Source organism: Winogradskya consettensis, from assembly GCF_018332715.1.
Taxonomy (GTDB): domain Bacteria; phylum Actinomycetota; class Actinomycetes; order Mycobacteriales; family Micromonosporaceae; genus Actinoplanes; species Actinoplanes consettensis.
This window is the reverse complement of sequence record NZ_BOQP01000041.1, coordinates 56415-113024: the sequence shown is the minus strand read 5'-3', so window position 1 is coordinate 113024 and position 56610 is coordinate 56415. Positions and strand designations below refer to the sequence as shown.

The following is a 56610-nucleotide window of genomic DNA, read 5'->3' as shown; positions in this document are numbered from 1 at the left end:
CCGAACTGCGCCCGCGCATCATCGAGGCAATCGAGAGCCGGCTCAGCTGAGCCATCCTTGACTGACGGGCCGGCGCCTTCGGGCGCCGGCCCTCTTGCTGTCCCCCTGATGCGTCCCTCTTGCTGCCGTCTCCATGCCCCCATGAACTCACCCTGCCGCCCTCTCCCCTTCTCGCCCTCGCCCTTCGCGCCCTTCTCGCCGGCCTTCTGGGGACCTCGCCCTCCTCGCCGCCCTTTGAGGACCTCGCTCTTCGCGCCGTCCCCGTTTCTGCTCTCCCCTGCCGCCCTCTTCCTTGCCCCCGCTCCTGCCCTCCTCTGGTGTCGGGTTTTGGTCTGTCCCAGCGGGCTTCTGGGGCGGAATGTTGTCGTACACCTGTGCCAAAATCGTACTCATGTTGGCGCAGGTGGAGCAACTCGGTGATGACGCGGCGATGCTCGCCGCAGCTCCGCTGTGGCAGCTGACCGATGCCTCGCTGGCGGATGCGCTGCGGTTGGCACGGCGGGCGGAACAGGCCGTGCTGGTGTTGCAGGCACGGCTGGTTCATGAGGCCGCCGACCGTGGCATTCCCGCCGAGCAGGGACATCGCTCGACGGCGGGGTGGCTGCGTTCCCTGCTACTGCTCGACCCGCAACCAGCCCGGGATCTTGTCAAACAGGCCACCGCCTTACACGACCCGAGCATCCAGCAGGTGGTCCTGGACGGCCAGGCTGACGTGCGCCAAGCCACCGTGATCGCCTCGACCCTCCACGCGATCCCCGACAATCTCGCCGGCCTCGACGACCCCGTCGACAGCGCCCAGATCATGCAGGACGCCTCAAAAGCGATGATCGACCTGGCCGGGCAGCTACCGGCCTACCAGCTCAGGCGGGTAGGGGAACGCATCCTCGACCACGTCGCCCCCGAGATCGCCGACCAGGCCGACCGCGCCGCCCTGACCCGGCAGGAGGCCCGCGCCCAGCAGCGACGGGGCCTCACCCTGTCCATGCCGCTCAATGGCATGGTCCGGATCTCCGGGCTGCTCGGTGCTGAAGACGCCGCCGTCGTGCATGCCGCCCTGCACCCCCTGTGCCAGCCCGACCCCAAGGACAACCGAACCCCCGCCCAGCAACGCGTAGACGCCCTGACCGACATCTGCCGCCTGGCGCTACGCACCACCGAACTCCCGGTCGACGGCGGCGAACCACCCCAGCTTTCGGTCACCGTCGCCTACGACCCACTCACCCAAACCCTCGGCGCGGGCACCACCGACACCGGCCAACGCCTCTCACCCGAAACGGTGCGACGGCTGGCCTGCGACGCCCGCATCCTGCCCATCATCCTCGGCGGACAAGGCCAGATCCTCAACGCCGGCCGCCGCCGACGCCACGCCACCGGCGCCATCCGCCGCGCCCTGCACATCCGCGACAAAGGATGCACCTTCCCAGGCTGCGATCGCCCACCCCGATGGACCGAGGGCCACCACCTGCAGCACTGGTCCCGCGGCGGCCCCACCAACCTGGACAATCTGGCCCTGCTGTGCCGCCAGCACCACCAGCTGATCCACGACCCCACCGCCGGCTGGCAAATCCGACTCGGACCCGACCGACGCCCCGACTTCATCCCCCCACCGGACATCGACCCCAGCCGGCAACCCCAACGAAACCTCTACCACCAACGCCAATAACCACCCCACGTCGGTATCGCCACCCGGCCGGACTCCCTAAGCACCTACGTGCCCGAGCCGCCGGTCCGGTGATGGGTGGACCAGACGTGCTCTGGCCAATGACCACACCAGCCCGCCGCCCCGCAGGAATCCCAGGGTGACGGCCCGGGGCTAATTCTTCTGCGCGGAGACCAGGCTTGAACTTCCGTCGGCCGGAGGGTTCTCCATAGCGGCCGGCCATGCCTCGTCGGCTTGGGTGGGCATCGCCGCCGTCTCCTTGCTCGCCTTCACGCCGCCCTTGGAGTGTCGACGCTCGATTCGCTGGCCCGCGAAGGTCGCGATGATGATCAGTGCGGCTCCCGCGGCGGCGAGCGCGGTGAGTCTTTCGCCGCCGATGCAGATGCCGATGGCGACGGCCCACAGCGGTTCCGTACCCATCAGGAGGCTGGCGCGGCTGGGTGAGGTGCGTCGCACGGCCCAGGTTTGCACGAGGAAGGCGAACACGCTGCAGATCAGGGCCAGGTACGCCAGGCGGGCCCACGATCCGGGCGACAGCTCCGCGGCGTGACGGGTCAGTTGTGGCAGAGCGACCGCGCCGAGAATCAACGCGCCGACGACGGTCTGGACCGCGGTCAGGGTGAGGGTGTCGATCTGACGCGAGCGGGTCAGTTCGCCGATCAGGGTGACGTGCACGGCGCGGACGGCGGCTGCGGCCAGCATCAGGGCGTCACCCCAGTTCGGGGTGCGGAACCCGTGGCCCGACACGAGCAGGCCGACGCCGACCACGGCCAGGGCCGCCGCCACGAAGAACGGGGCGGGGAGCCACGTGCGGCTCCAGGCGTTCGAGAGCACGGGGGTGAACACCACGGTCAGGCTGATGATCAGGCCGGCGTTGGTGGCGGAGGTGTGCGCGACGCCGAACGTTTCCAGCGTCAGGACGGCCGCCTGCGTGCAGCCGAGCACGAGCCCTGACCGGAGCTCGGGCAGGCTGGGGCGGTGGCGGCGCGCCGCGACCAGCGGCACGAGCGCGACCGCGCTGATCGCGTAGCGCAGTGCGAGCGCCACGACGACGGGCGTCACCGCGGCCACGTCCTTCGCGGCCAGGTAGCTGCTGCCCCACACGGCGGCGACGGCCAGCAGCAGGAGATCGGTGGTCAGGGTGGAGCGCGTCCGGGTCACCTCGCCACCATGACCGGTGGGGACCGTGTAGATCAATAACGAAAAAGGCAGTCGACGTTTTAGTATCGCTACATGGAAGCGCGACACTTGATGATTCTTCGGGAGCTGGGCGACCGGGGCAGCGTGTCGGCGGTGGCGACCGCGCTGCATCTGACGCCCTCAGCGGTGTCGCAGCAGCTCGCCAGCCTGCAGCGCGGCGTGCAGGTTCCGCTCACCCGGCTCGACGGGCGGGTGCTCGTCCTTACCGACGCGGGCCGATCGCTCGCCGCCGCCGCGGTCGATGTCGCCGCCGCCCTGGCCCGGGCCGGCGCCGCCGTCGACGCCCACCTCACCGACCCCACCGCCACCGTGCGGGTGGTCGCCTTCCACAGCGCGGCATCCGCGTTCTTCCCCCGACTGCTGAGCAGCGGCGGCGCAAATATCGGGGACGCGAACACAGTGGGTGCGAACACAGGAAGCGCGAACACAGGAAGCGCGAACACAGGAAGCGCGAACACAGGAAGCGCGAACACAGGAAGCGCGAACACAGGAAGCGCGAACGCAGGAAGCGCGAACGCAGGAAGCGCGAACGCAGGAAGCGCGAACGCAGGAAGCGCGAACACTGGGGGCGCGAAGATTGAGTGCGCCGATGAGGACGTTGCCCAGGACGCGTTTCCGTTGCTCAGTGCGGATTACGATGTGGTCGTTGCGCATCGTCCGGCGGGGTCGGGCAGTTGGCCGCGTACGGTCAGTGTGACCCGGCTGCTGAGCGAGCCTCTCGACGTGGCAGTGCCGGCCTCGCATCCGCTGGCCACCAAGCCACGGCTGAGCGCCGCCGACGTCGCCGGCGAGCAGTGGATCGCCGTCCACGACGGCTTCCCGCTGACGGCGGCCATCCAGGCCATCGGCGCCGCCGCCGGACATCAGCTCACCGTGCGCCACCGCATCAACGATTTCACCGTCGCAGCCGACCTGGTCGCCGCCGGCGCCGGGTTCGCTCTGCTGCCCCGCTACATCGGGCCGCGCCGCCGCGATGTCGTGCTGCGGCCCCTCACCGGCCTGCACATCGCCCGCGAGATCGACGTACTCACCCGCCCGGAGCAACGGTTCCGGGCCGCCGTCACCACCGTCATCGACCGCCTGGTGTCCATCGCGGCATCAGTGACCGCTGACGCGCCGGCACAACCCTCGGAGATCGGCTGACCACACCCCGCAGCAGCGCCGGGCACCGTCCCGATCCCGTCACGGTCCGGCGCCACCGCGCTGGTGGAAATGCCGCCCAGAACGGGAGGGCGAAATCCTGGATCAGACCGAGATCAACGGTACGGTGCCGAATCCCGCGCAATCGCGTCCAGAACGGTGAAGCTCGTGGTGACTCATCCACAACACGACGTCGAGCACCCGGATCAGCCCCACACCAGCGGGGAGACCGGCGCGCCCGCGCAGATGGGTGAGTTCGTTGCGTAGCTCACCGTCGTCGGCGGCGAGCCGGTCGTGCAGCCGGAGCCAGACGTGGTCCGGCTCGCCGAAAAGGCACGAGACCACGTCGTCGTAGACGGGAACGAGGTGGGGCCGTTTACGGGCCATGAGTTTCCCGGCGGTCACGTAGCCGACACCGGTCCGGCTCTTGAGAAGGTGCCATGCCCGATCAGCGGGTCCGCCGTCCTCCACGAGTTTCCTGGCCTCGGCGTCGCCGAGTTCGACGCCTGCGGGAATCTGCGGCAGCAGGTCCGACATCGCGCGACCGAGTCTTCCGTCCAGGAGATCGATGGACACCTCGGCAGGCACGCTGACCGACAGCATCTGCACCGCCACGATGTCATCAGCGGTGATGACGTCGCGGGTTCCCGGCCGGTCGCCCCCGCCCGCCAGTGCCTCGAATCTGCGGCCTGTGTACAGGCGCGGCCGGTTCTCATGAAAGTAGGCTCGGACGTCCTCGAGCGCACCTTCACCACGTACGATTTCGGTCAGCTGGAACGGCATGTGCCCCACCCTACGAGGATCGGCACTGAGCTAGGTGCGCGGCGGCATCCGCTGAAGTCTCGTACGTGCGGTAGTACGGGGTGCGGGGGTGGACCGGCAGGCCCCGGAAGACGCGGAGCATCCACGGCCAGCAGCATGAAGTCGCTGTGAGGGAAATGATCACCAGGGCGGGTTCCGTGGCAATTATCGGGGCTGGGTGGGATTGCTTAGGATCACTGTTCTACCGCCACCTCAGCGCAGAGGAATTGTGATGACCGGTCCTAGTATTGACGAGACCCGGCCGAGTAGTGCCCGGGTGTGGAACTACCTGCTGGGCGGGAAGGACAACTTTGCCGTCGACCGGGAGCTCGGTGAGGCGTTGCGGGGGGCGAATCCGCAGATCGCGGGGGTTGCGCAGGCGCAGCGCCGGTTTCTTGTCCAGGCGGTGACGCTGTTTGCCGGTGAGGGTGGGATCCGGCAGTTCCTGGACATCGGTACGGGGCTTCCGACGGCCGACAACACCCACGAGGTCGCGCAGCGGGTGGCACCCGCGTCGCGGATCGTCTACGTGGACAACGATCCGCTCGTGCTGGTGCATGCTCGCGCGCTGCTGACGAGTTCGGCCGAGGGTGCCACGGCCTATGTGGACTCCGATGTGGAGGATCCGGAGCGGATTCTGGATGAGGCTGCCCGTACGCTCGACTTCAGCCGGCCCGTGGCAGTGACCATGATCGGGATTCTGGGCAACGTCGCCGATTACGGGCAGGCTCGTGCGATCGTCCAGCGGCTGCTCGAGGCGGTGCCGTCGGGGAGTTATCTGGCGGTGAGCGACGGGACGAGCACCAGCGCGGAGAGTGTGGAGAGCCAGCGGGTCGCGAAGCAGAGCGGGCATCCGTACAACCTGCGTACGCCCGACGAGATCGCGGGTTACTTCGAGGGCCTCGAGCTGCTCGAACCCGGAGTGGTGCCGACGTCCCTGTGGCGGCCGCAGCCGGGGACGGACCGGACCGCCCTCGACGTGTACTGCGCGGTGGGCCGTAAGCCCTGAGGCTCAGGCGGGGTCAGGAACGAGGCGGGTGATCGCGGCGCCGACCAGGGCGTCGCCCTGGTCGGCCGTGATGCGGCGGGAGGACACCATGGCGGCGATGCCCTGCAGGGTGGCGGTGAAGAGCAGGGTGGACTCCCCCGGCAGGGTCTGCAGGATGCCGAACAGGCGCATCGACGCCTGGTGAACCGCATCGGAGCCCTCGCCGAGCTTGGCGGCGAACATCAGGTCGAGCAGGGCCGCGTCGGTGACCGCGAAGCGGAGGTAGCGGTCGCCGCGGCGCAGCCGGCCCTGCTCACGCGAATCCAGTCGATCGGCCGCCGCCGCAAGGGCATCCGGGCGAGCGCGATCTGGGGCGGAACGCTGAAGGACAACGAGGTCGGCCCCGCCGTCTACGCCGATTTCCTGGGTCCGGCCCTGGCCGCGGGGACCTACCGGGCGGCGCCGGAGGCCGTGGTCGTCGGTGAAGGACTCGACAAGATCCCCGAGGCACTCGCGCGACTCCGCAAAGGCGTGTCCGCCCAGAAACTCGTAGTGCGCCTCTGAAAGGCGCCGCTACTTGACATTCTCCAGTACCTGCCTTTGTATAGGAGTGTGAGCGAAACACACGACCCTCAGCTGCTGAAAGGGGTGCTGTCGGTGCTGCTGCTGCATCTGCTGGCCGAGCGCGAGTCGTACGGCTACGAGGTGGTGCAGCGACTGCAGGCCGCGGGCTTCGCCGATGTGCTCGAGGGCAGCGTCTATCCCGCCCTGACCCGGCTGCAGCGCGAAGGGCGGCTGGAGACCCGGCTCGTGCCGTCGGCCAGCGGACCGGCTCGCAAGTACTACCGGCTGACGGCCGGCGGGCACGAAGCGCTCGCCGGCGGGCTGGGTGCCTGGTCACGCCACATCGCCGCGGTTGACGCCGTGCTGTCGCGGCCGCTGCCGCCATCCGAGAACGGGGACTGACATGCCACACACCATCACCTGGTACGACAGGCTGCGCATCGAACGCCTGGTCTGGAGCCTCGACCAGCAGCTGTACGACCTGCCCCGGGTTCAGCGGATCGCCACCCGCCGCGAGGTGCGGGCGAACCTGCTGGAGGCCGCGCGCGACGTCGGCACCCGTGAGGCCCTGCGCGGGGTCGGCGGGAGCCGCCGGCTCGCCGAGCAGTTCCTGACCGCCGAGTTCGGCGACAATCCGCGTCACACGTGGATCGGGGCCGCGTACGCGGCGGCGCTGACGCCCCTGCTGCTCAACTTCTTCCTGGCCGAGGCCGCCAACGCCTTCCAGAGCGGGGTGACCGCCACCGACCCGCACGCCACCGGCGTCTTCACCTGGTCCGGGGTGAGCTGGCTGCAGTCCGCCGTCACCTACACGTTCAACGACGGCACCGCCACCGGTCACGGTGGAGGATGGACGCCGCTCGCGTATCTCCTGTGGCTCGTCATCACCGTCGGGTTCGGCCGGCTCTGGCGGCTGCGCCTGCGCCGCCGGCCCGCGGTCGCACCCGCCTGAGCACCGCTACCGACAGGGTCCATCGGATAGGCGACAGAAACCCCCGCGGCGGTGAACGCCGCGCGAGGCGGATAGCACTGCGCGTGTCAGGTCAGTAACGGTATGGGTATGACCGCCACGACTGAAGAGCCACGCGCCGGAAGCAAGGTGCCATCGCAGGCCGGACAGGCCGGACAGGAGGCTGTGCTTCCGGAGCTGCGGCCCTCCTGGTGGGAGACGGGGGTACGGGCCCGGGCCGAGGCGGGGCTGCTGGGGGTGTTCACCGAGCTGCCGGGGCTGGTGGTCAAGGCCATGCGGGTGGCGTGGAAGGCGGACCGGCTGCGGACCGGGACCGTGCTGGTGTCCACGCTGGTGTCCGGGGCGATGGCGGCGTTCGGGTTGCTGGCCACGCAGCGGGTGCTCGTCGAGCTCTTCGCCGGCGGGCCGACACCTGACCGCGTACGGTCCGCCCTGCCGGCTTTGGCCTGGCTGGCAGCGGCCGCAGCGATCCGGGGTGGTCTGGGAATGCTGGTCGGGTACGCGCTGAACGGCCTGACGCCCCGGGTCTACCTGATCGTGGAGCGGGAGTTGTTCGAGCACACGACCGCGGTGGAGTTGAAGGCGTTCGACGACGACGGGTTCGCCGAGGGCATGGAGCGGGCGACGCGGGGCACCGAGGCCGCCGTCGAGCTGGTGCAGAACACGATGAACCTGTTCGCCGGGGTGGTCAGCGTGCTCGCGGTCACCGCCGCGGTCGTCACGATCCACCCGTTGCTGCTGCTCGCGTTGCTGGTCGCGACGGTGCCCACGGCGTACGCGGCGTTGCGGGCCGGGCATGTGCGGTTCAAGAGCTACCTGGCCAGTTCGACACGACGGCGCCGGCAGTGGGTGCTGCACCAGCTGATGGCCGAGCGGGTGTCGGCCGCCGAGCTGCGGTCGTACGGGCTCCGCGGCTTCCTGCTCGGACTGTACGACCGGGTGATGGGCGCGCAGACCGCGGTGGAGCTGAAGGTCGCGCAACAGGTCACCACGACCACCAGCATCGGCGCGGCCGTCGGCGGGATCGCGCTGACCGGCGTCTACGTGCTGCTCGGGGTGCTGCTGCTGGACGGGCACATCCCGCTCGCGGCGGCGGCGACGTGCGTGGTCGCCGTGCAGGCCGCCCAGCGCTCGCTCGCGCAGGTGACGTTCCAGGTGGACCGGGTCTATGCGAGCGGCCAGTTCTTCAACGAGTACGTACGGTTCCTCGTCACCGCCGAAGGTCACCTCGCGCCGGTGCAGAAGGATGCCCTCCCGCAGGGTCTGGAGGAGCTGACCGTCGACCGGGTCACGCTGCAGTACCCGGACCGCGTCAAGCCCGCCGTTGACGGGGTGACGCTGACGATCCGCCCCGGGGAGACGATCGCCCTGGTCGGCGAGAACGGTTCCGGCAAGTCGACGCTCGCCGCGATGATCGCCGGGTTGCGGACGCCCACCGGCGGCACGATCAGCTGGAACGGGCGCCCGTACGCGGACTGGAACGCGGACGGGCTGCGCCGCCACATCGCCGTGGCCCTGCAGGACCATCACAAGTGGCCGTTCAGCGCGGCCACGAACATCGCGATGGGTGACGTCGACGCCGTCGCGGACCCCGACCGGATCGCGGCGGCAGCGGCGATGGCGGCCGCCCACGACATGATCGAGGAGCTGCCGAAGGGCTACGACACCCTGCTCGACCGTACGTTCAAAGAAGGTCAGGACCTCTCCGGCGGGCAGTGGCAGCGGATCACCGCCGCGCGGGCGTTCCTGCGTGACGCGCCACTGCTGATCATGGACGAGCCGTCCTCAGCACTCGACCCGCGCGCCGAGGACGCCCTGTTCCAGGCGCTGCGCGGGCGGCAGGGACGGCGTACCACCATCCTGATCACGCACCGCCTCGCCAACGTCACCCACGCCAACCAGATCTTCGTGCTCGACCGCGGCGCCCTGATCGAATCCGGCACGCACACCGAGCTCATGGCCGCCGCCGGCACCTACTCGCAGCTGTTCACGCTGCAGGCCGCGGGCTATCAGGCCGGCTGACCACAGAAGACCCGGCTCAGGAGGGCATCTGCCGAGGGCCCGAGATTCCCTGCGTACGGTGTGACTGCCGCACTGAGCTGCATACGCGCGTCGGCCGTGTGCAGGCTCAGCGTGTTGTATCCGAAGATGTCCCCGCCGTGGCCGTAAACGGTCACGCCGCACGGGAGCTGCTCCTGTTCGAGGCCGAGTCCGTAGTCGTGACCGGGCACGGCGGTCTTCATCTGCGCCAGTTGCGCCGGCGGGAGCAGCCGCCCGGTCAGCAGCGCCCGGAAGAACGTGTTCAGATCGGCAGTGCTCGAGATCAGGTCACCGGCCGAGCCGGCGATGCTCGGGTTCAGGCGCGTCACGTCCACGGGGGCATCGCCGACCTCGAGGTAGCCGTGGGCGTGCGGGCCGGCGATGTCGAGGCGGGTGCCGGGTGACTCCGTCTCGTGCAGGCCGAGGGGGCGGATGATGCGGTCGCGCAGCTCTGCGGCGTACGGACGACCGGTAATTTTGTGAATCACCATGCCGAGCTGGACGTAGTTGGTGTTCGAGTAGGACCAGTCGGTGCCCGGCGCGAACAGTGGGGGCTTGCTGGCGCGACCGCGACCAGTTGCGCGGCGGTCCATGTGTGATAGCGGATCGGGAGCCAGCCGCTGGGGCTGAGGTCGAGCGCCTCGGTCACGTTGAACAGGCCGCTGGTGTGGTTGAGCAGCTGACGCAGGGTGATGTGCTCCCCGTTGGGGACGACACCGGGCAGCGTCCGGGCCACCGGGTCGTCGAGGCGCAGGCGGTGCTCGGCGGCCAGTTGCAGCACCACGGTGGCGACGAAGGTCTTGGTCACGCTGCCGACGCGGAACCGCCCGTCGACCGGGGCGCGGCCCGGGCGGTCCAGCCGGGCGACTCCGGCTGCGGCCCGGACGGTGGCGCCGTGGTCGCGTACCTCAGCCATGGCGGAAGTGGCACCGGCCGTGACCAACGCGTCGAGGTCTTGTTGCAGGGCGGGTCCGGGGTTGGCCGAGGCGGGGGCGGCATGATGGCGGGGTGAGTGATGAACGGTGGGATCAGGTTCTCGGACACGTGGCGCGGGCCGTGCCGGATGGCGGCGTGCGGCTCGTGGTCGGCGGGGCGCCGGAGCAGGCGCGGGTGCTGGCGGACCGGCTGGCTGCGCGGTTCGGGGTGGCGCGGGTGGCGCGGCCGGCTGAGCGTCTCGAGGTCGCGAGGGTGGGTGACGGTGACGGCCTCTTGCTGTGGGCGAGCGGTGGGCGCGGGGATCGGCGGGAGGACGCTGATGTGGTGGTGGATGTGTCGGATCCGGCGTGGCCGGTGATCCGGCACATCGATGCCGCTCTGCTGGACCGGGACGTGTGGTTCGGGAGTGAGTCGCGGGCGTTCTTCGCGGCCAGGGCTGCCACGTGGGACAGCAGGTTCGGGGACGACCTGCCCGCGTACGGTCAGGCTGTCGCTGAGGCCGGGTTGGCACCGGGCTGGACCGTTGTGGATCTCGGGTGTGGGACCGGGCGGGCGTTTCCGGGGTTGCGGGATGCCGTGGGTGACGGGGTGGTGATCGGGATTGATCACACGCCGGAGATGCTCGATGCTGCGCAGGTGCGGGCCCGGGAGTGCGGGGCGGCGCTGGTGCTGGGCGATGCGCGGCGGCTGCCGTTCGGGGACGGTGGGGTTGACGCGGTGTTCGCCGCGGGGCTGCTCACGCACCTGCCGGACCCCGCGGGCGGGTTGCGCGAACTCGCCCGCGTGACCGCGCCGGGTGGGCGGCTGGTGCTGTTCCATCCGACCGGGCGGGCGGCGCTCGCGGCACGGCACGGTCACACACTGCGACCTGACGAACCACTCAACGAGGACGTGCTGCGGGTCACCGGTGGGCACGCCGGGTGGGACCTCATCGGGTACGACGACCGCGCGCACCGGTTCCACGCCGTCCTCGCCCGGCGCGCCTGACTGCGGGAACGCCCGTTCTGGGGCAGGATCTCCAGGTGCTACCTGAAGATCTCGATACGTCCATGCTCACCCCGCGCCAGCGGAGCATTCTGACCGTCATCCAGAAATCGGCGGTCCGGTACGGCTACTCGCCGTCGACGCGCGAGATCGGTGACGCGGTCGGCCTCGCCTCCACGTCCTCGGTCAGCCGGCATCTGCGCAACCTGGAGGAGCTCGGCTTCCTGCGACGCGGGCGGTCGGTCACGCGGCCCGTCGATGTGCGGATGTTCCTGGAACCGGTCGAACGGCGCGACACCAACTCCTCCACGGTGGGTGTGCCGCTGGTCGGGACGATCGCCGCCGGTGCACCGATCATGGCCGAGGAGTCCACGGAGGAGATTCTCAACCTGCCGCGGGATCTTGTCGGGCGCGGGACGCTGTTCAGCCTGCGGGTGCAGGGTGATTCGATGGTCGACGCGGCGATCTGCGACGGGGACATCGTCGTGGTGCGGCAGCAGCCTGACGCCTACAACGGCGACATCGTGGCCGCCATGATCGACGAGGAGGCCACGGTCAAGGTCTTCCAGCGGCGGCGGGGTCACGTGTTGCTCGAACCTCGCAACCCCGCTTACGAGCCGATCGACGGCGACCGGGCCGTCATTCTCGGCAAGGTCGTGTCGGTTCTGCGCCGCGTCTAATACGCACTCTGGCCCGGCTGCGGATAGCCGGGTTGTGGATAGCCAGGCTGGGGATAACCGGGTTGGGGATAACCGGCCTGTGGCGATTCAGCCTGTGGGTAACTGGCCTGTGGATACTCCGCCTGTGGGTAACCGGCTTGTGGATACTCGGCCTGTGGGTAACCGGCTTGTGGATACTCGGCCTGTGGGTAACCGGCTTGTGGATACTCGGCCTGTGCGTACCCGGCTTGTGGGTACTCGGCCTGTGGGTTGGGCTGCTGCAGGTAGCCAGATTGCGGATAGCTGTCCTGCGGGGACAGTTCCTGCGGATACGTGGCTTGCGGGGACGCGGCCTGCGGGAAACCGGCCTCCGGGAAAGCCGCCTGCTGGTAGGTGGTCTGGGGGAACGCGGCCTGAGGGTGGGTGGCTTGCGGGAATGCGGACTGTTGCTGCGGGTGAGCCGTCGGCTGGAAAAAGGCCTGCTGCTGGGCCTGCTGCGCCGGGTAGGCCGTCGGCTGGGTGTAGGCCTGCTGGGGCTCGGGGAGGGGCTGGGCGGGGACGTTGAAGCCGGTGACCTGGAACTGGGGGGCGGGCTGCTGGAAGCCGGCCGTGGAGAGCTGCTGGCCCGGCATGATCGAGCCGTAGCGTTGCATCTCCCGGCGGTAGGCCTTGCGGGCCTTGACCGCGCGGCTCACGGCGTAGATCGGTACCAGGAACGCGTAGAGGTAGATGTGGACGAAGCCGCCGTCGAAGAAGAAGAGCAGGTACACGGCATAGCCGAGGAAGCCCGCGCCGAACAGGCCGTTGAAGAAGCGGGCCCAGGGGGAACTGCCGAAGCCGACGGCGGCGATCAGGACCAGCACGACGCCGGTGATGACGAGCAGGGCGATGTAGCCGAGGAACAGTCCGACGGACAAGGCAGGTCTCCGGGGTGAGCGCCGAAAAACGGAACCCTAGGGCGCCCCGGTCGCGATTCCGGTTGCTGTCGTGGAGCGGTCCGGTAGTAGTTCAGCGGTCGAGGCGCAGGCCGCGTCTGACCCTGTTCTTGAGGGTTTCGGTGGGCTGGTCGAGGGTTTCGGCGTGGGCCAGCATGCCGATGATGGTTTCGATGGCGGCGTCGAGGATCTGGGTGGTGCCGAGTTCGTCGGGGGTGGGCGCGGGGTTCAGGTCGGCGGGGCGCAGTTCGTCGAGGTCGCCCAGGACGTCGCACGGATAGTTGCGCAGCTCCTCGATCTGCTGCTCGGCGAGGCCCAGGACCCAGTCGGCCCGGTCCAGGCCGACCCCGAAGCGCAATCCGCCGGTACGCTGCTTCAGCACCGCGTCGACCAGATGCCGCTGGACCACCCGCTGGTACGGGCTGCGGTGCGGGTACCGGTCCCCCAGCGCCGCGTTGACCCGCCGCAGCACCTCGATCTCCGCTGCCCCGAGCGACGCGTTCGCGCTGGGTGCCTCGAGTTCGCAGAGTCCGTCCGGGATGGCCATCACGTAGGCGAACCGCCGCCAGAGCAGGTCGTGCGGGGAGCCGGGTGGCGGGACGGTCACCAGGTGGCGGTGCGCGGCGGGGACCAGGTCACCCCAGCGGCGCAGCATCCGGTTGGGCATGTGGTCCCAGAAGGCGTCGTTGCCGCCGCGTTCGATGGTGTCCAGGAAACCGCTGAAACTGCCGATGTTGCGGGAGCGGATGCCCTGCTGCCAGACCGAGGGGAACGTACGCCAGAGGTCGCGGCCGGCGACGACGATGTGCACCTCGGCGGGCTGCAGGCTCTCGACGGCGCGGGCCGCCTGCGCGGCGGTGGCGCCGCCCAGGCCCTCGTTGGTGATGATCACGTCGCCGGACCAGCCCGCGGTCTCGGCGACCAGCCGGTCCCAGGTCCAGGTGGCGGCGGGATCGCGCCAGGAGACCTGGCGCAGATCGGTCATGGCCTGGTCGTGCGCGAGCGAGCTGCCCGGCAGCAGCACACCGGCGGTCCTCAGCACGTCCCGGTTGCGCCACAGCACGGTCTGCACATAGGTACTCCCGGTCTTCGGCGCCCCGATATGCAGAAAAACACGTCCCACCATCGCGCAAGAATGGCACACGAAGGAGCCACCAAGATCGCTAGGGATCCGAGGTCAATCGCTTACCACGATGTTCAGATTCACGCTTTGCTGCGTTAAGCGAATGGACGCTTCGCCTCGAGAACCCATTCGTCACGCCGAGCCCCGATGACAAGGTCCTCACGGGTGGGACCCTCGTGGGTGCGACCCTCATGGGCGAAGTGCAGCACCAGACCGCCGCAGATGTTCTCGCCCTCGAGGCTGGGGAGCACGTCGCTGCCGAGCAGGCGCGAGCCGGCAAACCCGGCCAGCAGATCCGGACTCCGGGCCGGGCCGACTCTGGTCTCGCCGAATCCGGCCATGGCGTAGGGCTCGTAGGGCTTTTCGTGGACGAGGATGAGGTGCTCGTCGAGGCAGTGCAGGGCGATCGGCACGGCGTGCTCGAAGAAGAGCCACGCGTGGACCAGGCTTTCGGCGTCGCCGCCCTCGCGGTGGCCCTCGAACCAGGCTCGTGCTTCGGTCACGGATTCGAGGCGCCGGCCGTGCATTCTCGCCAGCCAGTCGGCGACCATCGTCCGATCGGTGAAGCCCACGAACCGCGGATGGTCGTCGGCTTGCACGGCCTGCCAGACGGCGTGGGCGGCCGCCTCGTAGACGTCCCCGACGCCGGTGTCGATCTCGGTGGTCACGATGTCGGTCACCGTCACCCTCGCCGGCTGCGGAAGGTAGCGCAACGCCCACCGGACCCCCAGCACCGCCTCCCGGCGGTACTCATCGAAGGAGTCGGCGGTCACCTCGACCTCCGCGGGGTCCTCGGCGAGTGCGCTCCGGGCGGTGACCTCGAGGGTGACCTGGGCGTAGCGGCAGGAGCGGTTGGTCTGCTGGGCGATGCGGAACGTGGCGCGGGAGGGGGTCATGACGGTGACCCGGCAGGGAGGGGTTTGGCTGCTGAGGTGAGCGTGGCGGCGGCTGCCACGACGACCAGGACGACGATCATGGCGCCGCGGAGGCCGACGTGGTCGCCCAGGAAGCCGAGCAGGGGCGGGCCGACCAGGAATGCGACGTAGCCGGCGGACGCCACCGCGCCGACGGTCGAGGTCGGGTCGGGGCTTTCCGCGGCTGCGGACAGGGTGACCGGGAAGCCGAGGGCTGCGCCGAGGCCCCACAGGGCCACCGCGAGGCCGGCGACGATCACGTTGTCGGCGAAGACGACGGTGGCGATACCGGCTGCCGAGACCAGGGCGCTCACCCGCAGGACCGCCGCGTTGCCGAATCGGGCCAGCAGTGGCTCCCCGGCGAAACGGCCGGCGGTCATCGCCAGCGCGAACCCGGTGAAGATCACCGAGCCCAGTGCGGGAGAGGCGCCGTGACCGTCGACCATCAGCAGGGGCAGCCAGTCGTTCGCGGAGCCTTCCGCCAGCGCCAGGGCGAGCACGATCAGCCCGAGCATCAGCACCCGGCGCTGGCGCCACAGCCCGAGCTGCGCACGGAACCCGCCGCCGGCCGCTGGTGCGGGACCGGCGGAGCGGCCGGTCTCGGCCGGGACGCGGCGCACCGCCCAGAAGACGATGGCCGCGCCGCCGATCGCGACCCCGGACATGTGCCAGACCACCGGGAAGGAGATCGCGGTCAGGCCGATGCCCGCGACCGCGCCGACGACGGTACCGAGGCTGAAGAAGCCGTGCATCATGGGAAGGACCGAGCGGTGGGACTCGGTCTCGATGGCGGCACCCTCGACGTTGAGGGCGATCTCCATCAGGCCGGCGCCGAGGCCGACGAAGGCGAGACCGGTGAAGACCCCCGCGTCCAGCGCCGCGGCCGCGCCGATGCCGATCAGTGCCATGCCGGCGACGAAGGCCGAGCCGCCGACCGCGACCGTGAACTGGGCGCCGCGGGACCGGACGATCGCCGCGGACGAGAGCACCCCGGTCATCGAGCCGACCGAGATGCCGAACAGCACGAGGCCCATCTCGGCGGTGGAGGCGTGCAGCAGGTCGCGGACGGCCGGGGTGCGCACGGTCCACGACGCGATCCCGACCCCCACGACGAGCATGACGGCGAAGATGGCGGCGCGGCGGCGCGCGGCCTGCGGCGTGAAAGCGGGCCGGGCCGCGACGGAGCTCATGACCATGAGCGTACGGATGGTCAGCGAGCGAATTTCACCTTGGCCGCCGCCGTGACCGGGGTGAAGAAGTTGACGAGGTTGCCGTCGGGGTCACGGATCAGCAGCGATCGATTGCCCCACGGCATCGTGGTGGGCGCCTGAACGACGTCGGGGTCGGAATCGGCCAGTCCCGCGAAGACGGCGTCCACGTCGTCGACGAGGAACTCGGTGATCACGGACCGGTTCGCGGCGGGCGCGGCGAAGTCGGGGGCGAAGAGCGCGAGGGTGGCCGTGCCCGCGATGGCGATCGTGGCGGAACCCACGCGTACCTCGGCGAACTCGGGGGTTGACCACTCGGCCGTGAGGCCGGTCGCCCGCTCGTAGAAGTCGACGAGCCGGGTGACGTCCCCGGTGATGACGCGAATCGAGACGAAGTTCATGCGGATGACGCTAGAAGCAATACTGGACAGATTCCGCCCAGTATCGGGAGGATAATTCAGCGTATGGCCCGACCCACCGCCCGCGTCCTGACCCTGCTGGAGCTGCTCCAGTCGGGCGGCCTGCGCACCCTGGCCGAGCTCGCCGGGCGGCTCGGGGTCGACGAACGCACCGTCCGCCGCTACGTGGACCACCTCATCGACCTGGACGTCCCGGTGGAATCGGTGCGCGGCCGCTACGGCGGATACCGGCTCGCCCCGGGCTACCGCATGCCACCGCTGATGCTCGCCGACGACGAAGCCCTCGCCGTCCTGCTCGCCCTGACCGCCGCCCGCCGGGCCGAAGCAACTGCCGCGACCGAAACGACCGCCGCTGCTGAAACGGCCGCTGCCAAGATCCGCCGGGTGCTGCCCGCGCGGCTGGGCCGCCGCCTCGACGCCCTGCTCGAAACGATCACCTTCACCGCGACGGCCTCCGGCGGCGCACCCACCCCGGACAGCACGGTCCTGCTGACGATCGCGGACGCGATCAAGCACCACAACCCGATCTCCATCAGGTACGCCGACCGCGAAGCCCGCCGCACCACCCGCACCCTGCACCCGCACGCCCTGGTGGTCCACTCGAACCGCTGGTACGTGACGGGCGCCGATCCCGCGATGGCCGCCAACCGCACGTTCCGCCTCGACCGCATCGAGAGCGCACGGGTCCTGCCCGGCACCTTCGAACCGCCGGCGGACGTGGACCCGGCTCAGCAGTTGCTCACCGGTTTCGCCGATGCTCCGTACCGGCACGAGGTGACCCTGCGGATCCGGGCCACACCCGCCCAGATCCGCACCCGGCTGCCACCCTCGGTCGCCACCATCACCGAGACGCCCGGCACCGGCTGGGCCCACGTCGAGATCCGCGCGGAGAGCCTCGACTGGCTACCCCCGCTGCTCGCCGCCCTGGATCACCCGTTCGCCATCGACCGCCCCGCCGAACTCCGCACCCGCGTCGCCGCCCTCGCCGACCGCCTCCACCGATCCGCCCGGCGACAGCCACCCGACTGACAAAGCCGGCGAGGTGAGAGGCGGTCAGCCGATCGTGACGACCCGGGCCCATGACGGGGTGTCGACCCAGCCGTCGCCCTCGCCGTGTTCGTCGACCTCGGCGTCCTCCTTGACGGTGCGGGCGAACAAGCCGACCACCGTGCGGCACGGGGGCTGTTCGCTCGGCCAGGGGGTCTGCCCGTCGGTCAGCGCGACCACCACATCGGGACGTGGCGGCGAGGACAGGGCCTGGCTGAAGCCCTCCCTCAGGTCGGTTCCCCCACCGCCGATCAGGGGAATGCCCTCGGCCCGGCACAACGGGTACGCCACCCCGGCCGCCGCGTCGCAGCAGAGCACCCGGACCTGGCCGCGGCCGCCGCCGACCGTACGCCCGATCGCGGCCACCTCGAGCAGCGCGCTCCCCAGCTCGGTGTCGCTGACCGAACCGGACGTGTCGATGATGATCGTGACGCGGGGTGGGCTGCGGCGCAGCGCCGGGAGGATGACACCGGGCAGGGCGGAGGAACGTCGCGCCGGGCGGCCGTACGTGTAATCGCCGCCCGCGCCGGAGCCCGCAGCCGCGGCACGGACCGCGGCACCGAGCAGCGCGCGCCAGGGTTGTGGTGGATGAAAGGCGTCCTCCGCCCACCGTTTCCAGGTGTCCGGGACGTCGCCGGGGTGGCCGTTGATGCCCTGCGCGACCCGGAACCGGACGGCGTCGCGTTCCTGGTCGGTGAGCCCGTGACCGCCGTCCGGGCCGAGGTCCCACGAGCGGTCGAGGCCGTCGACGCCGCTGCCGCAGTCGAGCCAGGTCATGCCGTCGGTGTACGGGCCGAGGCGGAACCTGCCCAGGTAGTCCTCCATCAGCTTGCCCGGCGGCAGGTGGATCATCTCGGGGACGACGACGCCGGACGGGCGGGTGAGGCCGTGCCCGTACACGTCGTCGTTGATCTCGAAGTCGGCGGCGATGTTCATCCGCAGCCGTTCCGCCCGGCCGGTGAGCTCGTGTCTCTTCGCGTAGCGGTCGCTGCGGCCGTGGTGGTCGCGCAGCAGGTGGGACACCTCGTGGACCCAGACCCCGGCGAGTTCCTCCACCGGGGTCGCCGCGACGAACGCCGGGGAGACGTAGCAGCGCCAGTACCGGTCGACGGCCATGGTCGGTACGCGCTGCGACGCCACCGGCGTGAGTGCGAACAACGCCGACGCCAGGTAGGGCCGCACCCGGGTGGCGTGCAGGCGCGCGGCGTACAGCTTTCCCTCGTCGAAGCTCACCGGCCCGCACCCACGCGGTCGGCTCTGCGGGAGACGTCGATGGCGCCGGCGAGCAGTTCGATCTCCGCGGGGACGGGCCAGTCGTCCTCGCGCAGCGTGGCAAGCGTGCTCGCCGGCACCACGACCAGGTCCGGCGCCCCGGTCTCGAGGGCCAGCACGAGCAGCGCCCAGGCCGCGTCCCACCGCTCCCGCGTCGGGCGTTGCCGCACGGCCGCGACCACCGCGTCGAGCACGGACTGGCGCAGGTCACCCCGGTCCGGCAGGAGCGCGGCGGACGGGTCGGCGAGCAGCGTCTCCGGGTCGGGCAGGTCCATCCGGTCGAGGCCGGCCAGCAGTTCCAGGCCCGGGCCGTCGCCGACCACGCCGCGGACCAGCATGGACAGCACCTCGCGCGAGGTGCCGGCCGCCGTCGCGAACGCGATCAGGCGCACCGCCATCTCCCAGGTGCGCGGGGACGGCCAGGCGCCGCCCCGGCGGGTCTCGCTCTTGGGGAGTTGGTGGACGAGGGCGGGGCGGGCGGTGAGGAGCAGGGTGACCGCGCGGCGGGCGTACCCGACGGCTTGGTGAAGGTTGCCGGGGTCGAGCTGCGGCAGGGCAGCGTGCGGCCAGGTGCCGCCGAGGCCTCGGACGACCACCTCATGGTTGTACGCCCATTGCAGGTGCACGAACCGGTTGGCCAGCGGCGCGCTGAGCTCCCAGCCGTCAGCGGCGGACGCGCGGGGGTTCGCCGCGGCGACGATCCGGATCCCCGGCGGGAGTTTCAGGGCGCCGACCCGGCGTTCGAGGACGAGCCGCAGCAGCGCGGCCTGCACGGCGGGTGGTGCGGTGCTGAGCTCGTCGAGGAACAGCAGGCCACGACCCGCTCTGACAAGCTTCACCGCCCAGTCCGGAGGAGCCATGGGTACGCCGTGAGCTGCCGGATCAGCCCCGATCACGGGCAGCCCCGAGAAGTCGGTCGGCTCGTGCACGCTCGCGATGACCGTGGTCAGCGGCAGTCCGAGCGACTCGGCGAGCTGGCTGATGCCCGCGGTCTTGCCGATGCCGGGCTCGCCCCAGAGCAGCACGGGCAGGTCGGCGGCGACGGCCAGGGTGAGCGCGTCGAGCTGCGGATCGGTGTGCGGCTCGGTGTCCGTGGTGGTGAGCAGGCCGAGCAGGTCGGCGGCGACGTCGAGGGTGCTGGTCAAGTGTGTGATCACCTTTTTGTGAAGTGGCGTTGACGGGAAACACGCTGTTTGGGCGGGCAGTGACCGGCCATTCCGGCGCGGTAGAGCCCGTAGCTGACGCGGCGTTCGGCGGCGGCCTGCAGTTCGTCACGCAGGGCACCGGCACGCAGCGTCGCTTGTGGACCGAGCAGGGCCTCGATGGCGTCGAGGGCTCCGGCGGTGTCGCCGTGCACGAGGCGGCCCCGGATGTCGGCGAGGCCCGCCGGGTTGCGGTTCGCCTCGTCGATGACCCGCAGACAGGGCAGCGGGACCCCGCCGAACGCGACGAGCAGCTCCTCCCGGCGCAGCTCCACGGGGTCGTGGTCGAGCGGTGCGAGAACACCGTCGACGAGCCCGATCCGGTGTACGGCCCCACGGCAGTCGACCTGTCGCTCGGACGGGGCAGCGTTCGGGGGCGGGGCGGGCGCGCCGGTCCCTGGTGCCAGGGCTGCGGCGACCAGCGGGTGCAGGTGGGCGGCGTCGATCAGGCCGGCGCGCAGGAGCAGCACGTCGGGGGGTGTGGCGGTGGCCGCGTCCGGGAGCAGAAGGTCGCCCGGTCGTGGTCTGGCCACCACTGTCTCGCCGTCCGGGGTCAGGGCCAGATAGCGGCGGGTGCGCTGCCGGACCAGGACGGGGGCGTCCGGGCGGTTGTCGGCGTGGCGCAGCAGAGCTGCCTCGTAGGCCCGGTCCTGCACGGAGCGTTCCCGCAGCTCCGCCGTGCGGCGGGCATCCCAGAGATGGCGGTGCAGGTCGAGGCGGAAGCGCCGGTCGGGATGCGGGCCGCCGCTCCACAGCGCGAGGGAGATCCGCTGGCCGCTGTCCGCCCAGGCCGGCGCGGTCCGGGCGACCAGGTGCTCCGCGCCGTACCGGGCCAGGCTCAGGGTCAGGCCCGGGCGCAGCAGGCCGTCCGGGGCGACCCGGGGCAGGTGCCAGCGCAGCAGGTCGGGGGCGAGGTGGCGCAGGTCGTCACGGACCCGGCCGGTGAATTCGAGACCATGGGTGCGCGCGAGACCCCGCAGGTCGATGTCGACATCGAACCGCGCGGCGGCACAGGCACCGGCCCAGTCACCCGCGAGACGCCGGATGGTGGCCGTATGGATCATGGGGGGCGGCACGGCGAACTCGCGCACGCGCTGCCAGACAGGAAGACGAGAGTCGCCGTTCACGGCGTGGGAGCGCATCAGCACTCACACTTCGCGGACGGGACCTCCAATCCGTACCAGGAGGTATTCATCGTGGGCAGCGTACAACGGCCCCGCCCGGTTGTCAGTGACCGGACCCGGTTGTTCGCGCGGTCGGGGGCGCTGATCCTGCTGCTGGGCGCGACGTGGCTGGTCGTGGGCGTGTCGCTGCGGGATGCGAGCACGGCGGCCGTCGCCGCGGGGCGGACCGGGTTCACCGTGGTGGGGCTCGCGGCGCTGACGTGGCGGGCGGCGCCGGTGGGGACGCCGGCGCTCCGGGCGTACCGATGGTGGCAGATCGTGATCCTCGCCGGCACCGGCGTGACCGCCTACACGGTCTTCTCCACCGTCGCGATCGCGCTGGCCGGGCCCGCCCTGCCGAGTTTGGTGCTCTGCCTCGCGCCGGCCGTGGTCCTGGTCGCCGAGAGTGTGCTCGCCCGGTCCCGGCCGCCGCTGCTGACCATCGCGGGCACCGCCGTGGCCGTGGCCGGGGCAGCCGGCTACGTGGTCCCCCGGCTGGCCGGGACGTTCGGGCGCGACGTCACCCTCGGGACGGTGTGTGCCGTGGCGGCGATGCTGTCGATCGCGTTCTACGGTCTGTTCTTCGCCCGGATCAATCGCGGATATCACGGTGCGATGGCGCCGCGGATTCTGCCGATCTTCGCGGCCGGGAGCATTCCGCTGATCGCGTGGGCGGTGCTGGAAGGGGCGGCCGTCAGTCTGGCCGCCGTGGGTCTACTGGCCATTCTGGGCATTGTCATCTATGTCCCCGCTTATCTGCTCCAGCATCGCATTCTGGTCACCGCGGGCGCGTCCTATTCGGCCCTGCTCGGGCTGGGGGTCCCGCCGCTGGTCGGGGCGGGTTCCGCCCTGGTCCACCTCGGAGCGACGCCCACGCCGGTGCAGGCCGGGGCCACTGTGGTCACCCTCGCCGGGATGGCGCTGGTGATCAGCCGTAAATGACGGCGCAACATATGCACAATTCACCATTTCAAGATCATCCACTCGGCCAGCCCCGGGTCGGCCATTCGGCTATTCAGTCCCGGCTCGTCGGCGTGTGAAGCTTCTGGGGCCCGGCGGACGTCCATCGTGGTCGATGGGCCTGATCAATCGGGTCCGTTATGCACATTCCGACCGGCCCGGCAGCCCGAGGGCGGCGAACCTGCCGACGGTGCCCGGCCGGTTACGGCAAGGAGGCAGCCGCAGTGAGGTTGATTCGATCGCAGCTCACCCGGGCGGCGGGCGTGGGCCTGTTGATAACCGCCCTGGGCGTGGTGAGCACCTCGACGGGCGCGTTCGCCGCGCCGGGCGACCGGCCGGGCTTCGAGCCGGTCCCGGCCGGGTCGAAGGTGACCGGGGTGCCGCTGGCCCTGAAGAACAAGCCGGTCACCGTGATGGTGCAGCTCAGCGGGGACCCGGTCGCGGTGACCGATGCCGCCGCCGCGACACCGCTGACCACGACGCAGAAGAAGCAGCGGCGTGACCAGCTCGGCAAGGAGCAGGCGCCGGTCGTGCAGAAGGTGCGCGGACTCGGTGGCACGGTGCTCGGCACCTACCAGCACGCGTACAACGGTGTGAAGGTGCGGATCAACGCGAACGAGCTCGACACGCTCGCCGCCGCACCCGACGTCGTCGGCGTGCACGCGGTGCAGACGGTCAAACCGGACAACACCAACGGCGTGCCGCTGATCGGTGCCCCGCAGGCGTGGAGCGCGCCCGACAAGTACCGCGGCGAGGGTGTCAAGGTCGCGATCATCGACACCGGCATCGACTACACGCACGCCGACTTCGGCGGGCCGGGCACGGTGGCGGCGTACGACAAGGCCCACGCCACGGAGACGCAGGCCGCCGACCCCGCGCTGTTCGGCCCGAAGGCGGCGAAGGTCAAGGGCGGCATCGACCTGGTCGGTGACACCTACGACGCCGACCCGGCCAGCGCCAACTACCAGCCGGTGCCGGTCCCCGACGCGAACCCGCTCGACTGCAACGGGCACGGCTCGCACGTCGCGGGCACCACCGCCGGGTACGGCGTGCTCAGCAACGGCAAGACGTACAAGGGCACCTACGACACGAAGACCGTCGGGGCGAACTCCTGGACCGTCGGTCCCGGCGCGGCTCCCAAGGCCGACCTGTACGCCGTCCGCGTCTTCGGCTGCACCGGCTCGACGGACATGGTCGTCGACGCCATCGAGTGGGCCGTCGCGAACGACATGGACGTCATCAACATGTCGCTCGGCTCGTCGTTCGGCTCCGCGGACTCCCCCGACGCCGTCGCGGCCGAGAACGCCGCGAAGGACGGCGTGATCGTGGTCGCGTCGGCCGGCAACTCGGGGCACAACCCGTACATCGTGGGCAGCCCGTCCACCGCGACCGGCGTGATCAGCGTCGCGGCGAACGACCCGGTCCCGTCGTTCCCCGGTGCGAGCCTGGCCCTGGGCACCGGCACCACGCTGGACGCCATCAACGCGAACGGCGCGACCTTCGCCGACGGCCTGACCCTGCCGGTCAAGGTGCTCGGCAACGGTGCCGGCGGTATCGCGCTGGGGTGCAGCGTGGCCGAGTTCGATCAGCCCGGTGTCGCCGGGGCGCTCGTCGTCGTCGCCCGTGGCACCTGCGCCCGGGTCGCGAAGGCCGTCTACGGTCAGGAGGCCGGTGCCGCCGCGGTCCTGATGGTGAACTCCGACGCCTCCTACCCGCCGTTCGAGGGCGCGATCACCAGCAACGCCGACACCGGTGAGCCCGCGAACGTCACCATCCCGTTCCTGGGTGTGCCGAACACCGCCGCCGCCGCGCTGGTGGCCGCCGACGGCTCCACGACCACGCTCACCAACAAGAACCTGAGCAACCCGAACTACCTGGGCTTCGCGAGCTTCACCTCGGGCGGGGCGCGGACCGGCGACAGCTGGCTCAAGCCGGACGTCACGGCGCCGGGCGTCAGCATCGTCTCGGCCGGCTCGGGCACGGGCAACGGCCCGGCCACGGAGTCCGGCACCTCGATGGCCGCACCCCACACCGCCGGCGAGGCCGCACTGGTCAAGCAGGCCCACCCGGACTGGAGGAAGTCCGAGTACTGGAAGGCGGCGATCGTCAACACCGCCGACCCGGCGAAGGTCACCGGGTACAGCACCCGGCTGGGCGGCTCCGGCCTGATCCAGGTGCCGGGCGCGGTCGACACCCAGGTCGTGGCGCTCGGTGACAGCGGCACCGCGACCCTGAACTACGGGTTCGCCGAGCTGGGCGCCGACTACAGCAGGAACAAGCTCGTCAAGGTGAAGAACTTCGGCCGGACCGCGGCCACCTTCACCGTCTCCGTGGCCCGGGCGGCCGGCAGCCCGCACAAGGTCAAGCTGCAGAAGACCCGGGTGACGGTCCCCGCGCGGGGCACCGCGGCGGTCGCGGTCACCCTCGAGGTGCCGGCGGCCACCGCCGGGGACTCCAGCGCGTTCCAGGACGTCGCCGGGCTCGTCACGTTCACGCCGGTGGGCAGGAGCAACTCCGGTGTCGCACTGCGGGTGCCGTACTACCTCGTGCCGCAGGCGGTCTCGAACGTGCACACCGACCTGAACACGGCCGCGCTGCGGGCCAAGGGCACGGCCACCGCGACGGTCACCAACCGCCGTGGCGCCACCACCGGCACCGCCGACTTCTACGCGTGGGGCCTGTCCGACCCGGACGAGGGTCAGGGCTCGACCGACCTGAAGGCCGTCGGCGTGCAGAGCCTGCTCGCGGATGACGCGATCCAGTTCGCCGTCAGCACCCACGACCGCTGGTCCAACGCGGCGAGCAACGAGTTCGACATCTACGTCGACGTCAACGCCGACAAGGTCGACGACTACGTGGTCGTCGCGCAGGACTACGGCGCGCTGACCACCGGTGACGTCACCGGCGAGCTGGTCACGGCCGTGTTCGACCTGCGGACGGGCGGCGCCACGCTCGAGTTCTTCGCCGACGCGCCGACCGACAGCAGCACGCTGGCGCTCCCGGTGCTGATCTCACAGCTGTGCCAGGAGGGCTCGCCGTGCCTCTCGGCGGCCAGCCCGCGGATCACGTACCACGCGGCCAGCTTCGGCCTGGTGGACCCGACCAGCGACACCATCGCCGGAACGGCCACCTACAACGTGTTCACCCCGGCGATCAGCACGGGCGCCTTCGCCGAGGTGGCACCGAACAAGACGGTCACCGAGACCATCACGCTGAACCGGGCCGAGTTCCTGCGCAACCCGCCCCAGGGCCTGCTCGTCGTCAGCCACGACAACAGGAGCCGCGACGAGGCCCAGCTGATCAAGATCGGCTAACGCCTCCGGCCCTTACGGAAAAGGGAGCCTCCGCCACCCGGCGGGGGCTCCCTTTTGCATGCCCGCAAACGCCGGGAATCCGGCAACTTGCGTGCACCTCAACTCCACCGAAGCGGAACTCGCTGCCTCTGCCGGCAGGGCGAAGAGACATGTGTACGCCGATGGAGCACCGATCGCAGCCGCGGTCCTTGCCGGTCTTCCGGCCCTTCGGGTCGCCCCTAGTAGAGGAGCAACCAATGAAGCCGCTGTCCACCGTTTCGACGTTCGTAGGTGTCGCAGTCACCGCCCTCACCGCCGGTATCGCGACCGGGATCACCCCGGCGCAGGCCGCCGCGACCACGACCGCCTACGACGCCGCCGTGCTGGCCGACAGCCCCAAGGGCTACTGGCCGATGGACGAGACCACCGGCAAGATCAAGGATCTGACGGGTACGCACGCCGCGCCGAGCATCTCCACGGCGCTGCTGGGCACGAAGGGCGCCGTCGGCAACGCCGCCTCGTTCGACGGGATCGGCCAGCAGATCCGGGTGCCGTACGCCGCCTCGATGCGCGCCGCGTCCTCGTTCACCGCCGAGGTGTGGGCCAAGCTGCCCGCCACGCCGCAGACCACGGGCTGGCCGACCATCTTCAGCCGCGGCCAGGTCACCACCGGTCACTTCGGCACCGCGATGTGGGTCTCGTCCGACAGCGCCCACACTGTGCACTTCAAGCGCAACGGCATCGACATCGGCACCACCCGCGGCCTCAACTCCAGCAACTACAGCCACCTGGTCTTCACGTTCAACGGCACGGACAAGCGCTGGAACTGGTACGTCGACGGCACCCTGGACAAGACCGGTACGACCGCCGGGCTGGCCGGCACCGACGCCGAGAGCCTGCCGCTGGAGATCGGCGCGATGCTGAACTCCGCGAACGGCAACCCGGTCAACCCCGGCAAGCTGCTCGTCGACGGTCTCGCGATGTACCCGAAGGTGCTGACCGCCGCCCGCGTCTCCGCCCACTACACCGCCGCCAAGGGCGCGGTCGCCCCTCCCGCCTCCACCGTCACGCCGCCCCCGGCCACCACTCCGGCCGGCAAGCACATCGGTGGTGTCGCGCTCGGCGCCGGCATGCCGTGGAACGACCGCCGCGCCGCCGACTTCCAGGCCGTCAGCGCAGCGAACGCGACCTACATCCGCAGCGACCTCGGCTGGCAGTACCTCGAGCCGATCAAGGGCGACTGGCGCTGGGACACGTTCGACCGGGTGATCACCGACGCGCGTGCCAACAACCTGCGCTACCTGGCCATCCTGCACACCGTGCCGGGCTGGGCGAACGGCAACGCGGGCGACTACGGCCCCGCCGCCGACACCGCGCTGCTGAACAACTACTGCTACCAGACCGCCAAGCACTACATCCCCATGGGCGTCATGGACTACGAGGTCGGCAACGAGATCAACCTGCCGCACCCGGGGCTGTCGACGCCGAACGGCGCCGCGTACGCCCGTACCACCCTGATCCCGTGTGTCGCCGGTGTCCGTAAGGCCGCGAGCGAGCTCGGCACCAAGGCGAACATCGTGTTCGGCGCGCTCGCCCCGACCGACTGGACCGGCGGCGCCGACCCGTTCACCTACCTCAGCGACGCGTACGCGAACGGCGCCAAGGGCCTGCTCGACGCGGTCGGCTGGCACCCGTACACCGGTAGCTACACCCCGGCCGGCAGCTCGCACATGAACCAGGACTCGCAGAAGCTCTACGACATCATGTCCGCCAACGGCGACGCCGCCGACAAGCTCTGGGCGACCGAGTACGGCCTGCCCACCGGTGGCTCGAACTCGTTCACCGAGGCCCGCCAGGCGAGCGACCTGACCGAGGCGTACGACGTCTGGTACGCCAAGCCGTTCGCCGGCCCGATGTTCTACTACTCCGCCCGTGACACCGGCACCTCGGCCACGGACCGCGAGCAGCACTTCGGCGTCCTGCGCTTCGACGGCAGCGCGAAGCCGGCGTACGCGGCCCTGAAGGCGGCCATGGTCCGCTGATGACCTCACCCACCCCCCGATGACTGCGGCGGTACGCGATCCCTGCGTACCGCCGCAGTCCGTTTGTGCGCCAAAAACCCCTCTCGTACGTCAGAAGCCCAGGCGGGCGGCGAACCGCGTCACGGCCGGGATGCGCCGCAGGCTCGCGCGGCCCGCCTGGGAGATCAGGCCCGCGACGGCGAACCCGTGTCCGAGGCCGAAGTGCGGGCGCAGCAACGTCATCCGCTGGTTGCGCCGCGCCAGGGGCTGCCAGCGCAGCTTGCCGGACTCCTCACCGCGTAGCAGCGAGAGCTTCGCCGTGCCGTGCTCGCGGCCCAGCCGCAACCCCGAGTCGATCAGCAGCGCGCTGATGTCGACCTGTTTGCGCAGCGACGGGTCGGCGCCGTAGAGATAGCCGGCGACCGTCCCGGCGGTGTAGAGCGTCAGCGACACCGCGGCGGGCACACCGTCCAGAGTGTGCCGGGTGAGCCGGGCCCGGCCCTGCGGCGCCAGGTTCTGCACCGCGGTCGTGAGGTGCCGGCGGAACGTCTCCGTGCCGTGCAATGCGTTGCCGCCCCGGCCGTCCCACTCGCGGGTGTGCAGATCGAGCAGCTCGCCGACGCCGGCCGCCAGGCTCTCCGGATCGGCGGGGACGGCCTCGTGGCGCAGGTCGAGCCGGTCGTTGCGGCGCAGGTGCCGGCGCTGCTTGGCGGGCAGGCCGGCCAGCACCACCTCGGTCGCGCCGACCGGCAGCTCCAGGCAGACGCTGGCCGGGCGCGCGAACGCCTGCCCCGGCCAGCCGTTCAGCAGCCGCCAGACCTGCGCACCGGGCGGGGCCTCGGGCAGCTCGATGACATCCCAGCCGGGCAGCGCGAGCAGCGACGCCGCCAGCTCCTCCCCCGCGTCCGGGACGTCGTCGTCGAGCAGGACGTCGCTGAAGTCGGTGAGCTCGGCGGCGAGCGGGATCAGGGTGCGGACCCCGCGGCGGCGCTGCACCCGCAGGGCGGCGGCGGCCACCAGGCGCCCGGCCCCGTCGTGCACGCACACGATGCGGACGTCGGCGGGGTTGAACGTACGCCAGTACGCGCTGAGCCAGCCGTGCGCCAGGAAAGGGGTGGCCGGCGCCGACTTCGCGTACAGCGTCTCCCACTGCGGACCCAGCTTCTCGAACTCCTCGAGGGTCATCGCACCGGCTCCGGGCGGGCGACGGCCAGGAAGATCTCCGACGGCTGCAGGAACAGCGACACCGCGTCGGCCGGCAGGTAGCTCCATGACGCCTCCCCCGTGAAGTTGGTCGTCTGACTCGCGTACGCCTCGATCGCCGCCCGTTTGGCGCCGAGATGATCGCCGGCCGGGATCTCCACCCAGCCGGTGGTGAACAGCTGACGCAGCGCCCAGGTGAGCCGGCGGGTCCGCAGCCGCCCGGCCGCCAGGAACCAGGGCCCGCTGGTCCAGGCCCAGATCGGGTACGCCAGCACCTGCGGCGGTTCCTGCGCCGGCACCGGATACCGCAGGGCCAGGCTCAGCGCCTCGTGCAGCGCCTCGTGGTCGGGGTGCGAGTCCTGCCGGCAGGTGACGAAGACGGTGTCCGGCCGCCGGTCGGCGAGCAGCGCGGCGAGCTCGGCGGCGACCTCGGGCAGGCAGTCGCTGAGCGTCCCGTCCTCGCGGCCGAGCTGGACGACGTTCTGCTCGGCGACCCCGAGCGCGCGGCACGCCGTCCGTAGTTCGCCGCTGCGCACCCGGGCCAGCGGCTCCGGAGCGAGCACCTGCGACCGGCTGCTGTGCCGCCCGTCGGTGGCGATCACGACGGTGACCTGGTCACCGGCGGCGCGGGCCCGGGCGATGACGGCGCCGCAGCCCAGCGTCTCGTCGTCCGGGTGCGGCGCGAGCACCATGATCCGCCGGCCGGTCACCAGTGCCGTGGCGTCCACCGCGCGGTGCCGCAGCGCCCGGCGCCACCACGACGAGGTGGAGGCGTGCACGGGACGGCCGACCGCGCGGACCGCCTGGCTGAAACCTGTCACGAGATCGAAGTCCTTTCCGCCGGCCGGGGCACGGCAGGCTGAGTGGTCAGGGTGTTGTCCGCGACGGGCACGGCACGCAGCTCCACGGCGATGATCCGCAGGTAGCCGAGGGTGAGCACGATCTCGCCGGTGAGCAGTGCGGCGCCGATCCAGACCAGGCCCTGCCCGGCGAGCAGGTACGCGCCGATCAGGGAGACGGCGTACGCCGCGGCGGACAACTGGCACAGCAGTTTCGTACGACCGGCGACCAGCAGCAGCGTGCTGCCGATGAAACCGACCGAGCTCAGCGCGAGGGTGAGGGCGAGCAGGATCAGCACCGGGTACGCCGGGACGTAGTCCGGTCCGAAGAGCCGCAGCAGGGGCTTTCCCGCGAGGATGATCACGGCGAGCACCGGGACCTGCAGCACGGTGGTGACCGTGACGACGCGGGACAGGTGCGCGCGCAGGCTCCCCCGGTCGTGGGACACCTCGGCGAAGAAGCTGCGCGCCGTCGCCTGGGGCACGAAGACGAGCACCCCGGCGATCAGCGACGCGATGTAGTACTCCGCCGCCGGTCCGGGCCCGATCCGGTGGGCGACCATGACCGGCATCAGCAGGCTCGGCGTCATCAGGATCGCGGTCGCCATGTAGTTGGCGGCGGAGTAACGCCACATGGCCCGCAGCCGCTCGGCGCCGAGCGCGACGCGGGCGCTGAGGCCGAGGCGGTGCGCGGCGGCGAAGTACAGCGGCAGAGCGATCGCCGGTGCCAGCCAGTACGCGCCGAAGATGCCGAACGCCGCGGAACCCGCCAGCAGCAGCGGCAGGCCGAGCCGGAGGATCACCACGAGCACGTTGCGGACCAGCACGTAATCGCTGCGGCGCAGGGCTACGAACACATTGTCATAACAGAGGCCGACGGCTCCGGTGACGCAGAGCACGACGAAGGCCAGCGACCGGCCGGGATGCTCGACGCCGACCAGACCCGGTGCCAGCGACGGCAGGGCGACCACGAAGACGAGCGCCCCCAGCAGCGCGGCGATGGCCACGACGGTCAGGGCGGTGTTGACGGTGCGGGCCCGGTCGGACCACTCCCCCAGATAACGGATCAGGGAGTTGTTCAGCCCGAGCAGCGCCAGGTTGACCACCAGTGTGGACGCCGAGATCAGCGCGCTGGCCCGGCCCACCTCGGGGGTGGTGAGCAGGTGGGTCACGACCCGCCAGAACAGGAACCCGCCGCCGGCCAGGACCACCGTGGACAGCAGCAGCAGCGCCGAGTTGCGCAGCAGGCTGTCGGCCACGGTCTCCCGCACGAGACCGGCGAGGCGTGCGGCCGGGCCCCGGCCCGGGGCGAGGGCACGATGGGCGCCGGCCGGGCGGCGCTGCGCGTGGTGCGCGGCGATGGCGTCGCCGTAGGACTCGTGCACCGTGGCCAGATGCCGGTCGAGGGTCAGCCCGGCGTGCAGCGCGCGGGCGCCCCGGCCGAGCAGCCGGCGCCGGGGCTCGTCGTCGAGCAGGTCGCTGACGGCCGCGGCGAGCGCGGCGGCGTCGCCCGGCGGGACGAGGGCGCCGGTCTCGCCCACGCGTACCAGATCGGGCAGGCCGCCGACCGCGGACGCGACGACGGGGGTGCCGACGGCGAAGGCCTCCAGCGCGGTCAGCCCGAACGCCTCCGGCCACACCGACGGGACCAGCACGACATCCGCCTCGGCGTAGCGGCGTTGCAGCTCCCCGGGGGCGAGCCAGCCGGTGAGTTCGACGTGGGCGGCGAGGTCGTGGTCGCGTACGTAGTCCGTGAGGGTCTGTTCCATCGGGCCGGAACCCGAGATGGTCAGCCGGGCGTCGGGGTGCCGGACCAGGATCGCGGGCATCGCGGCCAGGGCCACCTGCGGTCCCTTGAACTGCTCCAGGCGGCCGGCGAAGAGCAGGCGCGGATGGTGCGGTGCGGTCTGCTCCGGGACGACGTTCGGGTGCGCCGGCGTGTACCCGTTGGGCACCACCCGGGTGCGGCCGAGGTCACGGCTGGCCAGGGTGGCGAGGTAGCGGCTCGGGGCCAGGACGACGTCGACGACGCGCAGGCCCCGGCGCCAGGCCCGGCCCGCCAGCAGCGCCGTGGCGAGGGCGACGAGGCGGCCGCGTACGGTCAGCCGTGGCTCGCCGTCCGCGGTCCGGCGGTAACAGGAGTCCGGCATGCAGAACCGCTCGGTCCCGCGGACGTAGATCTCGGCGCCGTGCACGGTCAGCACCGTCGGGGTCGCCGCGAGCACGGGCAGCGCCGCCGGGGAGAGCAGTCCCACGGTGTGCAGGTGCACGACATCGGGCTGGAATTCCAGCACCTGCTCGGCCAGGGCCGCGCCGGCCGCGGGATTGTCCAGCTGGCCGCGCAGCCGGGCGGTCCAGTGCGCGTCGCGGCCGGCCTGCGCCCAGGCGGCGTCGTTGAACCGGGTGCCGCTGCCCGGCAGGTCGCTGGAGAGCACCCGCACCTCGTGGCCGGCGGCGCGCTGCGCGGTGGCCGTGTCGCTCAGCAGCCGCTCGGCGCCACCGCACGTGGTGCCCATGTTGACGACGTGCAGGATGCGCAGGGAGGTCGCCGGCTGCGCGGTGGCGGGCGGGCGCCCGACATCGAGGCTCACGGTGTGATCACCGGGCCGTAGACGCGGTACACGGGGGTCTGGCGGACCAGTGGGCGTCCGGCGGAGACGCACCTGATCGGGAACGTGTAGCGCAGGACCCGCTCGCCGACGACGGCCGCGGCGACGGCGCGGTCCGGGTCGGCGCCGACGCGCAGGCCGACGTACGCCTCGGCGGGGGTCGTGCCCGGTGCGAGGCCCTCCTGCGGATAGAGATGCGTCATGCTGCGCAGGTTGGCCGTGTCCCGGCTGTCGGTGACCAGCCAGGTGTCCGGTGCGAGATGCCTGCCGATCCAGGCGGCCTCCCGCAGGTCGCCGTCGTCGGCGTAGTAGGCGCGGTAATAGGGTCCGGCGTTGTTGAGATTGAGCTGCGGCACGTATCCCCCGACGAGTTGCGGAATGAGCCCGCTGATGGTGAGCAGGCAGGCGACCGAGGTGGCCGCGGCGAGCGCCGCGGTCACCCGGTGGGCGCGGTGGGTGCCCGTGACCCGCCCGAGCAGCAGGCGCGCCGCGACGGCGGGCCCGAGCAGCACGAGCGGGGCGAGCAGGACCAGGAACTGCTGGTAGAGCCGCAGCAGCCCGTAACTGTCGGTCAGCTGCGGTGCGACGACCGACATGGCGAGCAGGACCAGGCCGGCGGCGGTCAGCTGGGCGAGGGCCTCGGTGCCCGTACGCCGCCGGCGCCACCACAGCAGCGCGCAGCCGAGCACGGCGCCACCCTCGAAGAGCAGCACCGCGGCGCCGCGGGAGGTGGCGTTGAGCTGCTCCGGGGTGACCCCGGCGCGCGCGATCGCCGCCCCGGCATCGGTCGGCGGCAGGTGGTCACCCGGGATCAGCACGGGGGTGCAGGCGGCGGCGACCGGCGGGGCGTCCGGCACGTTCGCGCGGATCGCGGTCACGTAGCGGGCCAGCGCCTCGGCGTCGCTGACCGGTTTCTCCCCGCCGATCAGGCTGTACCGGGCGGCGTCGGCGCTGACCGTGGCCCGGTCCACGACCGCGGCCGCCGCCGTGTAGAGACCGGTGCCGAATGTGGAGGCGCTGTTGGAGGCGACGGCCCAGGAGACCGCGAGCACGACGAGGACCAGAGCCGGCCGGCCGAACCGGGTGGTGCCCCGCTTGCGCAGCCGGCGCAGCGCCCAGGCGATCAGCAGCACCGTCGCGGCGACGTAGGTGCTGGTGTAGTGCGAGACGGTCAGCCCGGTCGCGGCGATGACGACGAGCGCCTGGCGCTGCCGGCGCGGGGCGTGCGCGTCGAGCAGGGCCCCGGTCAGCACCACGAAGAAGATCAGCGCGATCTCCTGGCGGTTGAGCATCGGCATGTCGTTGACGAAGCCCGGGAACGCGATGAACAGCCCGGCCGCGGCCACCGCCCACCCGCCGGGGAAGCGCCGCCGGGCCAGCAGGTAGACGCCGACCGGCACGAGCGCGAAGAGCACCTGGAAGCAGACCCGGAAGACGTCGACGGCGGCGAGCCCGAGCAGCCGGGTCAGGAACGCCGGCAGCACCGTGATGCTCAGGCAGGAGTTGTAGCCGACGAACGTGCCGCCGGGATACCAGGACCCGCCGTCGAGGGTGTCCAGCAGCACCCGGTACTCGATCTTGATGTCGTGCCCGGTCACGCCGATGCCGCGCAGCGAGGTGGCCAGCAGCACGGCGAGCGCGACGAGGTAGACGCCGCCGGCGGCGACACCGGTGTTGCGGCGGCGGCCCGCGGCGATCGCGGCGGCCAGCGCGCAGGCCGCCACCGCGAGACCGGCAGCCGTCAGCGCCGGGGAGCCGCCCGCGTTGAGGTGGTGCGCGCCCGTGACCACGAGCACCACCGCGGCGACGCCGAGCGCTGTCGTGATCGTCGCGGCTGCTGTGGGGCGTACCCACGGCTGGGTGTTCTCGGTAGTGGGGCCTTTTGTCAGGAGATCGGCGAGCGCGAGGGCGGCGATCAGCAGGTCCAGCGCGACGAGGGCGCCGACGGGGTTGATCTCCAGGCCGGGCAGGACGCCGAGCCCACCGGCGATCACGAACAGCCCGGCCAGCGACAGTGCCACCGCGTGCAGCAGCCAGTCCGCGCCGCGGCGGTGGGTGTTGCGCAGCAGCCGCAGGACGAGCGCGCCCGGCACCACGCACGCCACCGGCAGGCCGACCACCGCGCGCAGCGGCGCGAGGACCCCGGCGAGGACGATCGCGTTCAGCAGCAGCAGGGCCAGGATCGCCGCGACGGTGAGCCGCCGGTCGCGGACGGGCCGGCGGGCCGGCGAGGCGGGGGGCGCGACGGGCAGATCGGGGAGGTAGTTCAGCACTGTCATCGGCGCTCCGCCGTGATCTGTGCGTAGACGGCGTCGACCCGGGCTGCCACCTCGGTCCAGCCGTACCCGGCGGCGCGCCTCCGGGCCGCGTGCGACAACCGTTCCCGGCGGGCCGGATCGGCGAGCAGGTCGAGCAGGACGGCGGCCAGCTTCCCGGGGGTGAGCGGAGCCACCGCGACCACCGCGTCACCACCGGCTTCGAGCAGCTCCGGCAGCGCGGAGCAGACCACCGGTGCGCCGGCGGCCATCGCCTCGAGCAGCACCAGCGGCAGCCCCTCATGGGTCGACGGCATCAGCACCACGGTCGCCCGCTGATAGAGCGGGGAGAGCTCGTCCGGGCTCAGCCGCCCCTCGAAGCGGACGTTGGCCAGCCCCAGCGCCGCGACCCGGCGCTCGAGCACCTCCCGCAGCTCCCCGTCGCCGGCGATGCGCAGGCACACGTCCGGCGGGAGCGCCGCCATCACCTCGACGAGCAGCCCGACGTTCTTCTGCGCGGTCAGCCGCCCGACGAACAGCAGCTCGCGCTCCGCCCGGCGCTGCGGTGCCACCGGGGCGAACACGTCGATGTCCACGCCGTTGGGCACCACCACGACCCGCTCCGGACGCAGCCCGAACGTCGTGATCGCCACCTGGCGCATCGCCTCGGTCAGGCAGATGACGCGGGCGGCGTGGCGCAGAAACCCGGCGTAGAGGACCCGCTGGTACACCGGCAGCAGCAGGGCCCCGGCGCGGCTCGACGCCCGGACCATGAGATGCAGGTGCACGACGTACGGGATCCCGCGCAGCCACGACGCGAGCCGCACGATCTCCGGCGTCATCGCCAGCCCGGCGTGCACGTGCACGATGTCGGGCCGGGGCCGGTGGCGGATCAGCCGGCTCAGCAGCCGCGGGGTGACCGGCGTGTTCCCGAGGCTGCGGGCGCCGTCGCGGACGACCCGCAACCGGCCGTGCTGCTCCCGCCGGGGCGCACCGGCGGCGCCGACCCGTGACGCGTAGACGGTGACGTCGTGCCGGTGCGCCTGCATCCCGGCGAGCTGCTGGGCGACGAGTTCCTCGCCGCCGAGGTGCGGGGGGTAGAACGTGGCGACCTGGAGGATCTCCATCTCAGCCCACCGTGCTCGGGCGGCGGGCCGGCACCCCGGAGCGGGCGGTCGACTGCTGGGTCACCGCGACGAGTACGCCGAGACCCCAGCCGGTGTTCTTCACCAGCCAGCCGAGCAGCATCAACGGCCACAGCACCGGGCGGGGCCGGCAGTACCCGACGACGAACAGCGTCTCCGCGACCGCGAGACCCGGCACGGTCAGCAGCAACCACGGCGACACCAGCACGGCCGCGACCACCGCGGCGAGCATGACGGCGGTGGGCACGTAGTCGATCGCGCGGGCGGTGCGGGTGTGGGCGGCGTACCGCACCCGCCAGATCGCGTAGCGGTACATCTGCCGCAGGTAGCCGCGCGGGGTGGCCCGGCTCTCGTGCCGGACCACCGCGGCGGGCACGATGCTCCAGCCGTGCCGCTGCCTGATCCGGTCGACGAACTCGATGTCCTCGGCGTGCACCCACCGCTCGTCGAACAGCTCGCCGCCGGTGCGGTCCAGGTGCACGGCCATGTTGCAGCCGGCGATCAGCAGCACCCCGGAGGTCGCGAGCCGCCGGATGGTGGCGTCGTTGACCGCGATCGCCTCCGCGAACGCCGACGCGTGGGCCGTCTCGACACCGCCGCCTACCACTGCCACGCCGGGGTCGCCGCGAAAGGCGTCGACCAGCTCCCGGGTCCACTCGTCGTCGGCCCAGGCATCGGAGTCGAGGAACGCGACGAGGCGGGTCCGCGCCGCCGCCATCCCGAGGTTGCGGCCGCGGGAGATGTTGTGGCTGCCGTTGCGCAGCACCCTGACCGGCACGACGCTGCGCGCGCGGAACTCCTCGACCGCGGCGAGCGTACCGTCGGTGGAGTCGTCGTCCACGACGATGATCTCCGCGGGCTCGAGGCGCTGGCCCGCGAGCGAGTCGAGGCACCGGTCGATGGTCCGGGCGCTGTCGTAGGTCAGAACGACGACACTGATGGGCATGCGCTCTCCTGCCTCTCTACTGCGGGGACGTCGCGGTCGTACAGGTTCACCAGGAGCTGCTGGTTGACGCGCCAGTCGAAGTGCCGCACCGCGAGACGCCGCGAGTGCTCGCCCATCCGGCGCCGGAGCCCGGCGTCGGCGACCACGGCACGGATCGCGGTGCGCAGCGCCTCCGGTTCGGGTGCGACCAGGCTGAACAGGCGGCGGTCCACGCCGTACGCGTCATAACGCTCGTCGTCGGTCGTCACGATCGGCAGGCCGCACGCCATCGCCTCCTGCACGACCAGCGGGAACAGGTCCCCGACCGACGGCAGCACGAACACGTCGGCGAGGCGGTACAGCACCGCCAGGTCCGCTCGGGACACCGGCCCGACCCAGTGGACCCCGGCGGGCAGCGGCCCGGGGTGTCCCGTGCCGGCGAGCACCACGTCGTACGCGTCGTCGGCCGCCGCGATCAGCTGCTCGAAACCCTTGCGCGGCACCATCCGGCCCGCGAACAACGCGATCGGGCGCCCGCTCGGCAGGCCCAGCCGGTCGCGTACCTCCCCGCCGCGCAGCCCCGCCGACCCCGGAGCGAACGCCGCCGTGTCGATGCCGTTCGGCGCGGCGACCACCTTGTCCGCGGGGACCCCCCGGGCCCGCAGGTAGTCGGCGACGAGCGCGCTCGGTGCGACGACCCGGCGGGCGTGGCGCCAGAGGTAGCCGCCGGCCACCCGCGCGGACAGCCGGGCGGCGGCCAGCACCAGCGGGTTCGGGTGGTGCACGCCTTCGATGTGCTGGGTGACGTACATCGGTTTCCCGGCCCGCCGGGCGAACCAGGCCGCGGCCTGCGGCGGCGGGTACAGCACGTCGTGCACGTGCACCACGTCGCACCTGGCGACCAGGTCCTTGAGGCCGCGCAGGAAAGCGGGTCCGATCAACGGGAACGGCACCCCGGTACGCCGGTCCAGCACGTTGCTCACCGGCAGCCGGACGACGTCGTAGCCCCCCTGGCGCTCCCGGCCGGGCGCACCCCCGGTCTGCGACGTGGCGACCACGACCGTGTGGCCGGCCTCCGCCAGGCTGCGCGCCTGCTGCTGCGCCACCACCTCGACCCCGCCGACATGCGGCGGGAAGTAGCTGGAGACGATCAGGACGTTCATCGCGCGGCTACCAGGCCGGGTTCGCGACCGCGCCGGCGGCGCAGGTGCACGACGGGACCGGTGCCCGCTCGGGCTCCCGCGCGGACGGCACATCGGACCAGCTCGGCAGCGCCACATAGCTGTTCTGGGTGAGCGGGGCCACCGGCCGGGCCCGCACCGCGAGCATCTCCGCCAGGTTGCGCATGCCGTCGGCGACCGTGCGGATCTTCGTCTCGCCGCCACGCGGGCGGTAGACGATCGGGATCTCCGCGCACTTGAAGCCGTGCCGGAACGCCTCGATCTTCAGCTCCTGCGAGAACCCCATGCCGCCGGAGCGCATCCGCAGCCCGTTCCAGACCTTTCGGCGGAACACCCACATACCTGATTGCGAATCGGCGAACGGCACCCGGAACAGCTGCCGGGCAATGCCGGACAGGCATTTGTTGCCCCAGACGTGGCTACGCGTCATCGCACCCGGAAGGAGGTCCCCGAGACGATTCGTGCTAAGAAAGTCGATATCTTCGGCGGCCAGGCTGTCGATCACCTCGGGCAGAATTTCGAATGGATAGGTGAGGTCGGCGTCGCCGGTGGCGATGACCTCTCCCGAACAATTCGCGAAACCCGCCTTGTACGCGTTGCCATAACCGCGGACCGGCTGCACGACAACCTTCGCGCCGAGCTGCCGCGCCAATTCCCCGGTGCCGTCGGTGGACCCGTTGTCCACGATGACGATCTCGGTCTCATGCCCTGCGACCCGCAGTTTCTCGACGGGGATGGAGCCGATCGTCCGCGATATGTTCTCGCGTTCATTGAGGGCGGGGATCACGACGGAGACGAACACTGTTCCTCCTGTGTAGAGGTATTCACCGCCTCGGACTCAACACGGCGCACCAGCGCCGCATACACCTTTCCGGATAATTTCCACTGATCCTGACACCACCGGGGTGGGCCAAACGGCCAGCCCCTTCACCCGCACGGGGAATTAACCCTCCCGCAAGTGGGAACAACGCACATCACCCGCAACCAAACGGCGGGTCATGTCATCGTGGATCTCGCAGGACAATTTCCGGCCATTAGCGAAGGGATACATATCCATGAAAGGAATGAGCCGGCGCGGCGCGCTGCGGATGACGGCGGGTGCGGTGGTCGCCGCCTCCATCGGTGCGGGGCAGATGTTCAGCCGGGGCGCCGACGCCCGCCGGGCCGCTCCCGCCGTGACCCGGGAGACCTATCGGGGACGACTGATCACCATCCGGAAACTGGCCGGGCCGCTGCCCGGTCAGGCCCTGCCGGACGATCTGGTCCTCATCGACGACCTGCCGCTGCACGTGATGTCCAACGCGGACGGCACATTCACGACGGTCACCAACCATTACCGCAGGTTCACCACGCTGCGGGCCGCCTCGCGAGCCGCGGTCGACTCGCTCGGCAGGGCCGACCTGATGCCGATGCGCACGCATCGGCACAAGTGACGGGGGGCGACTCATGGCAACAGTGCGCCAGGATCAGAAAGTGCTCACCTACGCCCAGCGCAAGGCGTTCACCGACGCGGTCATCACGCTCAAGAAGAAGGGCCTCTACGACCCGTTCGTGAAGACCCACGTCGACTACATGGCCCTGGACCAGGACAACGGGCCCCGGGTGGCGCACCGTGCCCCGTCGTTCCTGCCCTGGCACCGGCAGTTCCTGCTGATGTTCGAGCAGGCGCTGCAGGCGATCAACAAGAACGTGTCGCTGCCGTACTGGAACTGGACCGCGGCACGCGCGAAGAACGCCCCGCCGTTCACGCCGGACTTCATGGGCGGCGACGGGCAGGGCGGGGACCGCGAGGTGCCCAACGGGCCGTTCGCCTACTCGAAACAGAACTGGCCGCTGAACGAACGCATCGACACCCGCCCGTTCCTGCGCCGGGTCATGGGCGTCGACGCGACCAGCCTGCCGACCACCGACGAGGTCAACCTGGTGCTGGGGCTGGTGCCGTACGACGCCGCGCCGTACAACAGCTCCTCGGCGACCGGTTTCCGCAACAGGCTGGAGGGCTGGTCCGGAGCCGACCTGCACAACCGTGTCCACGACTGGGTGGGCGGCACGATGACCGGCGGGGACTCCCCGAACGACCCGGTGTTCTGGCTGCACCACTGCTACATCGACAAGCTCTGGGCCGACTGGCAGGCGAAACACCCGGGATACGGCTATCTGCCCGCGACCACCACGAAGAACGTCATCGCGCTCAACGACCCGATGCCGCCGTGGAGGACGAGAAGACCGAGCGAGCTCATCGATCACAAACCGTTCTACACGTACGCGTGAAAGCGCACCCGCCGGTGTGATCATGGAACGATGACGACACGGGTGGCAATGTGGTCCGGGCCCCGCAACATCTCCACGGCCATGCTGCGCAGCTTCGGGTCCCGGACCGACACCACCGTCTGCGACGAGCCGCTCTACGCCCATTACCTGGCCGCGACCGGGCTCGACCACCCCGGCCGGGACGCGGTGCTGGCGAGCCAGCCGAACCGCTGGCAGGACGTGGCCGCCCAGCTCACCGGCCCGGCACCGGACGGCGCCGCCGTGTTCTACCAGAAACACATGGCCCACCACCTGCTGCCGGACATCGGCCGTTCCTGGCTGGACGGCCTGACCCACGCGTTCCTGCTGCGCGACCCGGCCCAGGTCGTCGCGTCGTACGCCCGGGTGCGCGGCGAACCCACCCTGGAGGATCTCGGCTACCCGCAACAGGCCGAGATCTTCCGCGCGTACGGCGGCCCGGTCGTCGACGCCGCCGACCTGCTCGCCGACCCGCCGGGTGTGCTGGGCCGGCTCTGCGAGGCGCTCGCGATCCCGTTCGACCCGGCGATGCTGCGGTGGCCGGCGGGCCCGCGGGACACCGACGGGGTCTGGGCGCCGTACTGGTACGCGGCCGTCGAGGCCTCCACCGGCTTCACCCCGTACACCCCGGCCCCGGCGGACATCCCGGAACACCTGCGCCCGCTCGTCGACGTGGCCCGCCCCTTCTACGAAGAACTGGCCGCCCACCGCCTATAGAACTGCGACACCGTTCGCGCGGGCGTGCGACTGATAGAGCTCGGCGATCCGCGCGGTCACCGGGCCGGGCCTGCCGGAGCCGATCGCCCGGCCGTCGATGGTGGTGACGCCCGCGATCTCACCCATCGTGCCGGTGCAGAACACTTCGTCAGCGGTGTACATCTCGGTGAGGGAGATGTCTCGGACCACCGCCGGGATGCCGGCCGCCGCCGCCAGCTCGAGGACGGTCTGCCGGGTGATGCCCTCGGGGCAGGCCGCGGTGCTCGGCGTGGCCAGAGCGCCGCCCTGGACCCGGAACAGGTGCGTGGCGTTGGTCTCGGCGACGAACCCACGGCCGTCGAGCATCAGCGCGTCGTCGGCACCGGCCACCGTCGCCTCGATCTTCGCGAGGATCGAGTTCAGCAGGTTCGCGTGATGGATCTTCGGGTCCAGGACGTCCGGCCCGGGACGCCGCACGCTCGTCGTCGCGAGGCTCAGCCCGGACGTGTCGTAGACCGGGGCCTTGTGCTCGGCCAGCACGATCAGCGTCGGACCGGCCCGGTTGAGCCGCGGGTCCATCCCACTGGTGACCTTCACCCCCCGGGTCAAGGTCAATCGGATGTGTACGCCGTCAGTCATCCCATTGGCCCGCAACGTCTCCCGCACCGCCGCGACGATGTCGTCATCGCCGGGGATCCCGGCGAAGTTCAACGCCGTGGCGGACCGGCGCAACCGGTCGAGATGCTCGGCCAGCCCGAAGATCGACCCCTGGTAGAGCCGCAGCCCCTCCCACACGGCGTCCCCGCCCTGCACCACCGAGTCGAACGGCGACAGCCCCGGCTCGTCCCGGTGCCGCAGCACCCCGTCGACCCAGTAGACGATGTCGGCATTGCGCTCGTCGTAGCTCTGCAACATCCGATCATTGTCCCGCACGCCCGGAAACCGGACGCCGGCTTCACCGTGGCCGACGTCACAACCATGATCACAATCGTCATCAACGAGGTGGCTGCTCGGCATCAACCGTCCACATAGACCCACTAATCTGCCGCCTGACAGCACGCGGGTGACCTCACCCACATCGTCGTAGTGCCCGGTTTTGGGCGCCGGTCGACGGGTATGCGAGGGACACCCGGGTTGGGCCGGGCCGGCTTTGGCGGTAGGGCGACGGCGGTAGGGCGACAGGGTTCGCCCAGGGGGAGATGAACGTGGCGATGGACGTGTTGGCCCGAATTCAGGAACGGGCCCGGCTGCACGGGCCCAACGAGACACGGCGCGCGGTCGGCGCCATCCTCGCAAGCCTCGCGGACATACTCCCGCGGCACGTCTTCCACCAGCTGACCGCCACCTTCCCCGACGACCTGCACCCCACCGGCCCCCTGCCCCCGGTCGCCGTCGCGCCCGGCCGCAACGCCTTCGTGAGCCGGCTCGCCGCCCACCTCCTCATCGACGAACCCGACGCCGCCTTCCTCGCCCGCGTCATCTTCGAGCAGTGGAACGCCGCCGCCCGCACCCTCAGCCCGGCCACCATCGCCTACCTGGCCCCTGCCGGCCTGCGTCCTCTGCTGCGCGCCCAGATCTCCCCAACCCAGATCCTGACGGCCCAGATCCTGACGGCCCAGATCCCGACGGCCCAAATCCCGACGGCCCAAATCCCGACGGCCCAAATCCCGACGGCCCAGATCCCGACGGCCCAGATCTCCACGACCCAGATCCCCACGGCCCAGATCCCCACGGCCCAGATCTCCACGGCCCAGATCTCCACGGCCGAGGCCGTTGCGGGGCTGGGCTCCTCGGCTCCGGCCGGGCTCGAGGCGCGGGAATCCCACGCTGCCGGCATCGAGATGGCCGGGCTTGCGGCGGCGGGGCTTCACCTCGGGCCCGCCACGCCGGAACCCCGCGGGCTCGATGCGGACGGGCGTCGCGGCGGTGAGTTCGAGCCCGCCGGGAATGAGCTTGTCAGCGTCGTGCCTGCCGCAGCTGACCCGATCGATATGCAGCGTGAGGTGGCCGAGGCGCAGGCGGGCGAGGCAGAGCAGGGACCGGCATGGCGGCCGAACGGCGCGCCCCGCCGGATCGTGCGGGTCGCCACCAATGCGGCGGCCGGTCATCATCAGCGGACCGCAGCGCGGCAGCTCTCGGCCTGAACGTCCGGGCCATCCCGACCCTGGCCGGCCTTTCTCTGGCCGGCCTTCTCTGACGCGGGCAGCCACCCCGATCTGGTCCGGCCCCGGCCGTCCCGGGCACGCCTCCCCCGGCGGGCCTCGCCGGGACGGCATTCCCTGGCCGGCCTTTCTCTGGCACGCCTCCCCTGGCGGGCCTCGCCGGGGACGGCATTCCCGGGCCGGGACGATCAGGTCGGGATGGTCAGACCACCAGGTCGGCTTCGATCTTGCGCAGGTGGTAGCGGGCGAGGCCCAGGTTGGCGCGGGCCTTGTCCAGGATCAGGTAGAGGAAGAAGGTGTCACCGGAGCGCGTCGGCGGGATGAGGCGGATCAGGTGGTACTCGGTGTCGAGGGTGATCAGGACGTCCTCGATGGAGTCGCGGACGCCGACCATTTCCAGGGTTCGCATCTGCGCCCGGACCACGTCGGTGTTGCCCGCCGCGGCGACGTTCATGTCGTGCTGGGTGCCGCCGCCCACGACGCCGAGGGCCAGGCCGCTGCCATAGTCGACCAGTGCGGCGCCGATGGCCCCATCGATCGTCATTGCCCCCTTGAGGGCGGTATCGATGTCCGCCATGTCTCCCCCTTGGTCACGACCACCGGCCCAGCGCCGAAAATCAAGATCAACCTTAACAGCCGGGGATGCATTCTTTGATCGAGCGTCAGCGATTCCCGGGCCCGGACGTGCGCAAATCCGGGCACCTCAGGACGGGTACGCACCTTTGGCACCCTGCCCCCACTTCCGGACCGGAGTGGTCTGCTGCCATGATGCGTGATCAGATTTCCGTGCATTTCGTGTCTCGTGGGGAGCTCGATCGGTGGACACCGCGTACCGCGTGAGTCCATTGCACAGCAGCGACCCTGAGCAACTGGGCGAATACGTTCTGACGGGACGGCTCGGCGCGGGTGGCATGGGTGTCGTTTATCTCGCCGAGGACCGCGAGGGCACCTACGTCGCCATCAAGCTGGTGCATTCGTCGCTGTCGCACGACCCGGAATTTCGCAACCGGTTCCGCAGCGAGGTGCAACGGGCCCGGCAGGTGCCGGCGTTCTGCACCGCGGAGTACCTCGACGCCGACCTCGACCACGAGCCGCCCTACCTGGTTGTCGAGTACGTCGACGGTCCCGGCCTGAACGAGGTCGTCGAGGAGCGCGGCCCGCTGCGCGCCGCGGCCCTGCACTCCCTGGCCGTCGGCGTGGCCACGGCGCTGACCGGCATCCACGGCGCGGGCGTGATCCACCGCGACCTGAAACCGGACAACGTCCTGCTGGCGCCGGGCAGCCCCAAGGTGATCGACTTCGGCCTGGCGCGCGCGTTCGAGGCCGCTACGCAGCACACGCGTACCGATCAGATGGTCGGGACCGTCGCCTACATGGCGCCGGAACGGTTCTCCGACGATCCGGGCACCCCGCTCACGGCCGCGGCGGACATCTTCGCCTGGGGCTGCGTGGTCTGCTACTCCGGCACGGGCCGCACCCCGTTCGCCGGCGACTCCCCCGCCGCCACCGCCGGCCGCATCCTGACCCAGCCACCCCGCCTCGACGGCCTCCCCGAACCCCTGCGCACCATCGTCGAACGCTCCCTCGCCAAGAACCCCCAGGACCGCCCCACCGCCCGCGAACTCCTCGACGCCCTCCTCGCCGTCCCCCCGGCGCAGCAAACCCCCGCCACCATCCCCACCCAGCGCCGCCCCTCCGAGCCCACCACCTCCGCAACTCCGCAGCCTGGCACGCTCCCGACGCCGCCACCCTCGGCATTCGTGACACCGCCACCCAGCGACGTGGTGACGCCGCCACCCAGCGACGTGGTGACGCCGCCATCCAGCGACGTGGTGACGCCAGCGCCCGGTGCACTCAGAACGCCGTCTCCCACCGCGTTCCCGACACCAAGCTCCAGCGCGTTCCCCACCCCGCCTCCGGGCGCCTTCCCCACGCCGGCATCCGATGCCTTCGCGACACCGCCACCCGGCACCTCCACCACGACGCCGCCCCAGAGCTTCGCGTCGCCGCAACCCACCGCGTTCGCCGCGTTGCCGACGTCGGTGTTCGTGCTGCCGCCGGAGCAGGTGACGCAGGGCGAGTCGCGCCGTAGCCGGGTGCTGCTGGCCGCGCTGGCGGTCTTCCTCGTGGTGTCGGGCGTGGCGACGACCATGTTCGCCCTCAACGCGGTGGACGACGGCGACGACCGGCAACTGGCCAGCCTCCCGCCGGTGACCTCGACGGCCCCTTCGACGACGTCCGCGCCCGTCACCGTCAAAACGACGAAGGCGCCGTCCCCGAAGGGCACGCAGCAGTCCAAGGCGGCGGCCAGCTCGCCCAAGGCCACCCCGGCGAGCAGGAAACCGTCGACGGTGAGCGCCCAGGCTAACCCGTCACACCGCAACCTCGCCCTGAACCACCCCGCGCTCGCGTCGGGCTCGGAGGGCGACCCGTGGAACGCCCTCTACGCGGTGGACGGGGACACCACGACGCGGTGGAGCAGCGCGTTCACCGACACGCAGTGGTTGCGGGTCGACCTCGGGAACCGCTGGCAGATCAGCGAGGTCCGGGTGCGGTGGGAGAACGCGTACGCCGTGGCGTACCGCATCGAGATCTCCACCGACAGTGCCACCTGGAAGAGCATCTACAGCACGAAGACCGGGACCGGCGGCGACGTCACGATCGACGTCAAGGACGTGCCCGCACGCTACGTGCGGCTCTACAGCACGAAGCGTTCCAGCCAGTACGGCATCTCCGTCTACGAGCTCGAGGTCCGCTGACCCTTGCGACGGGAGCCCCGACCGCAGCGATATCAGCCCCGGCAGGGCCTCAGCCTGCGCTTTCGCCCATTCCGCGGGGGATTTTGCGGGCTGCGGCGGTGAGCGGCTAACGCGGAATGGACAGGTCTGCGAGAATTGCTCGCATTTCTGTCCTTGGACGTCTTTCCCACTGCGTGACCCGCTCTGGAGCACTGCGCATACGGTAGGACGGTGCATGCGGCAGTTCGAGACCGAATCTGGAGAGAACCATCGTGAATCCTGAGCATCCCGGTGCGGAGCAGCGCGGGACCGTTCACGGACAGATCGTCGAGCGCCACGCGATCGCGGGGCCCGACGGCGCCGCCCGGGGTGCCGGGACGACCGCGGCGGTGCCCGCGCCGTTCCATGAGGCGACCGATGAGCTGACCCGGTTCATGATGGTCTACAAGTTCGGGCTCGCGGAGATCCGGACGAAGATCGACATCCTGGCGGAGGAGCTGGCCCACCGGGGCACGGGCAACCCGATCGAGCACGTCAACCCGCGGCTGAAGAGCGCGGCCAGCATCGCCGCGAAGGCCCGGCGGATCGAGTGCCCGCTCACGTTCGACGACCTGCGTGCCCGGATCCGCGACATCGCCGGCATCCGCATCGTGTGCAGCTTCGTCTCCGACGTCTACACCGTCGCGGACATGCTGACCCGCCAGCCCGACGTCAACCCGGTGCAGACCAAGGACTACATCGCCAAGCCGAAGGACAACGGCTACCGCAGCCTGCACCTGATCGTGGAGATCCCGGTCTTCCTCTCCGACCAGGTCGTCGCGGTGCCGGTGGAGGTGCAGCTGCGGACGGTCGCGATGGACTTCTGGGCCAGCCTCGAGCACAAGATCTACTACAAGCACAACCCCGACATCCCGCCGGCCCTGCGTGACGAGCTGGCCGCCGCCGCCGAGGACGCCGCCCGGCTCGACAAGCGCATGGAGCGCCTGCACCAGGAGATCCACGGCCCGCGGCGTTAGGCTCAGGCGAAGAGAGCGACCTGCTCCGGGGCGAGCAGCTCCTTCAGCTTCGACAGCGACCGCTTCGTCTGCGTCTTCACCACGCTGGCGGGCACGTTCAGGACCTCGGCGGTCTGCTCCACCGAATAGTCCTCGAAGTAGCGCAGGATCACGATCGCACGGTCCCGCGGTGGCAGCTGCGCCAGCGCGTCCAGCATCGTGAGCCGCAGATCCGGGCTGCCGGCGTGCGCGACGTCCTCGAACTCCGGGACGGCCCGCTCGCTCGAGCTGCGCCGGCGCCGGTGATCGAGGTAGGCGCGGAACAGCATCTTCTGCGCGTACGCCACCGGATTGTCGGCCTGTGCGGCCTTGCGCCAGACGACGTAGAGCTTGGTCAGCGTGGTCTGGGTGAGGTCCTGGGCCAGATGCCAGTCCCGGCACAGCATGAACGCCGTCGCCCGCAGCCGCTCCGCCGACGCCCGGGCGAAGACCTCGAACTCGTCGTCATAGTTCGCCATCAGCCCTACCTCGCCTGCGCGGGAACGTCGGCGTACCTCTTGGCGCCACTGACGACCAGCTCGGCGTCCATCGTGGTGCCCCAGCGCGCGTCCGACATGACCGCCACGGCCTCGTCGAGGGTGAGCGCCGGCTCGGTCGGCTTGCCGTCGTCGTCCAGGCAGGTCGCGATGTCCATCTCCAGATGGCCACCGGCCGGGTAGGAGGCATAAACCACAGTGGACTGTACGCAGTTGGCGTCCGCCGCCGCGAACGTCTCGAGTTTCACCATGCCCGGCGTGGCGGACGTGTCCCGCAACGGCTTGAGCCAGACCCGCAGCATGCCGGGCCCCTTGCCGGTGTCGAGATACACCTGCGCGAACAGCCCGTCATCGGAGTTCGCCGCCAGTTTGCTGACCTTGCCCTTCGGCAGCAGCTGCGTGAGCAGCTCCAGCACCGACTTGTCCGTCGCCGCCACCTGCTTACCCGTCCCGCGCTCACCCCGCAGCGGCACGTCCCACATCTTGGATTCCGGAACCGAGCCCACGCTCGTCCGATAGGGGAAACTGACCTCCGGCGACGGCGTCCCGCCCGCGCTCCCACCCGACGGCAGGACCTCGACCGGCTCGGACACCGATGGCGGGGTCTCCGACGGCAGGCTTTCTGCCTGCGGGGTCTCCGACGGCAGGGCACCAGCCGCCAGACCCGGCGCGGTGCGAGGACTACCGGCCGGCCACGAGACCACCGTCCCGGCCACGACCACCCCCAGCACCGCGAACGCGGCACCCACCATCGCCGCCCGCCGCCGCCTGGCGATCCGCCGGCCACCGTCCATCGCCACCGCCACGATGTCCCCCAGCGGCGGCGGGCGCTCCTCGCCCAGCTCGGAACGCATCAGCGCCCTAAGATCCTCGGTCACCCTCGTCCTTCCCCGCTCCCGCACTCCTCACCTCGGTAGACGCAACGACCACCCCCTCCGGTGACACCCAACCCGAGAATTCACCGAACCCGGCGGCCTTCCCCTGCTGTGACACCCGGCTCAGCCGATGTCACGAGCACGGGCGAAAGCCATCGCCAGGGCATGCTCGACGGCCCTGTCGAGGCTGTCGTGCAGCCACTCCTGAGGCCCGCCGACCAGGCCGGTGAACGCCGGCAGGCACTCCGGCCCGCACGCCACCGCGACGGGAAAACCTCAACCGGCTCCCAATTCATGCCGCCTCATCAGCGGTCGCTGCGGCGTACCCCGAGCAGTTGGTGAAGGTCCCGGCAGTGACCTCGATGTCGCGGATCGGGGCCTGCCAGGGGTCGGAGAGGGCGCGTTCCATGAATGACATCCCAACACAGCGGTATGACGGAAAATGGGTTAGCGTCGTCCGTTGTGACGAGAATGCCCTGGCCAGGTGCGGCCCGGCGGCCCATCGGCCGTATCCCCGTGGTGGACGTCGCCCCGGTTGTCGACGGTGGCAACCGGCCGGCGAAATCGGTGGTCGGCGAGGAGTTCGCGGTGACCGCGACCGTGTTCCGGGAGGGACACGAGGCGGTGAGCGCCACCGTCGTGCTCACCGATCCGCTCGGCGGCGCGCACCACCTGCCGATGACCAGGGTCAACGCCGGGCTGGACGCCTGGTCCGCCACGGTCAGCGCGGACCGGACCGGGGCGTGGTCCTACCGGGTCGAGGGCTGGTCCGACCCGTACGGCACCTGGAACCACGACGCCGTGATCAAGGTCGGTGCCGGGGTGGACGTCGAGCTGATGCTCGAGGAGGGCGCGCAGGTCCTCGAGCGGGCCGTGGCGGAGGTGCCCCGGAGCAAGGAGCAGGCCGCCGCGCTGACCGACGCGATCACCGGGCTGCGCGACACCCGGGACGAGCCGGAGGTGCGGCTGGGTGCGGGCGTCTCGGCGGCCGTCCGGGGCGAGCTGGCCGCCCGGCCGCTGCGGGACCACGTCTCGGCCTCCCCGGAGCATCCGTGGCTGGTCGAACGCGACCGTGCGCTCTACGGCGCCTGGTACGAATTCTTCCCCCGCTCCGAGGGCGCGACGTTCACCGACGGCACGTGGAGCAGCGGCACGTTCGCCACGGCGGCGCAGCGCCTCACCGCGGTCGCCGCCATGGGCTTCGACGTCATCTATCTGACCCCGATCCACCCGATCGGCGAGGTCAACCGCAAGGGCCGCAACAACTCACTGCATGCGACACCCTACGATCCGGGCTCACCGTACGCGATCGGCTCCGCCCAGGGCGGCCACGACGCGATCCACCCCGATCTGGGTACGTTCGCCGACTTCGACGACTTCACCGCGCGGGCCCGCGAGCTCGGCCTCGAGGTGGCCCTGGACCTCGCGCTGAACTGCGCCCCCGACCACCCCTGGGTCACCGAGCATCCGGAGTGGTTCACCACGCGGGCGGACGGCTCCATCGCGTACGCGGAGAATCCGCCCAAGAAGTACCAGGACATCTACCCGCTGAACTTCGACAACGACCCCGAGGGCCTGTACGCCGAACTCCTGCGCGTCGTCCGGCTCTGGATCGGCCACGGCGTCACGATCTTCCGGGTCGACAACCCGCACACCAAGCCGCTGGGCTTCTGGGAGCGGCTGATCGCCGAGATCGCCACCGAGCACCCCGGCATCATCTGGCTCGCGGAGGCGTTCACCCGCCCGCCGATGATGCACACGCTGGCGAAGATCGGGTTCCAGCAGTCGTACACCTACTACACCTGGCGGCACACCAAGAGCGAGATCCAGGAGTACGCCACGGAGCTCGCCGGTCCGGCAGCCGCCTACATGCGACCCAGCTTCTGGCCCACCACGCACGACATCCTGACCCCGTTCCTGCAGCACGGCGGCCCGGCGGCGTGGAAGATGCGCGCCGCGCTCGCCGCCACGCTGGTGCCGACGTACGGCATCTACGCCGGCTACGAACTGCGGGAACACGTCGCACGCCCGGGCGCCGAGGAGCAGATCGACAACGAGAAGTACGAGTACAAGAACCGCCACTGGGACGAGCAGAACGACACCCTGGCGCCGTACCTCACCCGTCTGAACGAGATCCGTCGCGCCCACCCGGCCCTGCACTGGCTGCGCAACCTGCGCTTCCACTACTCCGACGACGACAACATCCTGGTCTTCTCCAAGTCCCGCCGCGTCTACGACCGCGACGACACCATCCTCGTCGTCGCCAACCTCGCCCCGGACCACTCCCGCGACACGGTCATCCACCTGACCATGCCGGAGCTCGGCCTCGGCTGGCACGACACGTTCACCGCCCACGACCTCATCACCGGCGAACACTGGAACTGGTCCGAACACAACTTCATCCGTCTCGGCCCGGAATCGGAACCGGTCCACATCGTTCACGTCTCCTCGGACAACCGCTGGGACCAGCACGCATGACCGACGCGGTACGCCGCCGCTTCCTCGACGCGGCGGTCGTGCCGGCACCACCGCCGTGGCACCAGGTCGCGTGTGCGGCGGTGGGTGGCCTGGTCGGGGTCGGCTTCGCGCCGGACCCGGCCTCCGGGCGCGAACTGCTGATGGCGGTGAGCCACAACGGCCACGGCCTCTTCGACCCGGCGGACGGCGAGCTTCTCGCGCGTGACGAGGACCCGGCGTCGCTCTATCCGGACGACGAGGAGCTGACCTGCCCCGGTCCGGGGTTGCTCGCCGGCCGGGCGGTGCGGATCGCCGGGTTGTACGGCGGGGGCCTGCACACCACCGCACCGGACGGCTGGAGCGTGGACATCGTCGCGCCCGACTGGCCGTCCGAGCGCGTGCTGCTGTCGTACCGGGCAAGTCCGTACACGGCCGCTGAGCAGCAGGGATGGTGGCACATCCACCACAACACGGTCTCCGAGCTCCGGGCCACGGGCTTCTCCCCCTCCGGTGCCTTCCTCGTCATCGCGACTACCAGCGACGTCACGATCTGGGCCCGCTGACGCAACTTGCCCTGAGCATACTCGGTATGCATACTCCGTAGGCATGAGTATTCGTCACGGCTTGCTGGCTCTGCTCGAGCGGGGGCCGATGTACGGCTACCAGTTGCGCGTCGCGTTCGAGGAGAGCGTCGGCGGGACCTGGTCGCTGAACATCGGGCAGGTCTACACCACGTTGTCGCGCCTCGAACGGGACGGGTTCGTGGTCGCGCTGCCGGCGAGCGAGGGCGGGCAGCGTCCGTACGAGCTGACCGGGCCCGGGCGCACCGAGCTGGCCTCCTGGTTCGCCACGCCGCTCGAGCGCACCGACCGGCCGCGCGACGAGCTGGCGATCAAGCTGGCGCTCGCGATGACCACTCCCGGGGTGGATGTCGCGGCGGTGGTGCAGAGTCAGCGGACCTCCGGCATGCGGGCGTTGCAGGAATACACCCGGCTCAAGGTACGCAGTGACAAGCGCGCGCAGGGCGATCTGTCCTGGCTCCTGGTGCTGGACGCGATGATCTTCCAGTGCGAGGCGGAGATCCGCTGGCTGGACCACTGCGAGGCCACGATCCTCCGGGACCGCCCCGCCCCCGCGCCCGCAGCACAGCCCGCCCCCGCCGCTGACCGGGAAGAGGCGAAGTCGTGAGCCCCGACGTCCTCGAGCTCCGCGACGTCCACCGCACCCACGGCACCGGCGAGGCCGCCGTGCACGCGCTGCGCGGGGTCACGTTGCGCGTGCGGCCCGGGGAACTGGTGGCGATCATGGGTCCGTCCGGTTCCGGGAAGTCCACCCTGCTCAATCTGGCCGGCGGCCTGGACAGCCCGTCCGACGGCGAGGTGCTCGTCGAGGGCACCGCGCTGAGCGACCTGTCGCACCGCCGGCTCGCCGCTGTCCGCCGCCGGACCGTCGGGTACGTGTTCCAGGACTTCAACCTGCTGCCCAGCCTGACCGCGGCCGAGAACGTGGCGCTGCCCCTGGAGCTGGACGGCGTCGGCGTGCGGGCGGCCCGGCGCGCCGCGATCGCCTCGCTGGGTGAGGTCGGGCTGGCGGAGCTGGCCCGGCGCTTCCCCGACGAGATGTCCGGCGGGCAGCAGCAGCGGGTCGCCATCGCCCGCGCGCTGGTCGGCGATCGGCGGCTGGTGCTGGCGGACGAGCCGACCGGGGCGCTGGACTCGCAGACCGGCGAGGCGGTGCTGCGGGTGCTGCGCGACCGGGTCGACGCGGGCGCGGCCGGTCTGCTGGTCACGCACGAGGCCCGCCACGCAGGCTGGGCGGACCGGGTGATCTTCCTGCGCGACGGCGTGGTCATCGACTCGTCCGGGCCGCTCGGCACCGCCGAGGACCTGCTGGAGCACACCTCATGACGTTCATCGGGTCGTGGGTGACAGCACTGCGGATCGCCCGCCGCGAGATGAGCCGGGCCAAGGGGCGATCCGCCCTGGTGGTGGCCATGATCGCGCTGCCGGTGTGTGCGCTCGGCTACGCCGCCGCCTCGTACGACATGTTCACGCTCACGCCGACGGAGCAGGTCACCCGCGAGCTGGGCAGTGCCGACGCGCTCCTCCAGCCGTTGCTGGACGGCCCGGTCACGCAGGACGCGACCGGCGAGGACTGGCGGCCGCAGGACATCGGCGAGCACCGGGGGTCGGACGGCCTGACCGAGGCCGGCATGCTGGCCCGGCTGCCCAGCGGGAGCCGCGTCGTCCCCTTCGCCTCCGAGGAGCGGGAGTTCCGGACGGCGACCGGCGGCCTCGCGCCGGCCGACGCGTACGAGATGGATCTGGGCGATCCGATCCACCACGGCCGGGTCGAACTCATCGGTGGCCGGGCTCCCGCGGCACCGGGTGAGGTGGCGATGTCGAAGGCCGCCCGGGCGCGGTTCGGGGACACGATCCAGACCCCGGACGGCCGGCGCACCTGGACCTCTGTCGGCACCGTGGAGTTCCCCGCGGACCTGGGCGAGGTCCTGGTGTTCGCCCTCGGGGGCGAAACCCCCGGGAGCGGAACGCCGTCGGCGTGGCTGGCAGACACCCCGGCGCCGATCGGGTGGGACGAGGTGCTCGACCTCAACCGGTCCGGCATCATCGTCAAATCCCGGGCCGTGCTGCTGAATCCCCCGGACCTCGGAGACACCGATCCCGAGCTGCCCGGACGGCTGTCGCTCGTGCCGGTGGTCGTCGGGCTCGCCGTGCTGGAGATCGTGCTGCTGGCCGGCCCCGCGTTCGCCGTCGGTGCCCGGCGAAGGCAACGGTCGCTGGCGCTGATCGCGGCGAACGGTGGCACCCGGGCGCACCTGCGCAGGATCGTGCTCGCGGACGGCGTCCTGCTCGGCCTGGCCGGGGCGGTCCCCGGGCTCGCGCTCGCCGTGGTGCTGGCGGTCGTGGCCCGCCCGCTCGCGGAACAGATGCTGGTCGGCGAGCGGGCCGGGGGGTACCGGTTCGATCCGCCGGTGCTCGCCGGGATCGCGGTGCTCGCCGTGGTCACCGGGCTGCTGGCCGCTGCTGTGCCGGCGGTCACCGCCGCCCGCACTGATGTGGTGACGGCGCTGGCCGGCCGCCGCGGCGTGGTCCGGGCGAAACGCCGCTGGCCGGTCGCCGGTCTGGTGCTGGCCGGCCTCGGTGCCGCTGCCGCCGCCGCGGGCGCCTCGACCGCGCACGTCACGGTGATCGCCGCCGGCCTCGCCGTCGTCCAGATCGGACTGGTGCTGTGCACGCCGGCGCTGGTCGGCGTGCTCGCCAAGCTGGGCGGCTTCCTGCCGCCCGCGCCCCGGATCGCGCTGCGGGACACGGCACGCAACCGTGCCGCCTCGGCGCCCGCGGTCTCCGCCGTGATGGCCGCGGTCGCCGGCACCGTCGCGATCGGCGTCTACCTGGCGAGCGCCGCCGACCAGCGGGAGCAGAACCACACCCCGGCGCTGCCGATCGGCTACGTCGCGGCCACCTACGCACCGGGCACTGCCACCCAGGCACGCGACGCCGTCGCCGCGGCGCTCCCGGACGCGCACCTGACGGAGATCCCGGTGACCGTCTGCCCGGACGATCCCACGTCGACGGGCTGCCAGCTCATCCCCGTGCGTACGCTCGAACAGCAATGCCCCGGCGAGCGCAATCCACCGGTCACCCGCGCGGAGCGGGATGCGCTCTTCGCCGATCCGCGCTGCGTCAGGGAACACATCACCCAGGGTTCCGGCTACGCGGTGTTCCCGTCGGTGGTCGGCGGCCGGGACGTGGTGGCGGCGATGACCGGGGCGTCCGGCGCCGACCTGGACCGGGCCGCCGCCACGCTGGCCCGCGGTGGTGCCGTCGTCACCGACCCGTTCCTCATCGACAACGGCATGGTCAAGGTCGTGATCAGCACGCCGACATCGGAGCTGGGGAAGTCGGTCCCGGTTCCGGGCTACCTGCTGCAGGCCGGACCGTACGCAGGAAGCGTCCTCTCCCCCGTAATAGCCCACCGCGCCGGTTTCAAGGTGACCGCGGGAGGTGTCGTCGCCGCCACCACGGGCGTTCCGGCGACCACGGTGACCGATCGGCTCAACGCCGCACTCGCCGGGGCAGGCACCCAGCACGCCTTCGTGGAGACCGGCCCGGAGAACGACAACGCACCGTTCCTCTACATGCTCGCGGCGGCGTCGGCGCTCATCACGCTGGGCGCGGCGGCGACGGCGACCGGGCTGGCCGCCGCGGACGGGCGGGCGGATCTCGCCACGCTCGCCGCGGTCGGCGCGGCGCCGGTCGTGCGGCGGCTGCTGTCGCTCAGCCAGTCCGGCGTCATCGCGGGGCTCGGGTCGGTGCTCGGCATCGCGGCCGGAATCGGGTCCGCCTTCGCGGTACTGGCCGCCACGAACCTCAGCCACGAGCAGGTGTGGCCGGCGCCGACGCCGTACCCGCTGGCCGTACCGTGGCTGCATGTGGTCCTGATCCTGGTCGTTCCGCTCGTGGCGATGCTCGGTGCGGGCCTGCTCACCCGATCCCGGCTGCCGGTCGAACGCCGCCGTCCTACCTAGAGCGGCGGCGCGGGCCGGGCTCAGCGTCGGGGGCCGGGCTCAGCGTCGGCGGGCCGGGGCTGCCGGGCACGGCGGCCCCGGACCGGGGAGCACGTCAGGCGGCGGCGGTGACCTGGAGGATCCAGGTGACGCCGAAGCGGTCGGTCAGCATGCCGAAGCCGGGTGAGAACGCCGACGGCGCGAACTTCTCGACGACCTCGGCGCCGTCGGCGAGCTTGTCCCACAGCGGGCTGACCTCGTCGAGGGTCTCCCCGGCGACGGAGACGAAGAACTTCTCGCCGGTCAGCGTCATGCCCTGCGACCGGGTGGTGCCGGCGTGTGCGGCGGGTGCCGGGGACTGGCTGGGGGCGTCGTACGCCATGATCCGGAAGCCGTTGTCGGCCGTGACCTGGCCGAAGACGACCTTGTCGGCGCCGGGCAGGTCCTTGGGCATCCCGAAGTCGGCGTACGCGACGACTGTGAGGTGGCCGCCGAACACCGACCGGTAGAACTCGAGGGCCTCCCGGGCTTCGCCGCGGAAGTTGAGGTGGGTCGTGGTGGTGATCGTCATGCGGCTGAGATTCGCAGCAGTAGGTGCCAGGGAGTGTCACCTACTTCGGGCAGAATCGGATTCATGCCGAAGACCTCAGCCCGACTGCTGGCCCTGCTGTCGTTGCTGCAGACCCGCCGGGACTGGTCCGGCACGGTCCTCGCCGACCGGCTCGACATCAGCCTGCGCACCGTACGCCGCGACGTCGACCGGCTCCGCGAGCTCGGCTACCCCATCGCCGCGATCAAGGGCCCCGACGGCGGATACCGGCTCCGCGCCGGCACCGAGCTGCCCCCGCTGCTGTTCGACGACGAGCAGGCGGTCGCCCTCACCGTCGCGCTGCAGATCGCCGCGACCACCCCGGGCAACGGGCTCGCCGAGGCCGCCGAACGCGCGCTGGCCACCATCCGGCAGGTCCTGCCCTCCCGGCTGCGGCACCGCATCAACGCGCTGCAGGTCACCGCCGTCGAACGGCCCACGACCAGGCCGGCCATCCCGGTCGGCGGCGACACCCTGCTGGCCATCAGCAACGCGGTGCATGCCCGCGAGATCCTGCGCTTCGACTACGGCGACAGCACACGCCGCGTCGAGCCCCATCACGTCATCATCTGGGACGGCCGCTGGTATCTGATCGCCTGGGACCTCGACCGCGACGACTGGCGTACGTTCCGCGCGGACCGGATCGCCCTGCGTACGCCGAACGGTCCGCGCTTCACCCCTCGGGACGTGCCCGGTGGCGACGTCGCCACCTACGTGACCAGCACGTTCCGTGGTTCGAGCGACGCCACGGGACGATGGCCCTGCCAGGGCACGGTGATCCTCGACCTGCCCGCGGCGACCGTGGCCCTCTACACCCGCGACGGCCTGGTGGAGGAGGCCGGTCCCGACCGGTGCCGGCTCACTCTCGGGTCGTGGTCCTGGCCCAGCCTGGCGGCGGCGATCGCCCGCTACGACGCCGACATCGAGGTGATCGGCCCCGCCGAGCTGACCGCCGCCTTCACGCACCTCGCCGGCCGCTTCACCCGGATCGGGGCGAAACGTGCCGGCGAGGCGTGACGGACCGAGTGATCAGCTGGTCGGGAAGTTGTCCGCCGTACGGATGCGGCTGCGCAGCAGGGCACCCGATTC

54 protein-coding genes (2 of these 54 running past the window's edge) are annotated in these 56610 nt (G+C 71.3%); 26 read left to right on the top strand and 28 right to left on the bottom strand.

Going from position 1 to position 56610, the window contains the following annotated elements:
- On the top strand, positions 1 to 50 hold the end of the coding sequence (locus Aco04nite_RS34430; protein WP_213001417.1) for an ATP-binding protein. Its footprint begins 5416 nt before the window's first position; 50 of the gene's 5466 nt are visible here — the last part of the coding sequence; its start codon lies off the left edge, out of view; its stop codon occupies positions 48 to 50.
- A gap of 341 nt (positions 51 to 391) precedes the next feature.
- Entirely contained in the window at positions 392 to 1663 is a 1272-nt protein-coding gene (locus tag Aco04nite_RS34425; RefSeq protein ID WP_213001416.1) for an HNH endonuclease signature motif containing protein, read from the top strand.
- Positions 1664 to 1813: 150 nt separating this feature from the next.
- On the opposite strand, the gene Aco04nite_RS34420 is transcribed toward Aco04nite_RS34425, so the two are convergent.
- Positions 1814 to 2821 (bottom strand): DMT family transporter, encoded by a 1008-nt coding sequence (locus Aco04nite_RS34420; RefSeq protein WP_213001415.1) that lies wholly within the window; start codon positions 2819 to 2821, stop codon positions 1814 to 1816.
- A 72-nt stretch (positions 2822 to 2893) separates the two neighbouring features.
- On the opposite strand from Aco04nite_RS34420, the gene Aco04nite_RS34415 reads away from it, so the two are divergent.
- A complete protein-coding gene (locus Aco04nite_RS34415) occupies positions 2894 to 4003 on the top strand; it encodes a LysR substrate-binding domain-containing protein (protein WP_213001414.1) in 1110 nt (369 codons plus the stop codon).
- Between the two features lie 102 nt (positions 4004 to 4105).
- Here Aco04nite_RS34415 and Aco04nite_RS34410 read toward each other — a convergent pair whose 3' ends face one another.
- The gene (locus Aco04nite_RS34410; RefSeq protein ID WP_213001413.1) at positions 4106 to 4783 is read right to left on the bottom strand and encodes a DUF6308 family protein; all 678 of its coding nucleotides are present in this window, start codon (positions 4781 to 4783) and stop codon (positions 4106 to 4108) included.
- A gap of 250 nt (positions 4784 to 5033) precedes the next feature.
- Here Aco04nite_RS34410 and Aco04nite_RS34405 point away from each other — a divergent pair, with 250 nt between their 5' ends.
- Positions 5034 to 5810, top strand: a complete 777-nt coding sequence (locus tag Aco04nite_RS34405; RefSeq protein ID WP_213001412.1) for an SAM-dependent methyltransferase — start codon at positions 5034 to 5036, stop codon at positions 5808 to 5810.
- 3 nt (positions 5811 to 5813) lie between these two features.
- Here Aco04nite_RS34405 and Aco04nite_RS34400 read toward each other — a convergent pair whose 3' ends face one another.
- Positions 5814 to 5981 carry a hypothetical protein gene (locus tag Aco04nite_RS34400; protein ID WP_213001411.1) on the bottom strand — a complete coding sequence of 56 codons (168 nt, stop codon included), beginning with the start codon at positions 5979 to 5981 and terminating at the stop codon, positions 5814 to 5816.
- Positions 5982 to 5990: 9 nt separating this feature from the next.
- On the opposite strand from Aco04nite_RS34400, the gene Aco04nite_RS34395 reads away from it, so the two are divergent.
- The 4 genes from Aco04nite_RS34395 to Aco04nite_RS34380 all read left to right on the top strand — a co-directional run bounded on the left by Aco04nite_RS34395 (position 5991) and on the right by Aco04nite_RS34380 (position 9345).
- Positions 5991 to 6353, top strand: a complete 363-nt coding sequence (locus Aco04nite_RS34395) for an MDR/zinc-dependent alcohol dehydrogenase-like family protein (RefSeq protein ID WP_213001410.1) — start codon at positions 5991 to 5993, stop codon at positions 6351 to 6353.
- Between the two features lie 48 nt (positions 6354 to 6401).
- Positions 6402 to 6755 carry a PadR family transcriptional regulator gene (locus tag Aco04nite_RS34390; RefSeq protein ID WP_213001409.1) on the top strand — a complete coding sequence of 118 codons (354 nt, stop codon included), beginning with the start codon at positions 6402 to 6404 and terminating at the stop codon, positions 6753 to 6755.
- 1 nt (position 6756) lies between these two features.
- Positions 6757 to 7305 (top strand): hypothetical protein, encoded by a 549-nt coding sequence (locus Aco04nite_RS34385; RefSeq protein ID WP_213001408.1) that lies wholly within the window; start codon positions 6757 to 6759, stop codon positions 7303 to 7305.
- Positions 7306 to 7407: 102 nt separating this feature from the next.
- Positions 7408 to 9345 (top strand): ABC transporter ATP-binding protein, encoded by a 1938-nt coding sequence (locus Aco04nite_RS34380; protein WP_213001407.1) that lies wholly within the window; start codon positions 7408 to 7410, stop codon positions 9343 to 9345.
- Here the strand turns inward: Aco04nite_RS34380 and Aco04nite_RS34375 are convergent.
- Together Aco04nite_RS34375 and Aco04nite_RS49790 are read right to left on the bottom strand one after the other, a co-directional pair.
- Positions 9333 to 9956, bottom strand: a complete 624-nt coding sequence (locus Aco04nite_RS34375; RefSeq protein ID WP_213001406.1) for a serine hydrolase domain-containing protein — start codon at positions 9954 to 9956, stop codon at positions 9333 to 9335. The genes Aco04nite_RS34380 and Aco04nite_RS34375 overlap by 13 nt on opposite strands.
- Entirely contained in the window at positions 9848 to 10279 is a 432-nt protein-coding gene (locus Aco04nite_RS49790) for a serine hydrolase domain-containing protein (RefSeq protein WP_213001405.1), read from the bottom strand. The genes Aco04nite_RS34375 and Aco04nite_RS49790 overlap by 109 nt, the downstream gene beginning before the upstream one ends.
- Before the next feature lie 92 nt (positions 10280 to 10371).
- On the opposite strand from Aco04nite_RS49790, the gene Aco04nite_RS34365 reads away from it, so the two are divergent.
- Together Aco04nite_RS34365 and lexA are read left to right on the top strand one after the other, a co-directional pair.
- Positions 10372 to 11286 (top strand): class I SAM-dependent methyltransferase, encoded by a 915-nt coding sequence (locus Aco04nite_RS34365; RefSeq protein ID WP_213001404.1) that lies wholly within the window; start codon positions 10372 to 10374, stop codon positions 11284 to 11286.
- A 62-nt stretch (positions 11287 to 11348) separates the two neighbouring features.
- Entirely contained in the window at positions 11349 to 11963 is a 615-nt protein-coding gene (gene lexA / locus Aco04nite_RS34360; protein ID WP_213001403.1) for a transcriptional repressor LexA, read from the top strand.
- Here the strand turns inward: lexA and Aco04nite_RS34355 are convergent.
- The 5 genes from Aco04nite_RS34355 to Aco04nite_RS34335 form a co-directional block, all read right to left on the bottom strand.
- Positions 11960 to 12859, bottom strand: a complete 900-nt coding sequence (locus Aco04nite_RS34355; protein ID WP_213001402.1) for a hypothetical protein — start codon at positions 12857 to 12859, stop codon at positions 11960 to 11962. The two genes, lexA and Aco04nite_RS34355, sit on opposite strands and share 4 nt — an antisense overlap.
- Positions 12860 to 12950: 91 nt before the next feature.
- Positions 12951 to 14003, bottom strand: coding sequence for a hypothetical protein (locus Aco04nite_RS34350; RefSeq protein WP_213001401.1), 1053 nt, complete (start codon positions 14001 to 14003; stop codon positions 12951 to 12953).
- Between the two features lie 92 nt (positions 14004 to 14095).
- On the bottom strand, positions 14096 to 14896 hold the full coding sequence (locus Aco04nite_RS34345) for a hypothetical protein (RefSeq protein ID WP_213001400.1): 801 nt from the start codon (positions 14894 to 14896) through the stop codon (positions 14096 to 14098).
- On the bottom strand, positions 14893 to 16104 hold the full coding sequence (locus Aco04nite_RS34340) for an MFS transporter (protein WP_213001399.1): 1212 nt from the start codon (positions 16102 to 16104) through the stop codon (positions 14893 to 14895). The genes Aco04nite_RS34345 and Aco04nite_RS34340 overlap by 4 nt, the downstream gene beginning before the upstream one ends.
- 20 nt (positions 16105 to 16124) lie before the next feature.
- On the bottom strand, positions 16125 to 16523 hold the full coding sequence (locus Aco04nite_RS34335) for a VOC family protein (protein WP_213001398.1): 399 nt from the start codon (positions 16521 to 16523) through the stop codon (positions 16125 to 16127).
- 63 nt (positions 16524 to 16586) lie between these two features.
- Between Aco04nite_RS34335 and Aco04nite_RS34330 the strand changes: the two genes are divergently transcribed.
- Positions 16587 to 17570, top strand: coding sequence for a helix-turn-helix transcriptional regulator (locus Aco04nite_RS34330; protein WP_213001397.1), 984 nt, complete (start codon positions 16587 to 16589; stop codon positions 17568 to 17570).
- Positions 17571 to 17594: 24 nt separating this feature from the next.
- On the opposite strand, the gene Aco04nite_RS34325 is transcribed toward Aco04nite_RS34330, so the two are convergent.
- The 3 genes from Aco04nite_RS34325 to Aco04nite_RS34315 are packed head-to-tail and all read right to left on the bottom strand — an operon-like array spanning position 17595 to position 21204.
- Entirely contained in the window at positions 17595 to 18821 is a 1227-nt protein-coding gene (locus Aco04nite_RS34325; RefSeq protein ID WP_213001396.1) for a vWA domain-containing protein, read from the bottom strand.
- A complete protein-coding gene (locus Aco04nite_RS34320; RefSeq protein ID WP_244876494.1) occupies positions 18818 to 20005 on the bottom strand; it encodes an AAA family ATPase in 1188 nt (395 codons plus the stop codon). Before Aco04nite_RS34320 ends, Aco04nite_RS34325 begins: the two co-directional genes overlap by 4 nt.
- Positions 20006 to 20013: 8 nt before the next feature.
- Positions 20014 to 21204, bottom strand: coding sequence for a hypothetical protein (locus tag Aco04nite_RS34315; RefSeq protein ID WP_213001394.1), 1191 nt, complete (start codon positions 21202 to 21204; stop codon positions 20014 to 20016).
- A gap of 54 nt (positions 21205 to 21258) precedes the next feature.
- Here Aco04nite_RS34315 and Aco04nite_RS34310 point away from each other — a divergent pair, with 54 nt between their 5' ends.
- From Aco04nite_RS34310 to Aco04nite_RS34300, 3 genes are all read left to right on the top strand, one after another.
- Positions 21259 to 22167, top strand: a complete 909-nt coding sequence (locus Aco04nite_RS34310; protein WP_213001393.1) for a DMT family transporter — start codon at positions 21259 to 21261, stop codon at positions 22165 to 22167.
- A gap of 242 nt (positions 22168 to 22409) precedes the next feature.
- Entirely contained in the window at positions 22410 to 25499 is a 3090-nt protein-coding gene (locus Aco04nite_RS34305; protein ID WP_213001392.1) for a S8 family peptidase, read from the top strand.
- A 236-nt stretch (positions 25500 to 25735) separates the two neighbouring features.
- Positions 25736 to 27520 carry a hypothetical protein gene (locus tag Aco04nite_RS34300; RefSeq protein WP_213001391.1) on the top strand — a complete coding sequence of 595 codons (1785 nt, stop codon included), beginning with the start codon at positions 25736 to 25738 and terminating at the stop codon, positions 27518 to 27520.
- Positions 27521 to 27610: 90 nt separating this feature from the next.
- Here the strand turns inward: Aco04nite_RS34300 and Aco04nite_RS34295 are convergent, their stop codons facing one another.
- The 8 genes from Aco04nite_RS34295 to Aco04nite_RS34260 are packed head-to-tail and all read right to left on the bottom strand — an operon-like array spanning position 27611 to position 38458.
- The gene (locus tag Aco04nite_RS34295) at positions 27611 to 28684 is read right to left on the bottom strand and encodes a GNAT family N-acetyltransferase (RefSeq protein ID WP_213001390.1); all 1074 of its coding nucleotides are present in this window, start codon (positions 28682 to 28684) and stop codon (positions 27611 to 27613) included.
- Positions 28681 to 29523 (bottom strand): PIG-L deacetylase family protein, encoded by an 843-nt coding sequence (locus Aco04nite_RS34290; RefSeq protein ID WP_213001389.1) that lies wholly within the window; start codon positions 29521 to 29523, stop codon positions 28681 to 28683. Before Aco04nite_RS34290 ends, Aco04nite_RS34295 begins: the two co-directional genes overlap by 4 nt.
- A complete protein-coding gene (locus Aco04nite_RS34285; RefSeq protein WP_213001388.1) occupies positions 29520 to 32132 on the bottom strand; it encodes a glycosyltransferase in 2613 nt (870 codons plus the stop codon). Before Aco04nite_RS34285 ends, Aco04nite_RS34290 begins: the two co-directional genes overlap by 4 nt.
- Positions 32129 to 34429, bottom strand: a complete 2301-nt coding sequence (locus Aco04nite_RS34280; protein ID WP_213001387.1) for a glycosyltransferase family 39 protein — start codon at positions 34427 to 34429, stop codon at positions 32129 to 32131. Before Aco04nite_RS34280 ends, Aco04nite_RS34285 begins: the two co-directional genes overlap by 4 nt.
- A complete protein-coding gene (locus tag Aco04nite_RS34275; RefSeq protein WP_213001386.1) occupies positions 34426 to 35532 on the bottom strand; it encodes a glycosyltransferase family 4 protein in 1107 nt (368 codons plus the stop codon). The genes Aco04nite_RS34280 and Aco04nite_RS34275 overlap by 4 nt, the downstream gene beginning before the upstream one ends.
- 1 nt (position 35533) lies before the next feature.
- Positions 35534 to 36496: a glycosyltransferase gene (locus Aco04nite_RS34270; protein ID WP_213001385.1), complete on the bottom strand. Its 963-nt coding sequence runs from the start codon at positions 36494 to 36496 to the stop codon at positions 35534 to 35536.
- Positions 36472 to 37638 carry a glycosyltransferase family 4 protein gene (locus Aco04nite_RS34265; protein WP_213001384.1) on the bottom strand — a complete coding sequence of 389 codons (1167 nt, stop codon included), beginning with the start codon at positions 37636 to 37638 and terminating at the stop codon, positions 36472 to 36474. Before Aco04nite_RS34265 ends, Aco04nite_RS34270 begins: the two co-directional genes overlap by 25 nt.
- 7 nt (positions 37639 to 37645) lie before the next feature.
- Entirely contained in the window at positions 37646 to 38458 is an 813-nt protein-coding gene (locus tag Aco04nite_RS34260) for a glycosyltransferase family 2 protein (protein ID WP_213001383.1), read from the bottom strand.
- A 253-nt stretch (positions 38459 to 38711) separates the two neighbouring features.
- Between Aco04nite_RS34260 and Aco04nite_RS34255 the strand changes: the two genes are divergently transcribed.
- From Aco04nite_RS34255 to Aco04nite_RS34245, 3 genes are read left to right on the top strand one after another with little or no spacing between them, the layout of a single operon-like run.
- A complete protein-coding gene (locus Aco04nite_RS34255; RefSeq protein WP_213001382.1) occupies positions 38712 to 39089 on the top strand; it encodes a tyrosinase family oxidase copper chaperone in 378 nt (125 codons plus the stop codon).
- A gap of 13 nt (positions 39090 to 39102) precedes the next feature.
- Positions 39103 to 39927 carry a tyrosinase family protein gene (locus tag Aco04nite_RS34250; protein ID WP_213001381.1) on the top strand — a complete coding sequence of 275 codons (825 nt, stop codon included), beginning with the start codon at positions 39103 to 39105 and terminating at the stop codon, positions 39925 to 39927.
- Between the two features lie 30 nt (positions 39928 to 39957).
- Entirely contained in the window at positions 39958 to 40662 is a 705-nt protein-coding gene (locus Aco04nite_RS34245) for a sulfotransferase-like domain-containing protein (RefSeq protein WP_213001380.1), read from the top strand.
- On the opposite strand, the gene Aco04nite_RS34240 is transcribed toward Aco04nite_RS34245, so the two are convergent.
- Positions 40657 to 41556: an aminotransferase class IV gene (locus tag Aco04nite_RS34240; protein WP_213001379.1), complete on the bottom strand. Its 900-nt coding sequence runs from the start codon at positions 41554 to 41556 to the stop codon at positions 40657 to 40659. The two genes, Aco04nite_RS34245 and Aco04nite_RS34240, sit on opposite strands and share 6 nt — an antisense overlap.
- 296 nt (positions 41557 to 41852) lie before the next feature.
- Between Aco04nite_RS34240 and Aco04nite_RS34235 the strand changes: the two genes are divergently transcribed.
- Positions 41853 to 42785, top strand: coding sequence for a DUF2267 domain-containing protein (locus tag Aco04nite_RS34235; protein WP_244876499.1), 933 nt, complete (start codon positions 41853 to 41855; stop codon positions 42783 to 42785).
- A gap of 220 nt (positions 42786 to 43005) precedes the next feature.
- On the opposite strand, the gene Aco04nite_RS34230 is transcribed toward Aco04nite_RS34235, so the two are convergent.
- Positions 43006 to 43380 (bottom strand): hypothetical protein, encoded by a 375-nt coding sequence (locus Aco04nite_RS34230; RefSeq protein WP_213001377.1) that lies wholly within the window; start codon positions 43378 to 43380, stop codon positions 43006 to 43008.
- 259 nt (positions 43381 to 43639) lie between these two features.
- Between Aco04nite_RS34230 and Aco04nite_RS34225 the strand changes: the two genes are divergently transcribed.
- A complete protein-coding gene (locus tag Aco04nite_RS34225) occupies positions 43640 to 45562 on the top strand; it encodes a protein kinase domain-containing protein (RefSeq protein WP_213001376.1) in 1923 nt (640 codons plus the stop codon).
- Positions 45563 to 45813: 251 nt separating this feature from the next.
- Positions 45814 to 46557: a GTP pyrophosphokinase gene (locus tag Aco04nite_RS34220; RefSeq protein WP_244876493.1), complete on the top strand. Its 744-nt coding sequence runs from the start codon at positions 45814 to 45816 to the stop codon at positions 46555 to 46557.
- A gap of 2 nt (positions 46558 to 46559) precedes the next feature.
- On the opposite strand, the gene Aco04nite_RS34215 is transcribed toward Aco04nite_RS34220, so the two are convergent.
- The 3 genes from Aco04nite_RS34215 to Aco04nite_RS34205 all read right to left on the bottom strand — a co-directional run bounded on the left by Aco04nite_RS34215 (position 46560) and on the right by Aco04nite_RS34205 (position 48208).
- Entirely contained in the window at positions 46560 to 47054 is a 495-nt protein-coding gene (locus Aco04nite_RS34215; protein ID WP_203843111.1) for a SigE family RNA polymerase sigma factor, read from the bottom strand.
- Between the two features lie 5 nt (positions 47055 to 47059).
- A complete protein-coding gene (locus tag Aco04nite_RS34210) occupies positions 47060 to 47950 on the bottom strand; it encodes a hypothetical protein (protein WP_213001375.1) in 891 nt (296 codons plus the stop codon).
- A 120-nt stretch (positions 47951 to 48070) separates the two neighbouring features.
- Positions 48071 to 48208 (bottom strand): hypothetical protein, encoded by a 138-nt coding sequence (locus tag Aco04nite_RS34205; RefSeq protein WP_213001374.1) that lies wholly within the window; start codon positions 48206 to 48208, stop codon positions 48071 to 48073.
- 210 nt (positions 48209 to 48418) lie between these two features.
- Between Aco04nite_RS34205 and Aco04nite_RS34200 the strand changes: the two genes are divergently transcribed.
- From Aco04nite_RS34200 to Aco04nite_RS34180, 5 genes are read left to right on the top strand one after another with little or no spacing between them, the layout of a single operon-like run.
- Positions 48419 to 50425 carry an alpha-1,4-glucan--maltose-1-phosphate maltosyltransferase gene (locus tag Aco04nite_RS34200; RefSeq protein ID WP_213001433.1) on the top strand — a complete coding sequence of 669 codons (2007 nt, stop codon included), beginning with the start codon at positions 48419 to 48421 and terminating at the stop codon, positions 50423 to 50425.
- Complete coding sequence (locus Aco04nite_RS34195) at positions 50422 to 50967, top strand: hypothetical protein (protein ID WP_244876492.1); 546 nt, start codon at positions 50422 to 50424, stop codon at positions 50965 to 50967. The genes Aco04nite_RS34200 and Aco04nite_RS34195 overlap by 4 nt, the downstream gene beginning before the upstream one ends.
- A 43-nt stretch (positions 50968 to 51010) precedes the next feature.
- Complete coding sequence (locus tag Aco04nite_RS34190; RefSeq protein WP_213001373.1) at positions 51011 to 51592, top strand: PadR family transcriptional regulator; 582 nt, start codon at positions 51011 to 51013, stop codon at positions 51590 to 51592.
- On the top strand, positions 51589 to 52311 hold the full coding sequence (locus tag Aco04nite_RS34185) for an ABC transporter ATP-binding protein (protein WP_213001372.1): 723 nt from the start codon (positions 51589 to 51591) through the stop codon (positions 52309 to 52311). Before Aco04nite_RS34190 ends, Aco04nite_RS34185 begins: the two co-directional genes overlap by 4 nt.
- On the top strand, positions 52308 to 54953 hold the full coding sequence (locus Aco04nite_RS34180; RefSeq protein WP_213001371.1) for an FtsX-like permease family protein: 2646 nt from the start codon (positions 52308 to 52310) through the stop codon (positions 54951 to 54953). The genes Aco04nite_RS34185 and Aco04nite_RS34180 overlap by 4 nt, the downstream gene beginning before the upstream one ends.
- Before the next feature lie 94 nt (positions 54954 to 55047).
- On the opposite strand, the gene Aco04nite_RS34175 is transcribed toward Aco04nite_RS34180, so the two are convergent.
- Positions 55048 to 55503, bottom strand: a complete 456-nt coding sequence (locus Aco04nite_RS34175) for a VOC family protein (protein WP_213001370.1) — start codon at positions 55501 to 55503, stop codon at positions 55048 to 55050.
- Between the two features lie 63 nt (positions 55504 to 55566).
- Here Aco04nite_RS34175 and Aco04nite_RS34170 point away from each other — a divergent pair, with 63 nt between their 5' ends.
- Entirely contained in the window at positions 55567 to 56538 is a 972-nt protein-coding gene (locus Aco04nite_RS34170; protein WP_213001369.1) for a helix-turn-helix transcriptional regulator, read from the top strand.
- A 12-nt stretch (positions 56539 to 56550) separates the two neighbouring features.
- On the opposite strand, the gene Aco04nite_RS34165 is transcribed toward Aco04nite_RS34170, so the two are convergent.
- On the bottom strand, positions 56551 to 56610 hold the 3' end of the coding sequence (locus Aco04nite_RS34165) for a cellulase family glycosylhydrolase (protein ID WP_213001368.1). 1434 nt of this gene lie beyond the right edge of the window; the window shows 60 of its 1494 coding nt (coding positions 1435–1494); its start codon lies off the right edge, out of view — the gene reads right to left on this strand; its stop codon occupies positions 56551 to 56553.

Coding starts and splice junctions, on each gene's coding strand:
- Aco04nite_RS34270 (WP_213001385.1), bottom strand. CDS start 36,496: ATGCCCATCAGTGTCGTCGTTCTGACCTACGACAGCGCCCGGACCATC.
- Aco04nite_RS34410 (WP_213001413.1), bottom strand. CDS start 4,783: ATGCCGTTCCAGCTGACCGAAATCGTACGTGGTGAAGGTGCGCTCGAG.
- Aco04nite_RS34200 (WP_213001433.1), top strand. CDS start 48,419: ATGCCCTGGCCAGGTGCGGCCCGGCGGCCCATCGGCCGTATCCCCGTG.
- Aco04nite_RS34190 (WP_213001373.1), top strand. CDS start 51,011: ATGAGTATTCGTCACGGCTTGCTGGCTCTGCTCGAGCGGGGGCCGATG.
- Aco04nite_RS34345 (WP_213001400.1), bottom strand. CDS start 14,896: ATGACCCCCTCCCGCGCCACGTTCCGCATCGCCCAGCAGACCAACCGC.
- Aco04nite_RS34380 (WP_213001407.1), top strand. CDS start 7,408: ATGGGTATGACCGCCACGACTGAAGAGCCACGCGCCGGAAGCAAGGTG.
- Aco04nite_RS34180 (WP_213001371.1), top strand. CDS start 52,308: ATGACGTTCATCGGGTCGTGGGTGACAGCACTGCGGATCGCCCGCCGC.
- Aco04nite_RS34375 (WP_213001406.1), bottom strand. CDS start 9,956: ATGGACCGCCGCGCAACTGGTCGCGGTCGCGCCAGCAAGCCCCCACTG.
- Aco04nite_RS34385 (WP_213001408.1), top strand. CDS start 6,757: ATGCCACACACCATCACCTGGTACGACAGGCTGCGCATCGAACGCCTG.
- Aco04nite_RS34335 (WP_213001398.1), bottom strand. CDS start 16,523: ATGAACTTCGTCTCGATTCGCGTCATCACCGGGGACGTCACCCGGCTC.
- Aco04nite_RS34240 (WP_213001379.1), bottom strand. CDS start 41,556: ATGTTGCAGAGCTACGACGAGCGCAATGCCGACATCGTCTACTGGGTC.
- Aco04nite_RS34245 (WP_213001380.1), top strand. CDS start 39,958: ATGACGACACGGGTGGCAATGTGGTCCGGGCCCCGCAACATCTCCACG.
- Aco04nite_RS34350 (WP_213001401.1), bottom strand. CDS start 14,003: ATGGTGGGACGTGTTTTTCTGCATATCGGGGCGCCGAAGACCGGGAGT.
- Aco04nite_RS34175 (WP_213001370.1), bottom strand. CDS start 55,503: ATGACGATCACCACCACGACCCACCTCAACTTCCGCGGCGAAGCCCGG.
- Aco04nite_RS34230 (WP_213001377.1), bottom strand. CDS start 43,380: ATGGCGGACATCGATACCGCCCTCAAGGGGGCAATGACGATCGATGGG.
- Aco04nite_RS34295 (WP_213001390.1), bottom strand. CDS start 28,684: ATGACCCTCGAGGAGTTCGAGAAGCTGGGTCCGCAGTGGGAGACGCTG.
- Aco04nite_RS34275 (WP_213001386.1), bottom strand. CDS start 35,532: ATGGAGATCCTCCAGGTCGCCACGTTCTACCCCCCGCACCTCGGCGGC.
- lexA (WP_213001403.1), top strand. CDS start 11,349: ATGCTCACCCCGCGCCAGCGGAGCATTCTGACCGTCATCCAGAAATCG.
- Aco04nite_RS34235 (WP_244876499.1), top strand. CDS start 41,853: ATGGACGTGTTGGCCCGAATTCAGGAACGGGCCCGGCTGCACGGGCCC.
- Aco04nite_RS49790 (WP_213001405.1), bottom strand. CDS start 10,279: ATGGCTGAGGTACGCGACCACGGCGCCACCGTCCGGGCCGCAGCCGGA.
- Aco04nite_RS34415 (WP_213001414.1), top strand. CDS start 2,894: ATGGAAGCGCGACACTTGATGATTCTTCGGGAGCTGGGCGACCGGGGC.
- Aco04nite_RS34340 (WP_213001399.1), bottom strand. CDS start 16,104: ATGAGCTCCGTCGCGGCCCGGCCCGCTTTCACGCCGCAGGCCGCGCGC.
- Aco04nite_RS34250 (WP_213001381.1), top strand. CDS start 39,103: ATGGCAACAGTGCGCCAGGATCAGAAAGTGCTCACCTACGCCCAGCGC.
- Aco04nite_RS34300 (WP_213001391.1), top strand. CDS start 25,736: ATGAAGCCGCTGTCCACCGTTTCGACGTTCGTAGGTGTCGCAGTCACC.
- Aco04nite_RS34280 (WP_213001387.1), bottom strand. CDS start 34,429: ATGACAGTGCTGAACTACCTCCCCGATCTGCCCGTCGCGCCCCCCGCC.
- Aco04nite_RS34315 (WP_213001394.1), bottom strand. CDS start 21,204: ATGCGCTCCCACGCCGTGAACGGCGACTCTCGTCTTCCTGTCTGGCAG.
- Aco04nite_RS34255 (WP_213001382.1), top strand. CDS start 38,712: ATGAAAGGAATGAGCCGGCGCGGCGCGCTGCGGATGACGGCGGGTGCG.
- Aco04nite_RS34170 (WP_213001369.1), top strand. CDS start 55,567: ATGCCGAAGACCTCAGCCCGACTGCTGGCCCTGCTGTCGTTGCTGCAG.
- Aco04nite_RS34330 (WP_213001397.1), top strand. CDS start 16,587: ATGGCCCGACCCACCGCCCGCGTCCTGACCCTGCTGGAGCTGCTCCAG.
- Aco04nite_RS34215 (WP_203843111.1), bottom strand. CDS start 47,054: ATGGCGAACTATGACGACGAGTTCGAGGTCTTCGCCCGGGCGTCGGCG.
- Aco04nite_RS34265 (WP_213001384.1), bottom strand. CDS start 37,638: ATGAACGTCCTGATCGTCTCCAGCTACTTCCCGCCGCATGTCGGCGGG.
- Aco04nite_RS34405 (WP_213001412.1), top strand. CDS start 5,034: ATGACCGGTCCTAGTATTGACGAGACCCGGCCGAGTAGTGCCCGGGTG.
- Aco04nite_RS34195 (WP_244876492.1), top strand. CDS start 50,422: ATGACCGACGCGGTACGCCGCCGCTTCCTCGACGCGGCGGTCGTGCCG.
- Aco04nite_RS34425 (WP_213001416.1), top strand. CDS start 392: ATGTTGGCGCAGGTGGAGCAACTCGGTGATGACGCGGCGATGCTCGCC.
- Aco04nite_RS34400 (WP_213001411.1), bottom strand. CDS start 5,981: ATGCGCCTGTTCGGCATCCTGCAGACCCTGCCGGGGGAGTCCACCCTG.